The organism is Armatimonadota bacterium, assembly GCA_018268395.1.
Taxonomy (GTDB): Bacteria; Armatimonadota; Fimbriimonadia; order Fimbriimonadales; family Fimbriimonadaceae; genus JAEURO01.
In genome coordinates, this window is the sequence record JAFDWQ010000001.1 from 144788 (window position 1) to 202458 (window position 57671).

Genomic DNA, 57671 nt, shown 5'->3' on the forward strand with positions numbered 1-57671 from the left:
GGTCGTGGCTCAACAGGAGCTGGATCTTGAAGGTCCCGCTGTGGACCATCTTGGCCGTCACGGCCCAGTCGATCGCGGTCGGGGCCGTCTTGGTCGTGGTGTAGTCGAACCGGACCCGGACGATCGGCGATGTCGCCGAAGTCACGACGAACTTGCAGACGCGCCAGGACACGCCGTCGACGGCAGCGGTGTCGCCGAAACCGCCAGTATTGGACTTGCCGATGTTCACGGCGCCGTTCACCGGAGCGAGCGTTTCAGACGTCGAAGCGGGCCCCACGTTGAGATTGTCGTAGCACACTACGTTGCCGTTCGTGCTACCGCCCGCAAAGAAGCGGACGGCTGTCGCTTGCGGTTGCGCCAACACGTTGTTCGCACCGCCCGAGAGGTACCAGTCGGTCGGATTGAACGTCGTCTTTGCGCCGCCCGTCGTCAAGTCTTGGATCGAGACTTCCGTCACCTGGTTGGTCGCAAAGTCCCACGTGGTGCTACAGCGGTACCAGTGGTTCGTCGGCAAGTTCTGCCATGCGGCGCCGGCGCTGAAGAACGTGGTAAAGCCGCCGCTCACGCCCCCTGCAGGGGCTACGCCGTAGTCGAACGTGAACACGGTCGGGTTGTTGAAGTCCGGCCAGTGATAGAGCGTTTGGAAGTAGTTCGCCGTCGTCGAAGGCTGCAACGAGAAGCTTCCGAGATTGTCGGTCGACGGCGGCGTGCCGTTGAACAGAGGACAGAAGTCATACGTCACAGACCACTTGCCGCCCGTGAAGGTGGTGTCGTGTTGTGACCGGGACACGATCTGGCTCGTGTACGTCGTGTCAGCCTTGTTCGCGAGAAACTGGTCGCCGCCGAACGGGTTCAGCGGAACGCTGAGCGCGTTTCCGGCCGCGACGTAGACGAAGCCAGGCGCAGAACCCGTCACAGGGATGTACCACCCCTGCTGGCCCGTGACGTCGACGCCGGACGTACTGCCCGAATATCCTTCACCAGCTTCGAAGCCGGTGGAGAACTGTGCGTTCGCGCCCGCCACCAGGAAAAGGCAGGCGATCGAAAGATAGGTTTTCATGGTCTCTCCTAGCTCCGTTCCCGGAGCTCGGATTCAGTATAAGTCACATGTCAGAAAAACGGGCACGAGCTCTTAAGTGGCCACTTGGAACGATCGGAAAGCACCAGCGGCCAGAATCCTCAGCGTCGTCGCTAGATGGGGCGCAAGGGGTCTCAGGTTCGCTTGCCCGCGGGTTGCGGTGCCTGACGATGTGAGGACAAAAAGTGTTCGGATTTGTGCAAAGTTCGACTGCAACCCCGTACAAATACGAGCACAGGGGCCGGAGGCACTTCACCTCCGGCCCCTGGCCTCAAACTTTGGAGCGGGAAAAGAGATTCGAACTCTCGACCCTCTCGTTGGCAACGAGATGCTCTACCACTGAGCTATTCCCGCCCGCTCTTGTTCCTATTATGGCCGAAACGGCCGCGATCATCAAGACTTGGGACCCCCGTCCGGCCCAGATCGACGGGGCCGACGCATACTTGAACCTGTGACGTCCGACCTCTTGAACCTGACTGTGCCCATCGTCCAGGAGGCCGGCAAGTTGGCCCGGTCCCTTCGGGACACGATGGAAGTCCGGCTCAAACAGGACGGTTCGCTCGTCTCCGACGCCGATACCCTTGTTGAAACCCGGTTGCGTGAGCAACTCGCGCCCCTCGTGCCTGGAGCCACGACCTGGGGCGAAGAAATGGGGTTCGAAGAGCCCGCCGAACCGGGTTGGTGGCTGATCGACCCCATCGACGGAACCTCCAACTACGTCTTTGGCCAACCGCTTTGGGGCGTTTCCGTCGCCTTGTACCGCCAGAACCGGCTCGAACTCGGCGTCGTCGACCTGCCCGACCTGGGATGGACGTTCGCTGCGGCCCTCGGAGCCGGCGCGACGAAGAACGGCGAACCCTTGGCCGCCGTCAAGTCGGGCCCGATCGCACGTCACGAACTGCTGGGCCACGCCGACGACAACCAAGAGGCGTTCTCCTTCCTGCCAGGAAAACGCCGTCACCTCGGGGCCTTCGTCATCGAGGCCATGTTCATGGCGGCCGGTGGACTTCGGGCGATGACGTCGACCAAATGCAAGCTGTACGACGCCGCCGCGAGCATCGTCGTGCTCCGTGAACTGGGTGCTGAAGTCAGGACCGCGCGGGGGTGCCTCTTCGAAGAGAGCGAATGGGCTCGGCCCGTCCTCTGCGAGCCGTTCGCCATCGTAGGCCCTGACGCCTGGCCCTGGGAAACCCTCGAGGACTAGTCGGGAGGGGCGATCGTGTCCGCTCCCTTCGCCGACCTGAGGCGACGCTGGAGTTCCAACACCGCGTCCTTGTCGGACAGGTCCACCTGAAGTCCGTGTCGCTTGCGGTCTTCCCGTTGCGTCCGAAGGCGCACCACGGCCGCCTCGAACGACTCTTGTTCCACCCGTTGGAGATCGCGGTTCGGCAACACCTCGGCCTCAAGCCCCCATAACGCGTCCCTGAGTTCGTCGGACCGGACGTTCGGGAGCCACGAACTGACGGGCCCTGCCGGAACGGCGCCGCCCAGTTCCTCGACGACCGCTTGCGCCAATCTCGTGCCTGCCGCCGTGACGAACAGGTCGGGCTCGCGACACGCGTCCACCGCTTGGTTCCTCAGCTCCTGGCGCAAAACGGCTTTGATGACCGTGGCCTCCGAGCCGACCATCCGCTCTCTGACGGATGAAGAGACCGAAGCCCGTGCCGGGGTCGCCGCATTGCGGTTCCGAACCCTCGCCGCCCGGATCGACCGCTCGATGTTCAGCCGGGCGAGCGTCCGGTCTTTCGTGAACGGATACTTGGGAACGAGCATGTCCACGAGACCCACGACCTCCTGATGGCGCTTTCCTTGCGCCAGGATCCCGGCCGCTTCGTCCCAGAACGCCTCCCCCGTCGCCGGGTGCCTCGCTTCGAGTTGGGCCAGGAGGTACTCCAGGGCCGTCATCGGCTTCTCTACAAGTTTACGGACCGCCGCCGCGCCTTGGTCGCGGAGCAGTGTGTCCGGATCCTTCCCCGCCGAAACGACGGAGACCCGGGCCTTGAGCCCTCCCTCGGTCAGGAGCGCACATGCCCGCTCGGCCGCTTTAAGCCCGGCTGCGTCGCTGTCGTACAGGACCACGACTTCGTCGCACCAACGCCGCAAGAGTCGGACGTGCTCGTCGGCCAGAGCCGTACCAAGGCTCGCCACTGCGCTCGTTACGCCGGACCGGTGACAGGCGATCACATCGAGATAGCCCTCGACAAGGACCGCTTGGCGACTCTTGGCCATCGACTCCTTGGCTTTGTCCAGTCCGTAAAGCACGCGCGACTTGCTGTACAAGGGGGTGTCGCCGCTATTGATGTACTTCGGCTGGCCGTCTCCGATGATCCGCCCCCCGAACGCGACGAGCCTCCCTCGTTCGTCACGTATCGGGAACATGAGGCGTCCCTTGAACCGGTCGTCGAATGCGCCGTGCCCGTCGCTCTTGACCAGAAAGAGCTCCTCGGCCAAGTTCAATCGGTGCCCCTTGCGTTGTAACGCGATCGCCAGTGCGCCCGTCACGTCCGGCCCGTAGCCCAGTCCCCAAGCTTCGACCGTCGCAGGGTCCAGACCCCGCTGACGACAGTAGTCTTGGGCGGAGGAAGACTTCTCGAGCTGGTCTTTGAAGAACGCCTGGGCCTCGGCCATGACCGCTTCCTGGGCTTCGGCAAGGGTGCGGTCCTTCTTCTCGTGCCTCGTCAGTTCGACGCCGGCGAGCTTCGCCAAGATCCTGAGCGCCTCGGGAAAGTCGACGTGTTCGGTCTGCATGACCCACTTGTAGACGTCCCCGCCCTCGCCGCACGAATAGCACTTATAGAGGCCTTTGTCGCGGCTGACATGCAAAGAAGGGTTCCTGTCGTCGTGAAACGGACAGAGACCCTTCCAGTCTTTTCCGGCCTTCTTGAGGCTGACGCGTTGGCCGACGAGTTCGACGATGTCGATGCGTGAGCGGATCAGTTCTCGCTCGTCGGCCACGCTACCTATCTTACTGTGTCACTTGCCTGCCGCGACGACGATGCCCGTCACGACTTGCGGCTTACCGGCTTTGACCCTCTGAAGCTTGAACGCGACCCGGTCCCGGGTGAGGTACCGCATGACGATGGTGTCACCGCTGATCTCATAACCGTCCGGAGCGTTGTACTTCTTGATGATCGACTGGAACGTCGAACCGAAGGCGGCCCCTCGCTTCGTGCGGACCCTGCCGTCATAAAGGCCCACGGCTTCGATTTGGACGACGCGGTTGAACTTGTCGAGGACAAAGGCGTACCTGCTGTTGTTGCGGTTGTAGACCCAACGCGTGTACTGGACCATCGCGCCGCTGCCCTGTGTCGCTCCCGCCGGGCCACCACTGGCGCCGGCCGCGCTCGGGCCTCCGCCGCCCGGGCCTTTGCCCAGGGTCCCGCCGCCGCCACCGCCGCCGCCACGGGCCGCCGGTTCGTCGCCCGGGGCGATGCCCAACTGGTTGAACCGGCCCGAGTCGAACGGATCGCCGATCATCATGGCGCTCTGCGCCGCACCACCGGCTCCACCGCCGCCCGCAGGAGCCGTGGAAGAGGGGCCTCCGCGGCCGCCGCCCGAAGCCGGAGATCCGCCGGCGGCGCCCGAACCCAACGTCAACGGCTGGATCTCGTCCGGGTTACCGTACCGGGTCACGACCTTCGTGCCCGTGTCGTAAAGCGAAATGCCGAGAAGGGTCGTCTCGGCGGTGCCTCGGTGCGCCTGAGGCGTCGATTGGGCCGTCGCCAACGCAAAAACGGTGGCCACGCCTGCCGCGATCGTCATGAACTTGAGCGTCCTGTTCAAAGTTGTTTCCTCAAGAGAAGGTTTCCCGCCGTATGAGACGGTGGAACACGGTCGGTTTGTTACACCGCCCGTCCGTACGTCCTGGGGCGAGGTATACCTGGAACCCTCGGCCGAAGTCTCGGCCTTAGAGGAATTATGGGATCGAACCTCGCCGTGTCCACAGCCGATTTCGAAAAAGAAGTGCTTCAGTCCGAACTCCCGGTCCTCGTGGACTTCTGGGCGACCTGGTGCCGCCCGTGCATCGCGATCGGGCCGTCGGTCGAAGAGATCGCTTCGGAAATGACCGGGAAAGCCAAAGTCTTCAAGGTCAACGTGGACGAAGAGGGCGACGTCGCGATGAAATACGGCGTCACCAGCATTCCCGCCTTACTGGTCTTCAAAGGGGGCCAGATGGTCGACCACCTTGTCGGAGCCTATCCGAAAGACCAGATCAAAGCCCTGATCGAACGGCACGTCTGACCCCAAGGTCAGGCCGCAAGGTCCGCTTCTGAAAGGACGGCCAGGATCATCGGGTCGTAACGTCCCTCGTCGTCGCCCGACGCCTTGTGATCGTGCGACACAAGCGCGCGGATCACGGAAAGGATCCGGGTCAGCACAGGGATCGAAGCGCCCTGCACCCCGTCTTTGCCCCGACCGTCGTAGCGTTCATCGATCCACTTCAAGACCGACGCGACCGCGACAAGACCGCCGCCTGCCCTGGACAGTCCGGCCGCGCCGTCCGGTGTCGCCCAATACGGCCACAACAGCGCTGCCGCCTGCAAAGTGTGCGACTGGGACGCGGGCAAGCCGAGTTGGGACACCGCGTGGCCGATGTAGGGCCGGCAACGGTCGAGGAACGCCTCGCACTGCTCACGGAACGCGATCGGGACGGCTTCGCGGGCGTCGTCGACCACCGTCGGGCCGTCGGTCGACCGCTTCTGCACGAACGTACCGCCATAGAGGACGGTCGCGTTACGGCTCCTGGCCTTCGCTTCGTAGAGCGCCGAATCGGCCGCCTTCAGGATCGAAGCCGAGTCGGCCGCGTTGTCCGGATAGATCGCGCATCCGAAGCTGGCCGTGACCTGGCGGCGCTCCCCCGAAGCCGAGATGAAGTCGATCCGCTGGATCTCCTGGCGGACGCGCTCCGCGACGGCCGTCGCCACTTCCGCGTTCGCTCCCGGCATGATCACGGTGAACTCTTCCCCGCCGTACCGGGCCGCCAGATCATAGGGCCGGACGCAACGGTTCAAGGCGTTGGCCACCATCTTGAGGACCTTGTCACCGGCGTCGTGACCTTCCGTCTCGTTGAAGAGACGGAAATGGTCGACGTCCAACATGATCACTCCGATCGTCGAACGGGAACGCTGGGCTTCCAGGATCCGACGGTGCAAGAACTCCTGCATCGCCCGATGGTTGGCGATCCCGGTCAAGGGGTCGAACGACGCCTGCCTCTCGACGTGCTCGAACATCAAAGCAGAGCTCAATGCCAGCGCCAAGTGTTCGGCCACGGTCTTGAACAGGTCTTCCGACTTCGCAAAGTTGACGTCGCCCTCCCGGGACACGAGTTCGAGAAGACCGATCAATCGGTGTCCGATGGTCAATGGCAAAACCATCAGACCGCCCGGCGGCAAGTGGCAGAATCGGGCTTCGAGGCCCGCCGTCATCGGGTTGTCATGGACGTCCGGGACGAAAAGGGGCTCGCGCCGGGCCGCACAGATCTCGGCCGCGCAACTCATACCGTGCTCGACGTCGATCTTGGCGACCGAAGTCGTTCCGACCCGGTTGGCGCCGACACTGGCCACGAGTTCCATGGCCCCGTCTTCGGACGGCCTGGCCCACAAAAGCACTGCGGCCATCTCGGTCGAGGCCGCGATCGCATGGGCCGCCGCGACGGCCAGCGGCTGGAGCGTTTGATGGGTGGTCAGAACCTTGCCGATCGACTTCAAAGCATCGGCCATTCGTCCACTGACCTGGGCCAGTCGCTTCGCTTCCGCTTCCTCTTTGGCATCGAGGACGAGCACCATGGCGTGTCCCGGACGTTCGGGGACAGGCCCGACGAAATACCGGTAACCCTCAAGGTGCAGCGATCCCGTCGCCCCCGCGAAAGCGTTCCGCAGCAGGTTGGACATCCGCGGGTCGGCCAACGGGTCTCCTTGGAGGTGCGGGCACGTGGCGGCCAGTCCCCACTTCTGGGCCGCCTGACTGTCGGCCGAAATGGTCGCAAGGCCTACACGCTTGACGTCCAAAAAGGACAGCATCGGAGGTTCGACGAACCCGACCGTGCACGTTGACCCGTCAGACAGCTTCAGACGCCCCGGAAATCCGCCGGTCCCTGACCGGACGGATCCCTCCGGACGAAGTCCAAGCCGCTCGAGGGCCTGTTCCAGGTCGTTGGGTCGGTGCGGAGTCAATCCTATGCTATTTTCGGCTCGAAACCGGAACAAAAAGACCTCTGAAAGCAAGCAACTTGGCGACTTTTCACGTCTAACACCCGTGCGTTGGACTTCCTCGTTGGTGTTCGTCTTGGCCCTGTGGGGTTGCGGTGGAGGAGGCGGAGGCGGTTCCCAGGCCGGACGGGTCTTCGGCGATTCCTGCCCGGGCGTGTCCCCAGGATCGGTCGCCTATTCGACGACGTGGGACGCCACGCACCCCAACGCCTCTCAAGTCGTCCAAGTCCTGGACGCTTCAGGTGCCCTGCTGCGGTCGGCGTCGCTCAACAAGCTGAGCGGGTCGGAAATCAACATTTCGAACGTCCCCGCCGGCATCTACGAAATTCGGGCGGCCTTGTACGACGGCCCGAACGCGACGGGCTCCAAGATCGGCGAGACCAGCACCGTCGCCGACCTCTGTGCGGCCGTCGGAGGTTCGACCGTCAACGTACGAACCACGGCCGCGTCTCCCGTCGCCAGAGTCGTCGTCCAACCGACGACGGTCACCGTCCAACAGCAGTCGACCCGCCGTTTCCTGGCCGAGACTCTCGCTTCGAACGGAGTTCCCGCCTTTCATAGCGTCGGGGGAATCGCCTATTCGGTCACCGGCGGGATCGGGACCGTCGCCCCGAACGGGCTGTTCACGGCGACCAACGCGGGCCAAGGGAGCGTCCGGGCCGTCTTGAACGGGTCTTTGGCCGGAGCCGCCAACGTCACCGTCACCGCATTCAATCCGAGCCGGAGCAAATGGACGGTGCTCGTTTACATGAACGCGGCGAACGACCTCTTCCCTGCCAGCGATTTCAATGTGAACCAGATGGAAGCCGTGGCCGACAGGCCCGCGGACCTGAGGTTCGTCGTCCAGTGGAAGCAGTCCAAGGACTTCGACCCGGGTTCAACGTTCGACGGCGTCCGTCGGTACCTCGTCAAGCACGACACGAACACGAACATGGTCGGCAGCGAACTCGTCCAAGACGGCTTGGTCGACGGCCAGGGTCAAGCCTTGGACATGGGCTCGCCTGGAACCCTGCTCGACTTCGTCAAATGGGGCAAGAAGAACTACCCCGCCGACCGGTACGTGCTCGTGATCTGGAACCACGGGAACGGCTGGAAACGAAGACCCGGCGACGGTCAGACACGAGGGGTCAGTTATGACGACCAGTACGGGACAAGGATCGACACGTGGCAGCTCGACCAAGCCTTGTCCGGAGAACGTTTCGACGTCATCGCGTGGGACGCGAGCCTCATGCAGATGCTGGAAGTGGCCTATGAGGCGCGCGGCCATGCCGACTTCATCGTGGGCAGCGAGGAGAGCCCGCCCGCAGAAGGATATCCGTACGACTCCGTGTTCGCCGGCTTCCGGGCGACTCCGGACGCCGCGACGTCCGCCCTGACGAAGGGCTTTGTGGACGGGATGCTGGGATACCCGCCGTACGCGAGCCGAAAGATCACGCAAAGCGTCTTGGACGTCACCAAGCTACCGGCCCTCGCCTCGGCCTTGGACGACCTGGGCCACCGCCTGTTCGACGACAGGGCCGTCCTGGGGACGGTCTTGCCGAAAGTCCGGGACGACGCCCAATCGTACAGTCCGACCGCGACGCGGTACTACCGGGACCTCTACGACGTCTGCCGGCTCTTGATCTCCGACGCCGGAGTGCCGACCGCCGTCAAGGCGGCGGCGTCCAACGTCCAGGCCGCGGTCGACGACGCGACGGTCTGGGAAGGCCACAACGCCCAGTCAGCGAACAGCCACGGTGTGTCGATCGACTTCTCGGAAGGCTCCAACTTCCAGTCGTACCGGTCGGACTACATCCGGCTGAAGCTGGCCGCGGACACGTTCTGGGACGAGTTCCTCGGTTCGTCCCCCTGACGCAGAAAAGGGGCCGGCGGGAGGCCGGCCCTGGGCTGGAGGGGTGCGTATGGGACTGGATGGGCGATCCAGCTTTTCTGTTGGAGGAAGGTTGGGCGCCTTCCAACGGTGGTCTTCCATCCCCAGACCGACAGCGGTCATGTACTGCTACCGGGCTCGGGCCCGGTAGTCTCATTTCCGGACGAATTGCCATGGTGGGAATGCCGTGAGCGACCGACGGGTGCTATAATCGCGCTTCGCCAGGCCCGAGGAGGGCCCGATCAGACCAATGAGCGAAGACGTCAAAGAAGAATCGCAGGCCTTCGACCCGATGGCCGAAAAAGTCGCTGCAGACGACGGTCGTGGTGACGGTAAGGCCAAGAAGGCTCGGAAGCGCAAAGTCAGCTTTCTGACCACGAACAAGATCGACTACGTCGACTACAAGGACGTCGCCGTCCTCCGGCGCTTCCTGACGGACCGCGGCAAGATCCTTTCTAGCCGCCAGACCGGGAACACCGCCAAACAGCAGCGCATGATCGCCAGGGCCATCAAGCGGGCCCGGGAAATGGCCCTCTTGCCGTTCGTCGTGACGGACCTGACGGACGAACCGCGCGCTCCGCGTCCGCCTCGAGGCGAATAACAGCACGAAACCGTGCAGTCAAAGGGCCGGAACCACGGGGTTCGGGCCCTTTTTTGGTCTAAAGTCCTCAAAGTACGCGGCGTATGATTCTCCCCTTTCATGCGTTTCGTATGATTTACATGAATCGTCATGCAGATTTGTGGAGGTGGCCGATTGGACGTCGACAAGTGTTTTTACGGTGCTGTCACCGTCGGTGAACGCGGACAGATCGTGATCCCGGCAGAAGCCCGGGGACAACTGGGCATAAAGCCAGGGGATAAGATCCTGATCCTTCGCCACCCCGTATACGAGGGACTCGTGATGACCAAGCTCGAAGCGTTCAGCGGGTTCGTCGACGAGTTCCAGCAGACATTGGAGAAAGTGAAGCAGATGGCAGGTGAAGAGTGATCGGGCTTTGGACGGTCCCGTTCGCCCTGGTCGGGTCGCAAGACGTGCTGACCAAGGACGAAGCTATACGGATCGCCATGGAGCGGGCGTTCAGCCTTCGCATTTCTGAAGTCCAGGTCCGGAAGAGCCGGCAACAAGAAAGCCAGGCAAGAGGCGCCTTTGGCCCCAACATCACCCTTCAAGGCAACTACACGCGCATCGACGGCTCGTCGTTCTCGACCGGAGGGTCGGGGGGGTCCGGATCGTTCGACTCCAAGACCGCGAGTGTTTCGGTGTCCGAAACGATCGACGTTTCGGGCACGATCCGCAGGGCGCTGAGAGCGGCGGAGTTCAACCGGATGGCTGCCGAAGCCGGGCTCGGCGCAGAGGCCAACGCCCTCAAACTGAAGGTCCGCCGGTCCTATGACGACGTGCTCCTTTCCAAAGCCCTCGTCGAAGTCCAGAACGACGCGGTCCGCGCGTCGAAGGAGCGCCTCGACAAGGCACGGGTACGGTTCGAAAACGGAGCCGTGCCTCGGTTCGACGTGCTCCGTTTCGAGAACGAGCTTCGGAAGTCCGAACAAGCGGTCGTCCAGGCTCAGGGCAACGTCAAGACGTCGAAACAGTCGCTCAACAGCTCCCTTTCCCGACCGATCGAGACCGAGTTCGAACCCGTCCCCGTCGACAGCTTGCCCGCACTGCCCTCCGATCTCACCGGACTCGTCGTTTTGGCCGTCAAGAACCGGGACGAAGTGCGCCAAAGCGGATATATCGTGACGGCGTTGACCGAAGCCGCCTACGCCCAGGAGGCGGGCAACAAGCCGCAACTCGTCCTCCAGGCGACCCACTCCCGGAACTTGGACCCGCCCGCCGGCTCGAGGGACAACGGCACGACCAGCTCCGCCGTGATCTCGTTCCCGATCTTCGACTCCGGCCGCACCCGGCACATCGTCGAACAAGCGCTCAGCGACCGGGACATCGCCAAGATCCAGTTCGAGCAGCTCTTACTTTCGATCGCCCTGGAAGTCCGTTCCGCCCATACCCAAGCGGACACCGCGAAGCAAGCCTATGACGTGGCCGTCGACAGCGAACGGCTCGCGACCGAGGCTTTGCGCCTTGCGGAGATTCGGTACAACGAGGGCGCCGGGATCCTCATCGACGTCATTCAAGCCCAAGCCGATCTGACCGCCGCACGAGGCAACGTCCAGACGGCGAAATACGGTTACCTGAACGCCTACGCCGCTTTGCAGAAAGCGGTCGGAAGGGACGACTTGAACGCAGTGGAAGGCACATGAAACTCTGGACACCCATTCTGTTGGCGGCCGTTTGCGCGGCCGGTTGCGTCGACCGGGCCGCCCAGTCGCAGGCCAAGAAGACACAAGACCTGCTCGCCGACCGGACGCAGGCCGTGGACGTCGCGTCGGCAAGGACCGCCGATTTGACCGAGACCCTTCAGGTCACGGGCAGCTTTACGGCGAGCCAAGAATCCTCCGTCGGCCCGGCCGTGGCCGGACGGCTCGTCACGGTCTACGTGCGCGACGGTGACAGTGTCCAGGCGGGTCAAGCCATCGCCCAGCAGGAGACGCAAGACCTGATGACCAGGCTCCGGCAAGCACGGTCTCAAGCCGATGCCGCCCGCGCCGCGCTTCAACAAGCCCAGAGCGACGCCAGGACCGGGCCGACCAAATCGTCGGCCAGCGTCCGCGCCGCACAAGCGCGCCTTGCCCAGGCCCGCGCCCAATATCAGAAGGCGCGGAACGGGGCCAGGAGCGAAGAGCGGACTCAAGCCGAATGGACCGTCAAGCGGACCAAGTCCGACCTCGATACGGCCAAAGCCAACCTCGACCGCCAACAACGTCTCTTCGCCGAAGGAGCGGTCGCCAAGACCGAAGTCGAAGCGGCCGAAAACCGCTACGCGAACGCGATGGCGGCCTATGAGGGCGCACTCCAGAGTCTGAGCATCACGCAATCGGCGACAAGGCCCGAGGACTTGCAGGCCGCGCTGAACGAGGTCCGGGCCGCTGAAGAGTCCGTCCGGCTGGCCCAAGCGGACAAAGGGAACGACATCGTCTTCTCGCAACGGGTCGAAGGCGCCCGCGCGAACCTGAACTCTGCGCTCGAGCTGGTCAGCCTCGCACAAAAGGCGTTGAGCGACGCCACTATCCGGTCTCCGTTCACCGGAAGGGTCTCCGGCAAGCCTGTGCAGGCCGGCACCTTCGTCGCTCCGGGGGCTTCGATCGCCACGATCGTAGGCCGGTCCGGGCTTTATTTCGTCGCCGACGTCCCGGAGTCCAAGATCGCGCTGATCGCCCCCGGTTCCGAAGTCTCGCTCAAAGTCGACGCCTTGCGAGGGGCCGTCTTGAGGGGTAGCGTCATCGCCGTCGACCCCGTCGCCAGTGGCCAAGGGCGGCTCTTCAGCGTCCGGGTCACCCTGCTCGAATCGCTGGACAAGGTCAAACCTGGGATGTTCGCTAAAGGGACGATCGATCTCGGACGTCGGACGGGCGTGACCGTCGTCCCCCACGAATCGATCATCCGCGACGGAGAGAACACGTACCTGTTCACGGTGGTCGGCGATGCGGCGAAGCGCGTCGACGTGAAAACAGGGCTGGAAAGCGGTCCGGTGACCGAGGTCACGGGCGTCTCGCCGGGCGACAAAGTCGTCATATCGGGGCAGACGACCCTCGTCGACGGAGCAAAGGTCCGGATCGAGTCCGGGAAGAAAGGAGCCTGACGCATGGGGTTGACGCAGGTCGCCATCACGAGGCCCATCTTCATCTTCATGGTGATGGTGGCCGCCCTGATCCTCGGTACGGGCGCGTTCCAAAGCCTTCGTAAGGAGCTGAACCCGGACGTCAGCTTCGGGACGATCACCGTCACGACCGTTTATCCTGGAGCCGGTCCGGAAGAGATCAACGAACTCATTTCGCGACCGATCGAAGAGTCGGTCTCGAGCGTCGCCAACGCCCGTGAGGTCACGAGCACGTCCCAGGAAGGCGTCTCGACCGTCATCGTCCTCCTGAACATCGGCACGAACGAGAACGAAGCGTTGAACGACGTCCGGTCGAAAGTGGACGGCGTCTTAGGCCAGCTTCCCCGCGACGCCGAAAAGCCGATCGTCCAAAAGTTCGACACTTCGAGTTCGCCTGTCGTCACGTTGAGCCTGCGCAGTCAGTCGTTGTCCAACCGGCAGATCCGCGACCTCGCCGAGAACACGCTGAAAGACCGCTTTGCCCGCATCGACGGCGTCGCTCAGGTCGAAGTCAGCGGCGGTGACCAACGGGAGATCCAGATCCGCGTCCGCAAGGACGCGCTTCTCAGCTACAAACTTGGCATCACCGACGTCCAACGGGCGGTCGTCGCGGCAGGGCTGAACATCCCGAGCGGGCGTGTCGTGACCGACCGGGAAGAATACGCCGTCCGCGTCAAGGGGGAGTTCAAAACCGTCTCCGAGATCGGTGACATGTGGCTGACCTTCAGCGACAATAAAGGCGACGGTCTCAATAAAAGTGTCCGCCTTCGCGACATCGCCACGATCCTGGACACGAACGCCGAACGACGGTCGTACAGCCGCCTGAACGGATCCGACGCCGTCACGATCTCCATCGCCAAGGCCAAGGCGGGCAACGCCGTCCAGATTTCCGACGCCATCCGAAAGCCGGAAGGGTCCAGCCTCCTTGACACCCTGCAGAAGAGCTACGGCGTCGACTTCGAAGTCACAGAAGACCAGTCCGAACAGATTTCCGAGTCGTTGTTCGACCTTAACTTCTCCCTCATCTTCGGGATCTTCCTGGTCATGGGCGTCGTGTGGCTGTTCCTGCACAACTTCCGCGGGACGATGATCGTCGCGATCGCGATCCCGACTTGCATCTTCGTCACGTTCCTTGTCTACTCCATCGCCGGGTTCACGATCAACAACATGTCGATGTTGGCGTTGTCGTTGGCCGTCGGCGTCCTTGTCGACGACGCCATCGTCGTCATCGAGAACATTTACCGCCACCTCACGCTCGGAGAAGACCCGGTCGAAGCTGCCGTCAACGGCCGGGCCGAGATCGGGCTCGCCGCGATCGCCATTACACTGGTCGACGTCGTCGTCTGGCTCCCGATCGCCTTTGCGGGCGGCATCGTCGGCCAGTTCTTCAAACCGCTCGGACTCGGTTTCGCCACAGCGGTCCTCGCGTCCCTGTTCGTCTCCTTTACCGTGACGCCGATGCTCGCCTCACGCTGGTACAAGAAGGGCGAGGACTGGGAGCACCCGAAAGGGAGGTTCGCCCACTGGTTCGAGGACCGGTTCCACGCTTTTTCGCTCGGCTACCGAAGGGTGCTCGAATGGAGCCTCCGCCATCGTTGGCACACGTTCGCCATGGGATGGGTCGCCCTCTTCGCCGTCTTCATGTTCATCGGGGGCGGGAACCAGCCCGACATGCCAAAAGCGGTGATGGCGGGTATCCCCTTCTTCGGCGTCGCCATGGTGATCACGGTCATCGTGTTCGTGGTCAACGCGTTCCGGGGCCATACCAAGCCGGCCATGTTCCTTCATGGCTTGCTGTTCGGTGGAGTGTTCGTCGTCGCCGCCATCGGCGGGTTCGCGTATCACTCGTGGAAAGGCGACGCCCTCTTCAAGTTCGTCTTCATCCCTCCGACCGATTCGGCCCAGGTCAACCTGACGATCGACCTCCCGCCCGGAGCGAGTTTGGACGAGACCGAGAAGACGGTCGCGAACCTTGAGAAGACCGTGGCCAAGCACCCGGAAGCCAAATACGTCCTGTCGCGCGTCGGTCGCCGGGGCGGTGGTTTCGGCGCGGCGCAACAAGGCACCAACTACGCCTCGATCGCCGTCACCCTCTACGACAAAGAGTCGATCACCGACCGCTTAGCGTTCTGGGTCAAGCACAAGGAACACTTGAGGACGGTCAGCGATACCGCCGTGGCGGCCGATATCCTCCAGATGATCGGCAAGCAGCCCGGCGCGAACGTCACCGTGAGCTCAGGGGCCAACCAAGGATTCGGCGCCGCGATCCAAATGTCGTTCCGTGGCGACGATCACGCCCTCTTGTTGGCGACCGCCAACAAGATCCGCAAAGGCCTCGCCGAAGGGGCCGTCAAGGGCGTCATCTCTCCGGACATGTCGTCCAAACCCGGTAAGCCCGAACTCGTGGCGCGACCGGACCGGGCCCGCCTCGGCGACGTCGGACTGACGACCGCCGACGTCGGTGCCGCCCTCCGCGTCATGTACGAAGGCGACATCCAGTCCAAGTTCCGCGTCAACGGGCGCGAATACGACATGCGCGTGATGATGGACAGAAAGGACCGCGACGACCCGGACGTCCTCGCGACCGTGCCCGTCTCGTTCAAAGAAGGCCAGCCCGTCTACCTTTCCGAAGTCGCGAACCTGGAAATGGGCCAGGCCGCGGACAAAATCGACCGGCGCGACAGGCAAGAAGAGATCACGGTCATCGCCGACCTACTCCCCGGCTACGCCGCTGGAACGGTCCAATCCGACATCGACAAGTGGATGAACGGCGAGAAGCTGATTCCGGAAGGGGTCCAGTACAAACCGCTTGGCCAGGCCGATGCCCAGTCCCGGGAAATGGTCTACCTTTTCACCGCCTTCGGACTCGGCATCGTGCTGGTCTTCATGGTCCTCGCCTCCCTGTACAACAACCTGCTGTACCCGTTCATCATCCAGCTCGCCCAGCCTCAGGCCATGGTCGGGGCCATCCTCGCGTTGGTCTTGACCGACAAGCCGCTGAACATCGTCGGCTTCGTCGGGATCATCGCCCTCGTCGGCATCGTCGGCAAGAACGCGATCTTGCTCGTCGACTACACGAACACTTTGAGAGAGAGGGGCGAAGACCGTCATAAGGCCCTTTGCGACTCCGGACAGACCCGACTCCGGCCGATCATGATGACCACGCTCGCCCTCATTTTCGGCATGCTCCCGGTCGCCCTCGCCATCGGTCGAGGCTCGGAGTTCCGTGAGACGATCGGCATCACGATCATCGGAGGCGTCATGCTGTCGACGTTCCTGACCCTGCTCGTCATCCCCTGCTCGTACACGATCTTCGACGACATGTCGCAGGCGATGTCCCGCAGGCGGAAGCGACCCGATACGGCCGATCCGGTCCCTTCTGGCCCGGACTAGGCCCGGAACTTGCCGGACACCGCAGCGGCGTGCCATAATGACGGTTCGCCGCTAGCCCGTGTCGGGCTCGGCACGCCTAAGGGCACGGACGGAGGAACGATGTACGCGATAGTCAAGACGGGCGGCAAGCAGTTGAAAGCCGCCAAGGACGAGACCCTGATCGTCGAAAAGATCGAAGGCGAGCCGGGGACGACCGTGACCCTGGAAGAAGTCCTGATGGTGGTCGACGGGGCGAACGTGACGGTCGGTAGCCCGTTCGTCAAGGGCGCCAAGGTCAAAGCCGAGATCGTCCTTCAAGGCAAGGCCAAGAAGATCAACGCATTCAACTATAAGCCTAAGAAGCAGGTGCGCAAGCGCTGGGGCCACAGGCAGAAGCAGACCCACCTCAAGGTCCTTGAGGTCGTCGGAGGCAAGTAAGACATGGCACATAAAAAAGGTCAAGGCTCGACCAAGAACGGTCGCGACAGCAATTCTCAACGCCTCGGCGTCAAGCGGTACGGGGGCGAAGTCGTCAAGCCTGGCAGCATCCTTGTCCGCCAACGAGGTACGAAGTTCTATCCTGGCCCCGGAGTCGGCATGGGCAACGACCACACTCTTTACGCCCTTATCGGCGGCCAAGTCAAGTTCGAGGGCCCGACGGCTCGACGCCGAATCGCGGTCTACGAGCATCAAGCCTGACCGTAACCGCATCCGGCCCTAAGCGGGGCGCGACTCACGAGGGTCGTGCCCCGCGTTCGTTTAGGACTAGACGATTCCGGCCCTGAGAAGGTCTTTCAGCATCAAGAGCCCGACGACCTTCCCTTGGTCGACGACCGGCATCTCTCCGATCGGGCGCGCAAAGTTCTGGAACATCTCAAGACCCTCGATCGCCATGAGCCCGGGCTCGATCGTCCCCGGACGCTCGGTCATGATCTCCGCAGCGGTCCCCTCGACCCGTCCCTCGTTCGCAATGATCCGGCGGCGAAGGTCGCCTTCCGTGATCAGGCCCAAGAGGCGCCCGTCCGCGCCGACGACGCACGTACAGCCTGCTCCTGCCTTTGCGATCGTCCTCATGACGTCGAGAAGACTGTCTGTGGGGCTGGACAGGGCCAGGTCTTCCCCCCTCCGCATGACGTCCTCGACTCGAAGCGTCAGGCGGCGGCCCAGGGCTCCGGAAGGGTGGAACCGTGCGAAGTCTGCGGCGCTGAAGCCGCGTTCTTCCATGACGGCAACGGCCAAGGCGTCTGAAAACGCGAGCATGACCGTCGTCGACGTCGTCGGGGCGAGGTTGTTCGGGCACGCCTCCGTGTCGACTTCGACGTCCAGGAACAGGTCGGCGGACTGGGCCGCGCTCGAACCCCGTCGGCCGCAAACGACCATCGACCTTGCACCTTGCGCACGGACGGCCGGGATCAGCCTTTGGATCTCGTTGCTTTCGCCGCTGTACGTGTAGAACAGGACGATGTCGACGTCCGTGACCATCCCCAAGTCGCCGTGCAGAGCCTCAGCCGCATGCATGAAGAACGACGGGGTCCCCGTCGAAGCAAAGGTCGCGGCCGATTTCGCTGCGATGTGGCCGCTTTTCCCGAGACCGCTGCAGACGACCCGGCCCGTACACGTGAGGATCCAGTCGACGGCCTGCCTGTGAGCCGGCTCTAAATGTCGGGCCAACGCCGTCAAGGCGGCCGCTTCTTGCTCCAAAACCCGCTTCAGCGACTCCATAGGCACGCTCAAACCGTCGCTTCCGTCCGACCGGGATGGGCGCCGTGCAAGATCGTCTTCCCGAAGAGCGACTGCACCCATTCGACCGCGATCCGGGCCGTCTCGTTCTTGTTGTCCCGAAGAGGATTGACTTCGACCACGTCCAATCCGGCCAACCGATAGGGGCTGTCGTCCCGACCTAGCAGGCGGCATAAGGACTCCGCCAAGAAGTGTCCTTCCCGGTAAGACAACCCGCCGCGGACGGCCGTTCCTGTGCCGGGCGCATAGATCGGGTCGAGGACGTCCACGTCGAAGCTGACCCAAAGGGCCTCGGCAGACGAAGCGGTCAACCACCGGTCCAGCGCCTCCACCGTCGCCTTGATCCCGATACTGTCCACGTCCTGCATGGTCCAAGTCGCCGATCCCGGCATCTTGGCCAAGTTGGCGACTTCTCCCGGGTCGACGTCACGAAGACCGATCCAAGCGGCCTTGTCACGGGCCAGACCGCTACCGGGAACGACGTCCAAGAGCTTCGGCCAGAGGTCGTAGACGGATCGCTCCCACGGCTTTGTCTCAGGCGTGGGCTCGCCGATCGATCGGACTGGTAGCAACTTGGCCAACGCCGCGACCGACATTCCGTGCAGGTTCCCGCTTGGCGTCGTATCGGGCGTGTTGACGTCCATATGGGCGTCGATCCACAACAAGGCGAGGCGTTCGCCGAAAACGTCCAAGGCACCCGCCACCGAACCGATGGCAATGCTGTGGTCGCCGCCGATCACCAACGGGACAGACCCCTTGCGGATCGTCGCCGCCACGTGGTCGCGCGTAGCACCGTAGACGCGGAGGGCTTCGTCGTCGCACTCCGCACGAGGGCCCGGAAGGCGACCGTCCAACGTGTGGACCTCCGTATGCACGCTCTCGACGCCGATCTGTGCGAGGCTCGGGCCGAGCCCCTCGAGCTGCATCGCCAGCGACCCGAGCCGACTCCCGTGATGGGGCCCGCAAAAGTCAAACGGTACGGCGATCGTCTCGACCATGAACCCGGAGTCTACTCAGGCCCGGACGCAGGCGCGAAGGGCCCTGTAAACTTGTCCCATGGGTGTGGAAGCCGGAGTCGTCGCGGTTCAAGGCGACTTCGACCGGCACACGAAGGCGCTCCTTTCGGCCGGAGCGACCTCCGTCCGGGAGATCAGGACGCCAGAAGACCTTCAGGGCCTGGATCACGTGGTCATCCCAGGGGGCGAAAGTACGACGGTCGGAATGCTCATGGAGAGGTTCGGCCTCAGGTCCGCGCTCCAAACCTACGCCGCCGAGGGGCACGCCCTTTGGGGCACGTGTATGGGCATGATCCTCATGGCCAAGGAGACCGAAGGACGGGAGCAGCTCCTTCTCGAAGTGCTCGACGTCACCGTGAAGAGGAACGTGTTCGGCGCTCAAGTCCACAGCTTCGAAGACGACGTCCCCGTTACTTTCCTCGACGGGTCTGTCACCGGCGTCTTCATACGGGCACCGATCGTCGTCCGGCAAGGCCCGGGCGTCGAGACCGTCGCAACCTATAAGTCGGACATCGTCGGAGTGCGGCAAGGCCGCCTCCTCGGAACGTCGTTCCACCCCGAACTGACGGACGACGACCGCCTTCATCGCTGGTTCTTGGAAAACTGACCCCGCAAAATTAAGTGCCCCGCTCTCGAGGGCAAGAGAGACGGGGCTTGGTTCGGGGGAGGAGAGAAACCTTTGTCTATATTCTATGACACCCGCCAGTGTCAGAACGTTCCCCAGACCTCCTTATTTTAGAGTGATTTACGTGCAAACGCAAGCAAATTCGAGCGCAGCGTCCGTTTCAGACTGGAAAGCACGTAAAAGTACTAGGTCACATGTCCCAAAAGCGGCGTAGGGAAAGGCAGCGCCGGTACCAAAGACCGTCGGGGCGACGAACGTGATGAGCCGATCGACGGCTCCCGCCCTCGCGAACCGGCCGATCGTTTCTGGACCGCCCTCGATCAGCACACCTCTGACACCGATCGTAAAGAGGGACTCGAGCAACCGCACTTCGAACCCGTCGCCAAAGTCCATCGGCAGTTGCCTCGGGTCGGCTTGCCGCTGTCCAGCGACGCACCAGACCGTCTGACCAGGCTGTTGGAAGGCGCGCTCCTTTCCGGTCAGGACCGCCCGAGGGTCGATGATGACGCGCACGGGCTCATTGACCGCCTCAGGCTCCCGGACGGTAAGGAGAGGGTCGTCGGCCTGGACGGTCCCTCGCCCGACGAGCACCGCCCCCATTTCGGCTCGCAGCAACCGACCTGCCCTGCGGGACGCCTCGCACGTGATCCAGCGGCTTGTCCCGTCCGATCGCGCCATGAAACCGTCCAGAGTGACCGCGGCTTTGACCGTGACATAGGGTCGCCTGCGTTCCATGGCCGTCAGCCAGACGACGTTCGCCGCCCTTGCGTCGTCGGCCAGAAGGCCCGACTCGGTCTGCACCCCTTTGGACCTGAGGACTTCCAGACCGCCGGACATCGCCGGATTGGGGTCGAGGGTCGCTGCAACGACCCGCTTCACTCCAGCGGCCAAGAGAGCCTCGGTACAGGGCGGCGTCCGCCCATGGCCGGAGCAAGGCTCCTGGGTCACGTAGACGGTCGAGCCTCGCGCGGCCGGACCCGCCTCGTTCAAAGCGACGATCTCGGCGTGCGGACCTCCGGCAAAACGATGAAAGCCCTCCCCGACGATGCGGCCGTCTTTGACCAGGACGCAGCCGACGTGAGGGTTCGGAGCCGGATAGCCGCCGCGGGCCAGTTCGACCGCCCGGCCCATGAATGCGGCCGGATCACCGCTCATGGTCACGGAGAGCCCCTTCGACGAGGCCGGTGAGGTTGGCCTTCTCGCTTAGAAGGAACTCTTTCCGGGTTTGCCGGGCGAGCAGGAGCGCCGAAAACGCCGTGCCGACCCAGACTCCTGCCGTGACGCCGAAGTACAGGATCGCCCGCCGCCCCCACTGCACCAAGCGGGGACGGCCCGCGTCGACAGGAGGTTTGGCCCCGACGACGATCGGCCAGCACAGCATCAGGACGATGCCTGTGACGAGAAAGCCGGTCGTCAGGACTTTGAGACGCACGCGTTCTTGAGCTCCTCGATGTTGCCTCGGATCGTGCCTCCGGACACCAAGTAACTGCCCGTCACGAAGGTCGTCGCTCCGGCCTCCCACAGTCGTCCGATCGTCAAAGGCTCGACACCACCGTCGACCTCGATCTCGACGTCGGGATCGGCCAACCGCACTTGAGCGACCTTCTCGATGCACTTTTCGATCAAGGACTGCCCTCCCCAACCTGGGTTCACGGTCATGACCAAGACCACGTCGAGCCCGCCCAACAGAGGGAGGACCGTCTCGAACGGCGTCCCCGGATTCAACGCGATGCCGGCTTGCACACCGCTCTGCCGCAGTCGCTGCACGTGTCGATGGGCGTGCGGCGTCGCTTCGACGTGGAAGACGACCCGCTGACAACCCGCTTCGATAAAGGCGTCGAAGTGCCGGTCCGGGGTCTCCGTCATCAAGTGGGCTTCGAACGGTGTTCCGCCCAAGCCTCTCAGGCTACGGACCAGGCCCGCCCCGAACGTGATCGGCGGCACGAACTGGCCGTCCATCACGTCGAAGTGGATCCAGTCCGCCCCTCCGTCGATCATCTCCTTCACCGGCCTCCGGAAATCGGACGGGTCGCAGGACAAGATACTGGGAGCGATCTTCGGGTTCATTGTCGGGCGTTTCCGTCGTCGGCCGGCTGGTCGTCCGGCAAGGCGTCGGCCTCGTCCGCCTTCTTTTGAACCTGGTCGATCAGATCGCCGTCGAAGAACACCCGGAACGTGACTTCCTTGCCGAAACCATCGGCCTGAATATCGAACGTCTCGCTCGGCTCGTGCTTCTTTTCATGGATCGTTCGTGTCTGTCGGTCGTCCGTCATATCGATCCGGACAAGGACCGCCGCCGCTCCCGGAGGCATCGTCACCTTCAGCTTGTACGTGTACCGGTCGCTGGACGTGGTGCCGTTTTCGACGGACTTGTCCCCGTTACTGACCTTGACGCGGAGTTTCGAACCCCGCTCGATCTTCTTGCGGGCCTCAGGGTTCTGCGAGACGATCAGGCCCTCAGCGAGGTCTTTGTCGCGCACCCGGTCGATCGTTTCGGAAAGGTCGAGGTCCATGTCTTGCGACACTTTCCTAGCCTCCTCGATCGTCATGCCGCGCAGGTCCGGCACCTCCACGAACCGTCCGCCTGCGCTCAGGACGACCTGGACGATGCCGTTTTCTTTGACCTTGTGGCGACCCGGCTCCGGGTCTTGGTCCAAGATGACGCCCGAAGGGTATTTGTCGCTGGCGACGTTCCGTTCGACCGACATGCGGAGTCCGAGCTTGTTCAAGACCATCGCTGCCTCGGCTTGTGTCTTGAAGCGGATGTTGGGCATGTCGATGAGCTTGGGACGGTGCGTGATGAACCCGATGTAGGCGAACACTCCGATCAACGTCCCGATGATCGAGAGGTACACCAGGCCGACGAGCCATCGCGGTGTGCCGTCCGAATCCGCTGGTTTCGCCCTTTGCTTTTTCAAAGTCTGTTTCGGTCTCTCTGCAGGCTCCTGGACGACGGGAGCGACCGGGGCCGCCTCGACGTCTCCGGCCCGAAGGGGCCACGTCAGCGGCCGTCCGAACCGAAGTGCGTCCTGGATCGACCGCAGATCGGACAGGAGGTCGTTCACGCTGGCGTATCGCTCGCTCGGAGACTTAGCCATGCACTTTCGAATGACTTCGTCGAGCGCAGGCGGCACCGAAGGGTTGATCGACCGGACCGACGGATAAGGCGCGGTCGCGTGCTTCGTCGCGATGGCGACGGTCGAGTCTCCGCCAAACGGACACCGTCCCGCCAGCATCTGATAGATCAAGACACCCACGGCATAGATGTCGGACGCACGGCTCGGCATCCCGCCCGCAGTGACTTCCGGAGCCAGGTAAGGCGCCATGCCGCGCAGCATCGCGAGCCCGGCCTTCGAGCTCGCCGGATACGTCGTCCAAAAGCCGGACATCGACAGTTTGACCATCCCCGAGGGGGTCACGAGCACGTTACGGCCGCTGATGTCCCCGTGGACGAAGCCTGCCTGATGCACCACCATGAGGGCCTCGGACACGCTGACCGCCGTCCCGACCGCCAATTGGACCGAAAACGAGGCCAGCCGTCGCACGCGCTCGTCCATCGGGGACGACGGGACGTATTCGCTGACCAGGATCAGCCGTTCCTCGTCCTCGACGACGTCCAGAACACGCTCGAGCGAAGGGTGCACGAGCGGCTGGAGCTGCTCCGCATGGTCCTTCAAGGCCATCGAGAACTTCCGTTCGGCATTGAACGGCTCTTCCAGGATCCGGAGGCGGACTTCCTTCCCGGACTGACGGTCGAGCGCCCGATAGCTGGCGAACAAAGGGGACGTTTCGAGTTCTTGCTGGATTTCATACCGGACGGCGATGAGGTCCCCGATCATGTTCGAGGCTCCTGGTCAGGTACGAAACTCAGGGCCACCGCCGTGACAAGGACCACGAGCGCGACGAGCGGCACAGGCGAGGCGTCCAATTGCGCGACGTAGCGGGCCGTACTGCCCGAGAAATAAGACCACTGGCTCGCGAAATAGCCTCCCGCAGACAGAAGCGCCGCCGCCAGTCCGACGGCCGTTCGCAGAGCCTTCATCGTATCGCCAACGCTTCCAGGACTGCCGACCTTTCCACGCCTCTGATAAGTTTACACTCGCCTGGCCTTTCCACGAGGCTGAACGTCAGGCCCTGCCCCTCGACTTTCTTGTCCCGGCGCATGGCGTCGGCCAACGCTTCGGCCGCAAGGCCCTCGGGAACGACGGTCGGAAGCCCCTGTAACGCGAGGCCCAAGCGGGCCCGATCGGCCGTTCCGGGCTCCGTGACGCCGATCCGCTCTCCGAGCCTCGCTTCCACGACCATCCCTACGGCGACAGCCTCGCCATGGTTGAGTCCGCGATACTCCTGAAGCGCCTCGATCGCGTGTCCGACCGTGTGGCCGAAGTTCAAGACGGCCCTGCGGCCCGTCGTCTCGAATTCGTCGTTTTGGACGACCTCCGCTTTCAGCTCCAAACACCTTCGGACGATCCCGTCCAGGTCCGACCCGAGTCCCAGGGGCTGGGTCTCGAGCTCGGCAAGCAGACCGGCGTCAAGGGTCAGCCCGTACTTCCAGACTTCTGCCGCCCCGCAAAGGAGCTCACGGTGCGGAAGGGTCTTGAGGAACCCCGTCGCGACCCGGACTTCTCTTGGCGGCCAGAAGGCGCCGACGAGGTTCTTCCCTTCCGGAAGGTCGATCGCGACCTTGCCACCGATCGACGAGTCGACCATGGCCATCAAACTGGTGGGCACCATCACGAGGTCTACGCCCCTCATGTATGCAGCGGCGACGAAGCCGGCCAAGTCTCCGACCACGCCACCTCCGAACGCGACGACCGTCGTCCGCCGGTTGGCGCCGGTCTCGGCGAGCCAGGACGTACAACGGCCGAACTCCCCGAGGCACTTGCTCGACTCTCCGGCAAGCACCGAACGGACGGTGCGACCGTCGAGGAGGTCCGGATACAGCCTCGACAGGTTCGAATCCGTGACCGTCCGGACATCTACCGGAAGACCCGCGAATGCCTCCGCAACGTCGACGAAGCGGATGGGATATTCGCCCCGGGAGGTCTCGACCGTCATTCCCCCAGCAGCATCTCCTTGATGCGCGACGCGACGACGTCATGGTCCTCCGCACCTGAGGGCACGACGAAATCGGCTCGAAGGTACAGGTCGCGGCGCTGGGTGAGGAGAGAGTCGAACCGCTCTTCCCAGTCGGCATGTTCGAGCAAGGGCCGCTTGCGCTTGGTCGTCCTTAACCGCTCTTTGAGGACTTCAGGCAGGACGTCGAGGAAGACGACGACGCCCAAACGGTGCATTTCGGCCCAGTTGTCTTCACGGAGGACGATCCCGCCCCCCGTCGCTAAGACGCCTTCTTCCTCGGTCATCTCGGCAAGGACCAAGTGCTCGTGTTCGCGGAAGGCGGTCTCGCCATAGATCTGGAACCATTGACGGATCGGGCGTCCGAGCCGCCGCTCGAGCAAGACGTCCGTATCGAGGAACGGGACGTCGAGCGATCCGGCCAGCTTCATGCCGACCGTACTCTTCCCGCTACCCATCATACCGACCAAGATCACGAGAGCCATAGAAAACGAAGCGACGGAAGGGATCGCTCCCGTCCGTCGCCGGAGGATACTGGTTTTTTCCGCTCGGTCTTACGGTTGCAGACCGAGTTCGTCTTCTTGGACGATGTTCGGGGTCACGAAGACCACGAGCTCGCTCGAACTCTTGGCATCGTTGCGGCCCCGGAACAGTTGGCCGATGATCGGCAGGTCGGACAGCACCGGGATCTTCTTCACGGTGTAGCTGTCGTTCTTCGTCGTGAACCCGGCCAGAGCGATCGTCTCGCCGTTCTTCACGATGGTCGCCACTTGGATCTGCTGGCTCGTGAAGTTCGGGTACTGCGTGCCGTCCGGACCGACCGAGAAGCCCGTGATGTTCGCGATCTGCGGCGTCAGGGTCATCGCGATCGAGTTGTCGTTGTTGATACGCGGCCGGACGACCAAGAACGTCTGGATCGTGAGAGGCGTCGGGTTGTAGAACGTGGTCTGACCACCGGGGCCGTTCGTGACGATCGGCAGGAAGAGGTAGGTCGTGACGTTCTGCGAAACGAGCGCCGTCTGGTTGTTCAACGTCCGAAGCAACGGCGCACTGACCACGCGGCCCCAACCGTTGTTCATCAGGGTCCGCAAGCGGGTGCTGATGTTGCCCGTCGCATAGTTGAAGAACACGGGGTCGCCGGACCGGGCGAACTCGCCAGGCCGGACGCCGGCGTTGACGGTGCCGCGGCTATAGAGCCAGTCGATGCCGAGCGCACGGTCCGAGCTCTGCGTCGTCGAAACGAACTCGACCTTGATGACGACCTGTCGGGGCTGCTTGTCGAACTGCTCGATGATCCGTTCGAGTTCGCGGATGGCTTCTTCTGTGCCTTGCACGAGGAAGGAGTTGTCCGTCGGGTCGTACATGATGCGGTCGATGCCTTGCGGCACGAGGCCGTCACCGCCGCGGAGCCCCGTGACGCCGCCCTGTTGGCCGCCCGGGTTGTTCTGTCCGCCCGCTCCACCGCCGGGTTGGCCGCCTCCGGCGCCGCCGCCCAACTGTGGGGCCGCTTCGTCCGGCAGGACGATGTCCGACGTGGTCGGCTTGGGGCTCGCCGTCTGAAGGACGGACTGGCCCGAACCGTACATCTGGAACACGTTGTTCATCGCCTTCGGCGTCGTCGACGAGTTCTGCATGAACTTGTCGATCTCGGTCAGGCCGTGGTCGCTGTCGTAGACGACGTCCTTCAGCATCGCCCGGACCAGGTCCGGATCGGCCTTCATCAGCTTGATCGTCTTGGTGATGTGCGGCCTCGCGACCGCGACTTCGGGCTGCTGCTTCTCGGTGGTCGGCTCTTCCTTTTTGCCGCTCGAAATGACGAAGACGCCGTTCGAGTCCTTCTCGGCATAGGCGCCTGCCGCGTCGCAGATGTACCGGATCGCCTGCTCCGCCGTTTGCTGGCTGAGCTGCAGGCTGATCTTCTTAAAGTCGCCGGAGCCGGGCTTCACGACGAACTGGAGGCCCGTCTGAAGCGTCAGCGCCTGGATGGCTGCTTGAAGGTCGGCGTCCCGCAGGAAGAGGTCGACCTTCTTCTGAAGGACGTCCTCCTGCGCGAATGCGAGGGTCGTGAACGAGACCGTCGCCGCGAGCGCCGCGACGGTCCTTGCGAGTCTGTTCCAATTCATTACCAGTATCCTCCTGATCGTGTCGTCCTGAGCGGTCAGCGCCCGAAGCCGCCGCCGCCGCCGCCGCCAAAGCCGCCGCCGCCGAAGCCGCCGCCGCTAAAGCCGCCGCCGCCGAAACCGCCGCCGCCGAAGCCGCCGCCGCTAAAGCCGCCGCCGCCGAAGCCGCCGCCGCTGAAACCGCCGCCCGAGAAGCCGCCGCCGCTGAAACCGCCGCCCGAGAAGCCGCCGCCGCCGAAGCCGCCGCCGCCGCCGAGCCCCGTCATGGTGCTGGACTCCGGCTGCGTACCGATGTCGATCGTGCCCGCGAGGATCTGGCTGATCAACTGCGGGTCGGCGTGGCGGACCTTGATCCGGACCGTCGGCTTGGACGTCGACGTGTTCGGCAGGTTGCCGGTGTCCGTGTTGCCCGGGTTCAAGTTGACTTCAGGCTTCGGGATGATCGTGTAGGTCGTGCCCTCGACGCGGTACGTCGCATTGACCTGGTTGAGGATGTTCCTCAACGCGGTCTGGAACGGGACGTCCTTCAAATGGACGGTGACCGTGCCTTGGACTTCCTGCGAGACCGTGTAGTTAGCGTTCACGATCTTGAACAGGGCCTTCAGAGCGTCGCGGACGTCAGCCTGATCGAGGTTGAGTTCGGCGATGTTCTGGTTGTTGACGTCCTGGTTCTGGGCCGTCGAGGAAACGGGCGCGGTCAATGCCGTCGCCAGTACCGCGAAGCCCAGCAAGGTTCCGAAGAGAGTTCTTGATTTCATTCTGGTCCTCATAGTCTTAGAAGCCCGAGATGACCGATGGCTTCGCTGTCGTCGATTTCGAATTCATTTTAGCTTCCACTCATGGAGGCGCCGCCACCGCCCGCCGGGTTGCCGCGGCTCGGACCGGAAGGAGGCCCGTCGTTTCCGCCTCGGTTGCCGCCGCCCGTTCCTCCGCCTGTACCGCCCGATGGCTGGTCTCGAGGAGGTGCGCCTTGTAACGGGACGACGAAGACGGTCGGAAGTTTGCCCGCTGGTCTCCGAAGGACGGCACGGTCGGAGTCGATCGATACCACCGTCCAGTCGCTGTTCGGGATCTTCATGCCAGGCCGGATGTCGAACACCTCGTTGCCGGTATCGAGCAGCGCGACGACACCGTTCCCGATGATCACGCCCGTCAGGCGCCATGCCGGCAACGGTTCGACCACCGGCGCGACGTCGTCTTTGGCCTCGGGCTCAGTGAACATAGTCGCAAAGCCGCCGCCGTCGTTCAAGAGCCGGAACGACGTTTGGGCCCGTTCGAACGTGGCTTCTGACGGAAGGAGCGCAAAGGCGTCCCGCCGTGTCCGGAAGAACTTTGTCTGTGCGAGCTGCAAGGCGTCGTTCCCAGGCGTCGCGACGACGGCCGCGCCGATGCCGGCCGCAGCGGCCGGTTGATGGGCCGGCGGGTTGTACGGCGGTACGGTCGTCAGCTCCTGCGTCTTGTCGCCGACGTCGCATCCCGTCAGGACGACGGCCAGCGCTCCCAGCACGATCCAGCTCTTCGACATGGTGTTCCTGTTCCTAATGATCGGTAGACCGACTGTTTTCATCGCCTTATCTGCCTCCCGGCTTAGGGCCGGTCGGGCTCGGAGCGTTGCCGCCCGGAGCTTGACCGCCGCCCGCACCCGTCGATTCCGGCACGGTCGGCGCGACTTCCGTGCCCCGGATGTAGGCCACGAGGGTCAGATTGTACGTCCCCGTCATGGTCGGGGTCGTCCCTGATAACTGAAGACCGTCCGCGACGGCCAGATAGTTCGGCATGCTCGACCAGGCCCGGACGTGGGACATGATCTGCGCGTAGCTCCCGGTCACCGTGACCGCACCCAAGTTGAAGACCAACACGGGGAACCGGATCGCAGGATAGTTGTAATACTCGACGATCTGGGCCGCGTTGCCAGGAGGCGACGGGATCCGCGGACCGTTCACGACCCTGACCCCGCCGCGCCGCAATTGGGCGTTGACGGCGTTCTGGACGCTGTTCCGGAACTTGACGGAATCGTTGGTCAACTGCCAGCGGTTGACCGCCAGGTTGATTCCGCCCGAGCCCACGTTGTTCGGCGGCGTCTTGACCGCGACGATCTTCTGCCACTCGAGCTCCATCTTCTGGACGTCTTGCTCGGCTTTCTTGACCTTGTCGTTGGCCTGCTTCTGCTTGCCGGCTTGCTCGATGTAGCGGTTGGCCAGTTCGTTCTGGTACTTGGCTTCCTCGACGTTCGGCAGGAAGTTCGTCAGGGTGACCATCGCCGCGATCACGGCAAGGCTCAACCCGATGACGAAGATAGAAATTGGACTTAATTTCATGACCGTTCTGCCTCCTTAGTCGGCGTTGTCCCCTCCGACGCCGCGACGGTTGTTCGGTCCGGCCGGACCGGGCGCCGGCCCGCTCGGTGTCGGCGTCGTGTTCCCAGGGCCGCCGCCGCCGCCAGGAGCGGGCGAGTTGGACGCGCCGCCTTGGGCCCTCAACGTCGCCTCAGGGTCCGGGGTCTGGATGTCCCGGTTGATCGTGACGACCAGGGTGATGACCGACCAGTCCGGCATCGCGCCCTTCCGGGTCGCGTCCGGAACGCCGAACCCTTCGGCCCCGACGAATCCGCGCGGAGCCGATTCGGCCCTCGCGATCATCTCTTCGAGCCTGGCCATCGGGTCGCTCGGTAAATTCGATTCGCCCGGCCTCACGGGGAGGCCGCGTTGGTCGCCGTCGTTCAGCGCCGGGACGACCGGCCGGACGTCGGCGAAACCGGCCCGGGTCACGTTCGTCGCTCCCGGGATCCTCAACATCGCGAGCATGATGTCCGCGTATTGCTGGTACGTCTGGATGACGCCCGTCAACGAGACCGTGCACAGCCCCGGCCCCAGCGACGTCGCGGTGACGTCCGTCACACGGAAGAACGTCGGGACATAGGACAGGACGTCGCGGTACAGGTCGGGATAGACCGTATTGTGCTTGAGCATGGCGTTCGCCAGCTTCAAGTTCCGGTCGATGACCACGGAACCGGCCATGATGTCGTCGGCCTTCTTGGCCGTGGCGACCGCCGTGTCGTAATTGGTCTTGTACTTGGCGGCCCGGTCCTTCGCGGCCGTCAGTTCCTGGTTCGACCAGAACATCGCATAGGCGCCGACGGCGATGGCGCCGACCACCATCAGGCCGGACGCGACCCAGGCGACTTTGGACTGTCCTTCCTTTGAGACGTGCGTTGGCAGCAGGTTGAGCTTCATCTTTCGTCCTTAAAAGCAGATGTGCAGGCCGTTGCCCAGCGCCACTGCGAACTCCTGACGGTCCTCGTCACGGAAACTGTCGGTCTTTTTCGCCGAAACCGTCAGGCCCCGGAGCGGGTCCATGAGTTCGGCAGGAAGTCCGATCGCGGATTCGAGAAAGGCGACTAGCCCCTTCATTTTCGCCCCGCCGCCGCAGACCAGCAGCATGTCCACCTCACCGCCTTTGCTGCGGAAATAGTCCACGGAGCGCCGCACCTCGGCCACGAACTCGTCCATGACCGCGGCCATCGCTTGATAACCCCGGTCGGGAGCGACGTCCTGGGCCACCGGGACCGGGGCGGCAGGAACGGCCTCTTCGGCCGCGGGCTCTGCCGGCGGGGCGCCCAACGACTCGTCGGGCTCGGCGAACGGGTTGTAAGGGGTGAACGTCTGGGTCGCGGCCGTATCGAACGGGTTGTACGACCCGGACTGGGCTCCGGGCCCGGTCGGGACGACCACTTCGGACTTAATGTGTTCGGCCTCGTCGAAGGACACACCAAGACCGTCGGCGATCGCCTTGGTCATCATTTCTCCGCCGATCGGGACTTGGCGAGGCATCAAGAGCTTGCCGTCCCGGTAGACGTTGATGGCCGTCGTCTTGTGGCCGATGTCGACCACGCAGACGGACTTGCCCGCAAGCTCGGAACTGTAGGCCGTAGCGACCGTCCGGGCCATGCCGAGCGGCTCGACGTCGATCGCGGCCGGTTTACGGCCAGACTTCTTCACGAGCGAGATCAGCGAGTCCACCGCGGACTGCGGCGCGATCGCCATCACGACGTCCATGTTCTGTGGGTTGTTCGGGGCCGGCGGGAACGCTTTGTAGTCGCTCACGACCGTGCTCTCGGCGAACGGGATGTTCCGGGTGATCTCCCAGTCCATGTGCTGTTTGAGCTCCGCGTCGCTCATCGCAGGGACCTCGAGCGTCCGGACAAGGACCGCGCCTTGGCCCGCGACCGAGATCACGACGTCGCCGACGCTGGCCCCTGCCGAACCGCAGAGTTGCTTCAGGACGTTCGAGACGCTGTCGTAGTCGTGGATGCCGATATGGTCGACGGCACCGTCCGGAGTTTGGGCCAGTCCAAGAGCGGTCACGGTCGGGCGTCCGCCCTGCAACTTGACCTCGGCGATCTTGATGGTCTGACTTCCTATGTCCACACCGAGGACACTGCTCAATTTCTTGGCCATGAACGATCTTTCCCTAGCTCAGCAGGCGGCATCATCATAGCACCCGGAGCGACTGGCTGTCAACGAGGCCGGCCTGCACGGCGGACCGCGTTCGTACCGAAGCAGACGCGCTCAAGAGGCTGAAAAGTTTCGTCCCGAGGGCCCGGAAGTCGAAAATTCGTCCTTCCGGGCCCTGGACGCCCTTACTGGTTCGGCCGTTTCGGCGAGAACCGGGGCGCGACCGTCTGGAAATAGACGTCCGGTTGCCCCGTCCGAGAACTCGACCAGAAGAACCAAAGGAGGCCGGGTTTGCGCCCTGCCACAGGGTCGATGTTGTTGAACGGCGAGTTCAACGGGTCCAGTGCGATCGAGAGGCCCGACTCGTTGCCCACCTGTTCGATCGGAACTGCTTGTTCGAGCAGTTCAGGGATCTGCCGGACGGTCCACGCCTCGGTGAGCCGGCCGATAAAGCGGCCGCTTTCGTCCACCGCATCGTACGTCACCGTCACCCGTCGGTCCTCGTTCCCGGTCAGGAAGAAGACGCGGCCTGTCGCCGGGTCGAACTGGGCATAGTGCTCGACGGCCACGCCGCCGCCCCAGTTGTCGACGCGGAAGTAGGTCGCGGCCCCGTTCTGGTCCGTCTGGATCGCATTGGCCAGGACGATTCCCGGCCGGAGCGTCTGATAGAACGGCCGGGCCGCGGCCGTACCGTCGCCCGAAGTCCGAGTGTAGGCGACGACCGTGCGGTCCCACCTGAGCGGCGAGTCCGGCTGAGCGGCGTTGACTTCGCCGACCCAGTTCTGCAGGTCGCCCAAGAGGTTGCGCTGCGGGTTGCCCGGCACGACCCGGACGCCGATGAAGCGGTCGTCATAGGTCGTGGCGACCGAGCGGTAATTGGCGCCCGTCCCCGTGCTGACGCGGACGATCGACGGCCGGTACTTGATGTACAGCCTGGTCCCGCGGGGCAGGATCACGCCCGTCATGCGGACCGCGCCGGTCGACGATTCGAGAAGGACGCTGCCGCCGAAGCGGGAGTTGAACTTCAAGATGCCGGACGCCTGGTCGAAGTCGCGGGTCGCCGTCTTCTGGTCCCAGATCGAGCCGGTCGCGCCGGACGGGTCCGTCGTGATGTCGATCTGGTCGAGCGACGCCTGGTCGGTCACCCATTGCAGGCCCGGAGCCCAGAACACGCCCGTCGCCGGGTCGAGCGTCAGATCGTCGATCAGAGGATCGGTGGCCGTGCCGTAAGGCAAGACCGAGTTACGGCCCGTCGGCACGCCCGTGAACAGGCTCGCCGTCAACCGGGCCATGTAGACCTCGCTGAACTTTCGGCCGCGGACCTTGCCCGTGAAAGTCAAGTTGATCCGGCCTTGGTTCCCGTCGCGATAGCGGCGGGCGAACGCGCTCGGAGCGCCAAGGTTCTCGAAGGCGTTCCCTAGCCGCAGGCTGCCCTGCGTCCACAGGTTCGACGTGGAGTTGTAGTTGTTCCAGACGATCTGGCCGAGGCCGTTCGAATAGGTCGAGTAGAACACCGAGGCGTACGACGTGCTGCCAAGGGTCGTGTTGACCAAGCTCAGCCTGCTCTTCTTGACCGTCGGGTCGAAGGGCGACGTCAGGATCGCACCCGGATTGTAGTTGATCGTCCCGTCGGCCGCGAACGTCATCGGCACGAGCATGATCTCGCTCAGCGGGACGGAGGTGCCCGAAGCGTCCCGCTTCGTGGCCTCGCCCAGCATCGCCATGTACTTGCCGTTGTTCCAAGACCGGCCCGTCGTCGCGGGGTACTCGAGGAAATTGAAGAACCCGCTTGTCGGGAACGTCGGCGCGCCGAAGGCGACCGAGTCGAGGTCGAGCGTCTCGCCGTTGGCCGTGTCCACCGAGAACACGTTGGCGGGCGGGTCGATCAAGAGCGTCTGCTTGTACCAGCGCGAATTGTTCTCGGCCGTCCAGGCGTTCAGGTCGTTGATCGGGCTTTCACCGAGGGAGTTCCCCAGCGTCGACCGCAAGGATCCGACGTAGATCCGCCATTTGTCCTGGCGTAGCAGGTCGGTCTCGGTGCGCTGCATCGCGTTCCAGCCCGGCGTGTTGGCGTTCTCGAGCCTGTTCGAGGCCCAGGCGACGAACACGTTGCCGTTCCCGTCGCGCATCGCGCTCGGCACGGAGTTCGACCACAGGAAGTTCCCCGTCGCGGTCGGCAGGCTTTCGACCATCGGAGCCGACTTCGTCGTGGGCAGGTTGGTCATCCGGCCCTCACGGACCGTGAACTTCAGATTCGCTCCAGGGTCGGTGTACGCTTCGTCGGTGCCCAAAGACGGGTTGTCCGCGTTCATGTCGTTACCCGTGTTGCTGTTCTCGAACGCGAACACCTTTCGGATGTACTGCCCCGAGGGAGCGCCGATCGGTGCGCTGACGCCGATCTTCGGATCGCCGGGAACGATCTGACCCGGGTTGAACAGGTAGCCGCCCGCCGTCCGCAAGTTCGCGTTCGGCCTGCTCCTGGGGTTGACGTTGTAACGCGTCCCGATCAAGTCGTTCGGCCTCGGCTTCTGAAGGATGTTCCTTCCGAGCGGGTCGAACCCTGGGCCGCTACCGACCAGCAACGACGCCGAATACCTTCGGTCGATCGACGAGTGCAGGTGGAGAGAAGCGTCCAGCCAGGCTAGTTCGTGCTGGCCGGGCATGAACAACTCGACCGGGCGGTTGCCGTTCGCGTCGAAGAAGAACTTCGCGAGCCTCAGGTCGAGCATGTTCTCGTTCCCGTCGTTCGAGACGGCGAACGGTTGGAACAGGTTGTTGTAGGCCGGGTTCCACGGGCTGAACTGCGTGTTCGGGTCCCAAGGCAGGAACGGGCCGAAACCTGCGCCTCCGTTGTAGCCGCCGCCCGAAGGAAGCGACCCCATGTCCAGGGTGGGGGTCTGGAAGTTGATCCGCTGGTCGCGGGCGACGTCCAGTCCGATCCCGAACGTGCGGAACGAGCCGACCGTCGGATCGAGCGTCGAGTTTCCGCCCTGCGGGTCGATGAACATGATCTGACTGCCGTAGTAGTCGCTCTTGCTCGAAGGCTGGTAGCGCGGCACGAGCAGGCTCATCTCGAACACGGTCGGGGTGACCCGGCGGGTCATCTGGGCTTCATAGCCCGTCAGCGTCCGGTAGTTGGTGGCGTTCGCCGGTGCGATGAACGGCGCGTTCAGCGAAATGCCGGACGGGTACAGCGGGTTCTGGGCCTGTCCGAACAGATTGGCCGTCATCGCCAAGCCTTCCCGTCCCACGTTGGGATAGTCAAGGCTCGTGTTCGGCACGTTGACCGGATAGTCTTCGAACCCAGGGTAGTTGACGCCGTTCTGAAGCAACGGTTGGAACACGCCGCCCGTCGTCGGATCGGTCAGGTCTTTGACCCAAGCGATGTCGCGCGGGCCGACCCGGACTCCGTCCAGGCCGCGACCCAGCAGGATCGCCATCAAGCTTCGGTCGACGACGTACAGCTGCTGGACGCCGAGCGATCCGTGACTGACGGGTTGCCCCTTGCTCCGGAGGTCAGGCCCGACCGGGCCTGCTGGCTCGCCCGCCGCCGGGTTCTGGTCCGTTCCCACGTTGCCGTTCGAGTTGTACAGGGGCCATCGCGGGTCGCCCGTGTTGACCACGATCGTCGGATCGGGGTTCACGAGGGTCGGCAGGCACACGCTCGAGTTCACGATGCCGCTGTCGTCCAGGTACGCCAGTGCCAACGGGTTCGCGATAAAGTAGTCGGCATTGACCGGCGGGTTGAACGTGGCCGGCTTGAAGAGCCGGACGGCCGTGCCCTGATTCCGCGTTCCGGCCGAAGTCGCCCGGGCGGAGAGAAGGTTCGGGCCTGGGCCGATGCCGCCGATACCGGTCGTCATCAGAGGAATGCCCCGGAGCACGAAGCCGCGGTTCTGGGCGTCGCCCGTGTACTGCCGGATCGGAGACTGGAAGCGCTGGGCCGTACGGCCCGGGCTGCTCATTTCGAACTCGATGTAGTAGTTCGCGGTCGAACCCGTCCCTTCCGGAAGGTCGTAGATCAAGACGTACAGCGTCTCGCCGAAGTCGAAATGGCGCCGTTGGGCGGCCGAGTTCTGGGCGACCTGAAGGACCTCCGCCGCCGTCACCCCGACGTTCGGGTCGTCGATCTTCTGCCGCAACTGGTCGTACTGCTCGGGCGAGATCAGGATGAACTTGTTCGGGTCGATCGCGTTATCCAGCAGATCGAGGTCGGGATCGTTCTGTCCAGGATCGCGGAAGCCGGGCGGGACGCCAGGAACCATCGGAATGTCCTTCGTATCGAGGATCGAGTTGAAGGCGTAGAGGTAGCCGCTACTGTCGCCCGCATAGGCCCACGAATGGACGTTCAGACCGTTATTGAAGCCACCCGTGATGGCGGGCGACACTTGCGCCTGGCCGTCCATCGCGTAGCCCCACACCTTGGTGAAGCCGGCCTTGTTCAAGAGGCCGTTCGCGCTCAACGCGGTCAAGCGGCCGTCGACGGTCGTCACGATGACGGCCGGGATGTCCTGCCGGATCGAGCCGATGTTGTCGTACTGCGCTGTGAACAGGAACCGGAGCGGCCCGGCAGAGCCTGCGGGCAGTTCGTTCGTCGACCACGCGACCGTTCCCGACGCGGGATCGAGGGACGCGAAAAGCCCGGCGTCGTCGGCGACGAAGAGCCGGTCGTTCCCGGTGTCGGCCGTTCCGCCCCACGTTCCCGCAGGCGGGTTCAACATGGAGGCCGGGACCGAAATCGGCGACGACGCGCCGAACCGCGAGAAACCGCCGATGCCGGCGCCGTCTTGCGTCCAAGCCAACGTCCCGTCCCCTTCGTTCAGGGCGTACATCGTGCCCGTGGTCGCGGTCTGGTCAGGCGCGGCTCCGAAGAACACGCGTCCACCCGTGACCACCGGGGTCATCTGGACCGGACCGAGGACCGGGTCGGTCGCCAGTGGGTACTGCCAGACGATCGAGGACTTCTTCGTGGCGAGGTTGCCCGCGGCGTCGAGCGCGATCACGCGCCCTTCTTGCGTCGGGACGATCACGATCGGGACGTTGCCGGCCGCCGTACCGAAGGACAGGGATCCCACGATCGGCTGGACGCCGGCCTGCATCGGCACGTTCGGAGCCGAAGGGTCGTAGTCGTCGGGCCAGGTCCAGCGCCTGCGCGCCGTTCCGTCACCACGACCGGACATTTCGATGCAGTACACCTTGCCGTTCTGGGATGCGACGAAAAGCAGGTCGGTGCCGCCGACGTTGGCCACGAGGGCCGAGGTCAGGTCGAACCCGGCCGCCGTTTCGGCGATCCGGTCCTTACCGTCTTCGGCAGGATCGTTGTTCGGATCGGTCGACCCTTCCGTCGGGTACGTCCAGTACACCTGGGGCGGCGCGCCGGTCGTCGGGTCGCCATGGGCGTCCGTACAGTACAGCCGGCCGTTCTCCATGGCCACGACAAGGACGTCGCGGTTGACCGGGCCACCGCCCGTCTGGACGGTCGTCGTCACTTGCAGCGGGGTCGAATCGATACCCAGATCGGCTTGACGGACGAAGCGCACGGCGTCGGCGTGGACGTCTTTACCCGCGTCGAGCGGCTCGGTGGTCTGGTTGGTGATGACGACCTGGAGCGGCTGAGCGTCGGAGTGGGCGTACCCTCCCGTCCTTTGGAACGGAACGCGGTACCAACCTCTGGGCTGGCTCTCGTCAAGGTCGAGCAGGTCGACTTGCGTCCCGCCGATCAAGACCCTCATCTGGACCTTTCTTGGGCCGTTGTTGCCCGGCATCCAGACGTCGATGAAATAGTTGGCCGCAGGCATGTTCTGCCCGAAGGTCGCTTCTTCGGTCGGGGCGCCCGAGATCGCAGGCGTCGACGCGAAGGTGGGGCCGTAGTCGTCGGCGCCTCCCGCCGATGGAAGGAAGTTGGCCGTCGCGGCGAAACCGCCGTTCAGGTTGTCGACGACGACGTGCTGGTCGGTACGGTCCTTACCCGCCGCCATGATCCAGTCGCGCTTGTCGCGACCGTAGCGGCTGAGTTCGGCGTCCGTCCCGTCGAAGGGACGGCGGGCCGGCCAACTGAAGACCTTGTTGTAGCGGGTCTGCCATGAACCTGCGACCGAGAATCCTAGCGCGTCATAGCTCGTCACGACGCCGAGGTTGTAGTTCCGGTCAAGGTCGCCGACGACCGCCGGTTCGCTCCGGGCCGCCGAGACCCTCCACGGAATCGACTCGGTGCCGCCTCCTGGAGGCGGAGCGTTCAGACGGCCGACGATCGGAGCCGCCGTGTAGACGCCCCGGCTCCCGCCGCCCTCGACGCCCAGGCCGACCGCGTCGGCGTAGACGAGCTGCTGGTTCAAGAGCGCCGGGTTCGCGTTCAAGGCCGGATCCAGGAACTGGCCGTTCTCGCCGACGGGCGCGGTGTTGAAGACCGTGACGGTCAATGTCGTCCCCGTCGGGGTGAACGTCAGCGTCGTCTGATCGCCGTTGTTGCCCAAGCGGACGAAATCCCCCGCATGCGTGTCGTAGTTGATGACGTCGGTGTGGTCGCCGCCCTGGGCTCCCGTCACTCGGACGACCATGTACTTCTGCGGATAGCGCAGGTCGAGGATCGTCCCGCCCCCCACGTCGGACGGGCCGACCGGAATGTTCAGCGACAACGAATACGCCCGAGCGGTGCTCAGGTTGTTGAACTGGAACGAATAGCTCCGGGTCGATCCTGCCGCCGGATCGTCGGCGCTCGTGCCTTTGACGAGCCCGCTATAGCGGTAGATCTGCGGAACGCCCAGAGCCTTGTAGTAGTTGAAGGCGACGATTTGGCCCGGTGTCGGATCTCCCCACGACGCGTTCGGCGTGTCGAACGACGTGCCGAAGACTCCCGTCTGGTCGTTGTCCAAGTAGACTTTGGACTCGACGACGGGATCCCACCACCGGAGGAAGCCCCGGCCGAAGTCGTTGTACTGCTGGGGCGGGAAAGCCCCGGCATTGACGTCGACAGGGAGGCCCGTGCGGTTCGGGTTGGCCGAGTGCATGGGGAAGTCCTGCGCCACGGCTACGAGGGCCATGACACCGACGGCCACCACGGCCGTGCCGAGCTTTTGAAGCTTTTTAAGAATCGTCCTCTGAGTGAGCATGGGTGTGTTGATCCTTATTGCCTCGCCGCAAAGACAGGGGCGACGACGCCCCGTGCGCCTTGCACGGGCGGAAGTTCGAACTTGACGCTCAAGCGGTTGAAACCGAGGTTCCTCCTATTGAGCGCGTAGCCGGGGTCTTCGGTCTGGGTCGCCCCGTCCGCGAACGTGCCGTCGACGAGGACGACCTCGCCTTGGAACGTGGCGCCGGACAGAAGGGTCCCCGAATAGCCGTTGACGAGCAGGACTTCGCCGGAATCGAGCCGTTTCGCGTAGGTCGGCCGGAAGCCGCGCGGATTGTCGCCCAATTGAGCCTGGGTGAACGGTCCGGCTCCTCGAGGGTGCCGCATGCCGGTGTACGCCTCGATCGGCATCATCCACCGGACGACCCACGTGCCCGAATTGTCCTGGACGAGTTCGTAGACGCCCGTAGAGTCCGTGACCATGGCCGAGAGCCGCAATGCACCGGCGACGTCGACGTAACGGAGCGTGACGCTGCTGAGCCCGACGAGCTTTTGCGTCCTCTCAGGTTGGTCGACGGTCGGCCAAGAGTACGAGAAACTCCCTGAGCCCGGCGGGTTCTCGGCGAGGTACGTTCCGGCCAAGATGGCGGGCCTCTTGAACTCACGGATCACGGCCGAATTGGGGCCGTCATAAAGGACGATCCCGCCGTATCCGCTCGAACGGTCCGGATCCAGGCCGTTAGAGTCCAGGCCCAGCGACATTTTGCCCGGCTCGACGTTGCCGAAGCCGAACGCGATGACGTTGTGACGCACGCCGCCCACGTCCTGGACGACCCTGGCGATGCTGTTGTAGCTGTAATCGCGGCCCGTGAACTCCTCCGGAGTGTGCCAGTTGAGCACGCCCAGTGCGTTCACGAACTTGCCGGAACCGACCGGGTCCTCGTACTGGACCACGCCCATGTAACGGCCCGTCGCAGGATCGAGCTGGTACCTGTCGACCAGTTCGACGATCCGGTTGTTACCGGAATCGGCGATCATCGTATGGACCCACCGCTCGAGCGGCTGAGGGTTCGAGAACGGGTTGTTGCCCGCCACCGAGCCGTCGACCAGCGTCTCCCACGACAAGACGTCCTTCGGCCTGCGGAGCTTGCGCCCTTCGCCTGCGCTCAGGCCGGCCACTCCGTTCTGGTTCGGCAGCCCGGCCGGCACATAGGTGGGGTCGACCCGGAACGACTCGATCGTCCGGATCTCCCTCGAAGCTCCGTCCGTCCTGACGACGCGGTTGTTGCCCGTATCGACGACCCAGTAGCCGTTGCCGCCCGCCGGATACATCCGGTTGGGCTCACTGAGCTGTCGGACCGAGCCTTGACCCGAGGTCGGGGTGTTACGCCCGCCGAGCACCGTCTGGTCGGTGATCCAGATCGGATTGCCCGCCGGATCGAACCGGGAGATCCGGCCCGCGTCGACGACGAGGATGTCCGATCGGCTGAAGGCATAAAGCGTGTTCGGGCCCGTCACGGCGAGCGTGTCGTCCCCACCGCTGATGTTGCTCACGCCGTCCTCTTCGATGGCGGCCTGCAGGATACGGATCCTGAGGTCGTCCATGTCATTGATGCCCTTGAACTGCGGCCACTTCAAGGCGGGCGCGACGCGCACGTTGTTGAAGTTGTTGCCCAGGAAGTGGACGAACTGCTGCGTCCAGGGGCGGTCCGGGTTCGGCTGCAGGAACTCGTCGTTGGCGCTGATGTTGGCGTCCATGGCGAACACCATGCCTCTGGGTGCGAACCCGTTGTTCAGGATCAAGCTCGGCAACACGCTGGCCCCACCCTGGAACAAGGTCTGGCCGCCGACGAAGGGGCCCGCGCCCGGATCGAAGCCGTTAAAGCACGTGTACCACACGAGAGGGTTCCATTTCCCTCCGGCGTACCCCGCGATGATGCGGCCGTTGTCGGACAGGGCCTCAGGCTCGATCAGCGTGTCCGTCTGACCTCCCCGCCTGACGATCACCGGCAGACTGAAGTTGATCGAATCGCGGATCCGGCCCCGCGTCACGTTCATCAGGCTGTTCAGCACGACGCGCGAACGCGTCGAACCACCGATCGGCTCCACCGTGAACTGGCCCTGCTGCAGGACGCTGTACGCTTCAGGCGCGTTCTTGGTGACGCTGATCGCAGGATCGGACTGGACGATCGTGAAGTTCGAATCCGTACTTTGGACCTCGAAGGTCGGAGGGCCGGTCTCGGCCTTGAACGCCATCGTGACGCCGGTCTTGACGCCCGTGAAGATCGGCTTGATCGCCGACGCCGTCAAGTAGACCGTGTCGCCTCGGAGCACCGGGCCGCTCGTGAACTGCCAAGTGTTCATTTCCTGGTTCAAGAACCCGATGAGCTGAACGATCGTGTCGTTGTCCGTCAAGACCGGACGCATCGTGATCGTGTCCGCCGCTCCCGAGGTGTTGTTCAAGGCGAACGACAGACGGTCGTAAAGTTCGAACCGTCCGACCATCGAGAAATTGCCCGGCCCTCGGTTCTCTTTGAACGTGAAGTACGATCCGCCACCGCCGTTCGCGGTGCCCCGGAACGACGTCGCGAGATAGATGTTGCCGTTCGGCCCCAGGACGGGCGATCCGATGACCTGCCGCAGGTTCCTGTTGTCGTCAGGAAACTCAAGGTTGCCTCGGACGTAGTTCTCGTACGACGGCGAAAAGGCGCCGGCGCCGGCTTGGCTCCAATCGATGGTGTAGTCGATGCGCCAACCGATGTCGTCGCCCGTACCGGCCGTCTGCTTGCCGTCCAGGTCGAACCCGGCCGCCACGACCCCGTTCAACTGCAGGACGCCGCGCGTCGTTTCACTGACCGAAGCGTTCCCTAAGATCGTGCGCACCGTGTTCGTCGGCAACGGGTTGCCGCTCGAGTCCAACAGCGTGAACTTCAGGCCGAGGCTGTTCAACGGAGTCGCTCCACCGTGGACAAGGAGGATCGGAAGGCCGTTGTAGGACGCCCGCGTCGAGACCTGCAAGACTTGAGTGGACGCGTCGTAATCGCGGTTGATCGGCGACTCGGACCTGGCTCCCAGCCAAAGGCTCGTCATACCGCAGGGCCTCGGTGAAAACGCCGTGTTCGGCATCGTCGGAACGTAGACGACGCGGTCGAGTCCGCCCGACCCGTCCTGGATCGGAATGTAGCCCACGGTACACGCGGCCGATGGTTCCGGCATGCGGGACGACTGGAAGATCGCCCACTCCTTGGAGGTGTTGGCCTTGACGGCCCGGTCGACGTCGATGATCCAGACCCGTCCCGTCGTACCGAGAGTGCCGCTAGCGGCGTCCGTCACGAACGCCAGACTTTCATGGATGACGACCGGATAGGGGCCGTTGGTCGTCGCGACCGTCGCGTTCGGCGGGGCGATGCTCGTGAGCGGCGGCCAGTTCCCCAGAACGCCTTGGGCCGCACCGTCACAGTCAAGGTCGAAGATATGGACGGCCCCCGTGTCGTCGGTCACCCACACTTGGTCGGTCGGCCGGAAACCGGGCCTGTTCGGATTGGAAAGCACCGTGTTGGCGGCTTCCACCACCGTCGGAGCGCTGACTTTGCCGCCCAGCGGAGGGCTGACCCAGACGAGGTCGCCGAGGACGCCGATCGGGTTCTCTAGGCCGTCGTCCGCGCTCCCGTCTCCGTCGATGTCCCGGTCCGGGCGGGCGTCATAAACGTAGACCCGGTTGCCCTTCGAGACCACGACCCGGCCCTTGTACAGCGCCGGCTGTTGTCCGACGTCGAAACTGCCGGAACCCGCCGGGTTGTCGGAAAACCGCCGCAACAACGGTGCGGTCAGGTCGACGCTCATCGAACCCGTATGCCGCGAACCGCCGTCTTTACCCGTCCAAAGACCGCCTAACGAAACGATGTTGACGGCCAGCTTCGCTGCGGCGATGAACGCCGCGTCGCTCGGGACGCTGAAACCGTTGAACCCCCGGTTCAGGTTGAACTGGGCCGTGTTCGTGTCATAGCCCCTGTTCAGGTTCGCGGACATTCCTCGGCTCGTCAGGACCATGAAGCCCTGCCCGACTTTGCCGACGCTGATCGTGTTGCCCGCAGACGTACCTGCGACAGGTTGGAAGCTCGTCGAATCCGGCTCGATCCACTTCTCGAACACTTCGATGTTGCCCATCGTCCCGTTGGGGACAGGGGTCGTCACGAGCTTGCTCCCTGCCGGCAGTTCGAGTTCCGCCATGGTCACTTCACCGAGCGACAACGGGTTCGGGAACTGGAGGACCGGGTGGAACAGGTTCGCGTCGACCGCCGTGTTGGAGTTCACCCAACCGAACGAAAGCGGAGCCGGGTTGACGACATCGTTGACAAGGTTCGAATTGGTGTCCGCGACCAGATCGACCCAAAGGACGCCGCCCTGGTCGAGATACCGGCGCAGCTTCTCGCGCTCGGGCGCGTTGAGCTGAAGCGTCTGGTTCACGGTCAAAGACAGGACATTGAACTGGGCGAGGGCGCGGTCGTCGACCGAGTCCAGATTGACCTCCCAATACGGCGCCGAGTTCTTATTGAGACGCGTGTTCACTGGCGGCGTCGAGACGTCCAGGGCAGCCCAGCGCGTCCGGACGTTCGACGTGAGGACGGTAGGGCCGAGCGGGTTCGAGAACGACCACTTGGCCGGCTTCGTCGTCTGGTCTTGGTCCAGGTTCCCCCAAACGTGGGGCGCGGCGTTCTGTGCGACACCGTTGTACAGTTGTCCCGGAAGGACCAAAACGCCGGCCTTGATCTGGACGCTGGCCTGGGCGTAGCTCAAGGGCTGCGCCGCAGCAAGGGTCGCGAAGGCGACGGACGAAAGCAAAGCGGACAGTCTGGTCAGTCTCACGGGTTCACCTCGCCGAAATAAGCCAAGGTCGGGCTGACGGGCAGTCTCGGCATGGGGGGTAGCACCCATCCATATTCGTCCCGACGCACGGAGACGAAGGAGTTGCCCGACGGGTCCCAGACTCCCCCGGTGGCGAACACGGGGTCATGGACGACGGTCAAGTTCGGTAATGCGGGGACGATGTTCGGATCGAACCCCGACGTGTGCGACAGCGGGACGCGAAGGCCGGTCGATCCGATCTGCCTCGGGATCCAGCCCCACTTCATCATCCACTCGGCCTGAGCGTTGATCGGGGCCGGCATGTTCTCCGAGACGGAACCGACGAAGGAGATCTTGACGTCCAGCGGCTCGCCGAAGAACGGCACCGAAGGTGTGTTGCCGAAAAGGCTGAACCGCCTCTGGTTCGCTTCGTCGTTCGTCATGTTCGGGTACAGGCCGCCCGCGCTCCGGTCCATCCAGTTCGAACGGGTGTCCTGGGTGTTGGTGTTGAACCAGTTGCCCGGAATCACGAAGAAACTTCCCTGTTCGGCGTAGAGCGCCGCTTCGATGCGGACGTCGTGCGGTGCGACGGCGGTCCGGTTGGCCAGATAGTTCTTCATCGGGGCCCCTCCGACGCCGTTCATGCGGACTCGGAAGACGCTGGAGTCGTCGGCCCCGAGCCGGTAGTCGCCCAGATTGGCGTTCGGCGGGACGATCTGGCGGTTGACCAGATTGAACGCCGAAGTGACGACCGGGAATTCGACCGTCTCGAACTTCGGGTAGGAGTTCAACGTGGGGTTTCCGAGACCGTAGACCGGGATGTTCCCGACGCCCGTGAAGTAGCCGGCCGCCGCGTTGAAGACTTCCGTCACTGCGCCGAACGTGACCGTCCTCGGGAAGAGGTAGGCGCCCCAACCGCCCGCAAGGGCATAGCTGTTCGGTGCCACGTCGAGCGAGACGAACGTCGGACCGTTGTCGTCGGCGCTGCTGGTCACCAAGAGGTTCGCAGAGAGCGGCGTGTTGCTACCGACCGACGCATAGTTCGTGGCGAACGGCCGCCAGGTCGTCGGGTTGTTCGGGTTGCCGCCGACCGACGCCGGGGTGTTCGGGTCCAAGAGGAACTGGGCTTCGAGCGTGATCGTCGGGTCTTCCAGTTTGAGTTCGAACGGGTTCGGCGTGTCCGCGACCAGGCTCTCGTTCTTCTCGTCCACGTTCTGTCCGGGGACGGGCGCAAAGAACATCGTCGGGTTCAAGACCGCGAAGTCCTTGGCCATCAGGGCGACGGCCGATCGCGACGGCCTCGTCAGCACGGCCCCGGTCTCGGTGACGACGCCTTTCGTCACGCTGCCCTCGACGTAGATCGAGCCCATCGAGACGACCGTGAGCTGTTGGTCGGTCGGGATGACGCCGCGGACCCGCAGATCGCCTTCGAAGAAGAGGACGCCGTTGAAAAGCTGTCCGTTGTTCCGGAACTCGTCGTCGCTCAGGCTTCCACCCGGCTGCGTCACCAGTTGCGGGTTCTGGACGCTGTCCAGAACCATGGGCTGGAACTTGCCGCTACCGAGCGGGTACTCGACCGTCCGCACCCGGAACCGGGCTACGGAGTCGCCCGAGCTGCGGCCGTCCGGATTGCGCCAGTACGGCGACCGGCTGCGCGTGTCGCGCCGGACCTCGAAGCCGTCGGGGAGCAGTTTCAGGTACGAGGCGAGCGGGATGTAGTACGGCCCTTTCCAGCCTTGGGACGAGGCGTTGTTCGGGTTCAACCAGTCCGTCGGCAACGACTTGACCGCGCCTGAAATGATCCGTTCGTCCTCGCTCGAAGAGTTGCCGCGCTCGTTACTGTCGACATAGACGCCCGATCCGAGCCCGAACCGTCCGATGTTGCCACCGTTGACGATGCGGCCGCTGTCCCTCGTCATGTTGAGGAAGCGGTTCTGCTTGTTCTGCGGGTCGACGGTCAAGATCGATCCCGGATCCTTCCGAGGGATGCCCCGGGTGAACCCGTCGAGATCGGAGTTCCCACTCGCGTCGCGAAGGACGCTTCCGACCGTCGAGAACGCCGGCTGTTCGCTCTCCAGGCTTGGGCCTGCCAGTTGGATCGGAGTCTGGACGGTCGAGGTGTTCGGCCCGAAGTTCGAGCGCCACTGGTCGACGGCCCGGTCGTAATACGTCCGCGAAACGGACAGGAGCGACATCGTGTTCGCGGGCAGGATCTTGCCGGCGACGTTCCAAGACTCTCCGAAACTCGTGTTGACCGCAAGGTCGTGCTCGCCGAACAGCTTCAGGTCGGCGTTGCAGTACAGCGAACCAAGGCCCGGAGCCGTCGTCCAAGCGTTCCCGCGGCCCGCGTTGGGCTCTGTGAACACGCGCCCCCAGAGTTGGCGGACGTTGACGGGGCGGACGTCGGTCGGATCGTTGTTGCCATAGGGCGCGCTGCCGTCGCCATAAAGGACGCCGACGCTGGCCTGGTCGAACGGCGTCGGGCGTCCGTTCTGCGGCGTTCCCGCGTCGGGCCATCCCAGCTCCGCGGGCCGGCCCAAGCGGTCCATGTTGTGGATGTAGCGGGCGCTCTCGAGCATGCCGAGCGACGCGAACGCCATCATCTTGCGCGTGTTGGTGAGCGTGTTGTCGACCGTCTTCATGTGGGCGATCGACGCCGTCTTGTCGGCCAAGCTCGCGTAGTTCGTGACCTTCACGTTCTCCGGAAGTTGAAGGCTGGGGTCGGTGCGCGAACCCGACCGGAGCTGCCCCGGCCGGCCCACGACCTCGATCACGAGGTAGCTGCGGGCCTTGCCCGGATCGCGGAGCTGGCCGTTCGGGTTGGCGAAAGCGTCATAGTCGAACGGCGCGTACCGCACGCGGACGAGGCTCCGGCCCCGGTCGAAGAACGCTCGGGCGTACGGGCCGTAACCGTCCGGGCCTCCCAGGTCGGGGACGTTCGCAAGGCGGGGGTCGTCGCTGAACGGCCGCGTTGGATCGGCCGCCCGCAGGTACAGCGAATCCGGATCCCGACTGAAACCCTGAGCGTCGGCTTGGGGTGGCGTAGGGGCGGGCCTCCAGTCGGCTCCGAGCTGCGAGTAGCGCAACTGGTAGTGCGCATACTCGGCGCCCCCCTTTGCGAGTTCGGTCGCCAGGTTGCGCTGCCGTCCACGGGACGTGTCGGCGATGTTCCGGCTGATGATCCCGGCAAAAGCGAACCCTAGGATCATCAGGATGCCCAGGATGATGATCGCCATCACCAGGGTCTGGCCCGACTGTCGTCTCATACTCGCGGCTCTCGTCTGTGAAGTCATGGTCAAAAGGCTCTCAGCGCACAAAGTTTCGGACGGCCGCCGATCCCTTGACCGTGATCGAGGGCGGGTTCGGCAGGTTCTGGGTCTGCGGATAGTTGCGGATCGTCAGCGAGACTTCCATCACCTGAGTCGAGTCGTAGTCGACGGCGATGACGTCGTTCGGCTCTGTGTATTGGAAGCGGTACGTCACGAAGATGTTCCCTGTCGGATGGAACCCTGACGAGTCGGAGTAGCCGCTCGGGATCGGTTCGCCGAACCTAGAGTTCAACTCGACGTACCCGGCACGGAACTGCGGCTGGATCAGCGCCTGGACGGGCGTCTGCGGCACCGGCGTCAACGGGTCGTACGGGTTGCCGATGATCGACTGGCCCGCGAAGACCAGCGAGTAGTCGGGCTCGGGTTGGTCGACGTAGTTGATCAGGTACTGGTTCGGGCCTACGGGCCGCTGGCTCACGCGGGAGTAGCGGACGTACCGGCCGAAGTTCGGGCCGGGCCTCTGGTCCGGGCCGATCACGGTCTCGCTGCCCGGCGTCACGAACGCGCGTCCGATCCCGCTGGCTGGATCGAGGACCGACGGCGTGCCGTCCGGTTGCGGACAGACCCGGAGGTCGATGAACCGTTTGACGTACTGGGCGCGGTCCAGGCCGGGCAACAGCGTCGGGAAGTCGTTCCACAGTTTGTTGAAGCGCCGGTTGACGGGTTGGAAGATCGGGTCCGTCCATACGCCCGTCCCCACGTCGGGGTCGTTGTTCGGCGTGTAGTCCTGCGCGGCGCCACCGTTGTAGGGGCTGACACGGACGCCCGTCCGAAGGTCGAACGGCTGTCCCGCGGCCGACTGCTGGCCCCAACTCGGCACGCGGTACTCGTAGGGCAACGTCTGGTCGGTGCCGACCTCGCGGGAATCGAAGCTGGACAGAAGCTTGCCGTTCCGGGTGTCCGGTACCGCCGGAACGAAATTGAGCCGGGCGCCGACGTTGCCGTTCAGCGTCGCGGCGTTGACCGAGTCGGTGAACGCGAACGGGTAGACGTATCCGCCCGCGTTGACGTCCGGCCGAGGAAGGCGCCGGATGTCCAGGCAGCGCGTGACGTTGAAGATTTCGAGGCCGTCGTTCATGTCGTCGGCCATGGTCGCCGGATCGTAGTAGAAGAGGCTGAAAACGTCGGCGCCACCGTTGTTCCACGTCCGGCCGACGATGTAGGCCGGGGTCGGGTCGTTGGGGTCCGAGCCCCACCGCGCCCTTTGGTCGCCGGCGCGGGCGCCGTTCGCGGCAAAGGTGGCGGGCCAAATGCTCGGCCACGTCCTTGTCAGGAGCGAGGACCACGCGCCGTACTGCGTCGTGAACGTCTCAGGGCCGACCTTCAGGGCATTGTTGGTCTCTTCGCCGGTCCGGACGGCGGTGGTGCCCGCCGCAGGTTCGCTGGTGACCCTCGTCGGTTGGAACCGCACGAGCGGGACGAGTTGCGGGACGTTGTTCACGTAGTACACGGCCCGAGTACGGCGGTCGTAGACGGCTTGGACCATGTCGTAGCGGCTGACTTCCGTGACGACCCTGGCTTTCTTCAGCCAGTTCAGGATCCGCAGGCCCTTGGCCTGGCCCTGAGCCGTCAGGCTTCCGTTCGCATAGTTGGCGTCGACTCCCGGAAGCAGCGTGAAGAAGGCGGGATCGTCGATGTCGTCGGCCTGGCCGTCGTTGTTCGCGTCCTGGAACAGGTCCGTGTTGACGACGTATTGCCCGTTCCTCCAGACCTTGACCTGGACTTCGGCCCGGTAGAGCACGTAGAGGTTGTCACGGGACGCGTTAAGGGACATGAGCAGGCCGTCATAAGGGTTGTTGTAGACCCCCGGCGCGACGGGTTGGCCGCCCGCACCGGTCGAAACCGGGCTGTGCAGGCCGACGAAGTACCGCGTCATCGACATCCCGGAAGCGGCGGGAAAGTTCGGCTGCCCTTTGGGCGCCTGCAGCGTCGGGTCTTCCTTTCCCGTGTCCGGATTGATGAAGGCCCCGGACGGGCCGCGCGTCGGGTCGCCTTCGGAAGGCTTATAGGCGTCCAGCTTCGTGAACGGCAGGTCGGTGGCGACCGCCGTCCCGTCCTTGCCCGGCACGACGACGGTGCACGCGCCACGGCTGGCACTGTTATCGCGCACGGCGGCGGCGTTCTGCAGTTCGCGCTCGAGCCGGGCGATGAGCGACCGCGCCTTGTCCTGCGCGTCGGCGAACCCTTGAGCCGCCCGTGTCAGGTTGAAACCCTGGACCACAGGGATGAAGATGATCGCCATCAAGATCGCCGTGATCGCCAAGACGGTGATCAGCTCGATCAGCGTAAAGCCTTTTCGCCTTGCCATGTCAGTCGTTCCCTCCGATCTGGAGGCTTTCGTTATCCGTCTTGCGCCAACTGCGCATCCAAAACTCGAGGTCGTTGAAGTTCGCGGCCTGATCGTCGGTCAGCTTCATGGACGTGGGGTTCCACATCACGCGCACCCAGAGCGAGGCCCCTCGGACCCGGCGCACGGCATAGCCCCGCGACCAGTCGAAGACCGCCCCGCCCGAGACCTTGTCCCGGATGTCCGCATAGGCCAGGTTCACGCCGTTCACGTTCTCGATACCGGAGAACTGGAACTCTTGGTCGTAGACAGGATACGGCTGGCCGCCCGTCGTCACCCACATTTCGCCGACGACGATCTTCTGGCCGAGGTCGTAGGGGGCGGAGTAGATCCGGTACGGACTGCCGATCGGGTTGCCGTTCGTATCGGGCGAACCGCCGATCAAAACTTGTCCGGGAGACAGGCCTGCGGCCACGCCGTAGGCGGAGACCCGGTACTGCCGGGCGGCCTTGAACGGCTGGACGGACCACTCGTTGTGGCCCATGTAGAGCACGCGGACGTTCCGGTGAGAGACGTCGGGCAGGAGCTGCCGGGGCGTCCACGGGTTGAACACGTCGCCCGTCGGATAGCAGGCCCAGACGGACATCCCGTTGGACGCGTCGCCGTCCACGTCGCGGAACAGGATCTGGCCGTTGATCTTGTCGACCGTCCATCCGCTGTCCGGGTTCTGAGGATAGCTCGCGACCGATGCGTCGTTCGGCTGGTTGCCGAGCAGGATCGCGCCCGTGTCCATGTCCTGGACGATGACGTCGGACGTGCCGCCGCCGCTGTAGGTGATCAGGTTCGGAACCGTCAGGCCCGTCCCGTTATACGTCGTCTGGTCCGGGTTGGCAGTGCCGAACGATTTGATGCCGTTCAGCGTCAGCTTGATCTGCCGTGGTTGGACCGTGGACCCGACCGCCGTGCTCGGAGGCACGCGGAACTCGTCGCGGATGAGCCGCCAGTCGTAGACCGTGTAATCGACCCTCGCGAGAAGGGCCTGGCTCGTGCCGTTCGGGCCGACGAACCGGGAATTGAAACCGTTGGGATTGAGAAGGACGGTGCCGAGGCAGAACCCGAGCGTGCCGAAGGTGCCCGTGCCCGCGACCCGGTACTCGTAAGGGTCGTTGCTGAACGACTGCGATCCGGGGATCTCCTGGTACACCCGCTGGAGCCGGACCGAATCCGGGTCGGCGTACAGGAAGTTCGACGGATTGAACTGGGACCCGCCGGAATAGATGTCCGGTTGGGCGACGAGTTGGTCCACGGCGAGGATCCAGTACCGGCCCGAAGTGCGGGCGTAGGACGGCACGTTGTTCGGGTCCAAGTCGGCTTGGACGATGACGTCGTACTGCTCCGTCCGGCCGCCGTTGTCATAGGCGAAGCTCAGGGCGATCCGGTACTTGCGGCGCACGTTGTTCGGCGCGATCCAGATCTCGTCTTTCGACGGGAGGCCGTTGTCCGGCTCGTAGGGCACGTAGTAATACTCGTTCTCGGCCCAGCGGAAGATGTTGGGGATGCTGGCGTCGTAGTTGCCGAAGCGCCGCCGATAGTCGTTGCCGTAGACCTGGAGGACGCCGTCCTCGCCGATCCCCTGCTGGGTCGGATAATAGTAGGCCGGAGCGAACGTCAGCTGCAGGACGCCGCCGAAGTCCCGTCCTGCAGGCAGTCCAGGGACGCGCCGGGGAGCAGGGACGACCGTGCTCTCGCCGATGACGCGCGAAAAGAGGTTGGCGCCGCTGACCTTCGGCCAGCTTCCGATGTTGACGCCGTCGACGATCACGTTGCCCGACTGGTCGACCTTGCCTCCCGTCGTGCCGGGAGACGGCATCAGGTCGGACGTCAACCGGCTCGAATCGATCTGGACGCGGACCCCGCCAGCCGTGTTGACGTACCGGACCGGCACGATCATCTCGGCCAACTGGTTGGAGCGCCCCTGGATGCGCTGCATCTCAGCAGTCCCGAGCTGGTTGGCGCTCGTGTTGAAAGCGGCGGTCCTGAGGATGCCGAGGCCCGGCGGGAAGACCTGCACGATGGCGAGGATCCCGACCAGGAAGACCACGATGACGACCAATAGCTCGATCATCGTCGTACCCGCGCGTCGAAGGTTTCTCATGGCTTAGATCTGGCTCGGTCGACGGTCGGAGGTCAGGGCATCACGCGCCAGCTGTACTCTTTGACCAAGTTCGAAGCGAACGGGCGCGCCGCGCCGCCCAGGAAGAGGACGATGTCGCGGTTCGCTTTGACGAGCGACCCGTTGTTGAAATCGCGGAAGTAACCGTTCCAAGTGATCGGCGTCGTCTCGGGCGGATCGGCGTAGCCGAGCTGGCGCGGGTCGTCGTTGGCCGAACCGTTCCCGTAGCCGCTGCCCGTGCCGATCGCGAAGTTGGTCCAGAACAAGGCGTAACGCAGTTCGTACCGTTTGACCCCGTTCGCGTCCTGGTCCTGGGCGACGTCGTAACCGCTGAAGGTGTAAAGCTGGACCTGCTGGTTCTGGTTCGCGCACGGCACGCCGCCGTAGCAAACGGTCCCGTCGGTCGGGCCGTAAGCCTGACGGGCGCCCGCCACGTCGTCCGTCGCGTCGATCTTGCCGTCACCGTTCGTGTCCACGATCGGACGGACGCCCGCGACCTCTTTGTCCGGCCAGACGGCCGTGGTCACGTCCGAGAGGCCCGCCCGGTTGAACGCCGGCCGGAACGTATTGATCGAACCGACCCGTTTCGGATAAAGGAAGCCTTTGAGCGCGTTGGCCGGGACGATGTCCGTCCCTCCCTGTGTATAGGTCGTCACATAGCCCAGCAGCTGCGGGGGGTAGCCGCCCTGGTCGAGCTTGTAGAGCTGGAGGGCCTGGCGCAGGTTGTTCATGTTCGAGATGTCCCCGGAGCGGTACGCGCCTTCCTTCGTCTTGACGTAGACGGGGAAGATGATCGCGGCCAGGATCGCGATGATCGCGATGACGGTCAGGATCTCGATGAGGGTGAAAGCTTTCGTCTGACGCATGTTGCCCTTCTCGTCTCTTCGACGTTTGACGGACCCCGCGCCGGCCTTGTTCCCTTATGCGCCCCCAAAAAACGTCTGGGTATACGAATTTACGAGCGCCGTCAACTGCGGTTCGAACAGCACCGCACCCAAAGCGCCCGCAGCAAGATAAGGCCCGAACGGGATCATGGTCAATTCTACTTGAGGCTCGTCCTCGATTGCTTCGACCGCATAGGGGTCTTCGGCGAACCAGCGTTCGTAAAGCTTCGGGACCACGAGGCCGATCACGTCGATACAGAGCACGTACCCCAGTCCGCACGTGATCAAGGACCCGAAGCTCTCCGGCTGTTCGTCTTCGTACGCGTCGTCGCTTTCCGGCTCGCCCTTGCGGGAGAGCGCCCGGACCAACACCAGCAGACCACCGATCACGGCGCCCAATATGACGGCCAGCCCGAAACTGACCAGCGCCATCATCGGGAACAAGACGGCCCCGATCCCTCGCGCCATTTTGATGTCACCGTGGCCCATCGCGTCCTTGCGGAAGAGCAGCCGGCCTAAAAAGGCGATGCCCCAAAGGGCCCCGACTCCGGCCAGAGCCCCCGCCAGGGCGCTCGGAACCCCCGCCGTCCATGCTTCCGGCCGACCCTGGGCGATCATGACCGCGTTCATCCCGAGTCCGGTGATCAACATGAACGCGTTGACCTGGTCAGGGATGATGTAATGGGCGAGGTCCGTGAAGATCGCGGCCACGAGCGCGCTCGCGAACAACATGAACGCGACGGCCTTGACAGGGTCCCCAGCCATCACCGTGACCTGGCCGGCGCCGCCGACGGCGTCGGGACGGCTCAAGTACATCCACCAGATCCAGCCCCACAACGTGCCGTTCACAAGTTCGACCCAAAAGTAGCGGCTACTGACCGGGGCTTTGCAGTGGCGGCACTTGCGGCCCAAGAACAGCCAGCTCAGGAGCGGGACGAGGTCCGGGCCGGTCAGGCGGTGCTTGCACACGGGACAAAAGCTGTGGGTCGGTTTGGCGACCCCTAGACCCCTAGGGAGCCGATAGATCACGACGTTCAAAAAGCTGCCGACCGCCGCCCCGATCCAAAACCCGATGATCCACGTCCACTCTGGGAACACGCCACGCCCCTCCTTGGGCCTCGCGGAGGTTACCGCAAGCCGCCCTGACCGGATTATCGGGAGCCTGCCCTCGGACGAGGAGTCCGGAACGGTACAGACCCGGCGCGGCCCGTGATATCCTGCCCGCGACAAGGAAGGACCATGAGTTTCACCTTACTCGCCGCCTGCACCCTCCGGCCCGCCGACCCCGTCGCGTTCGGACGGGCGGCGCTGGAGCGCGACCTTGGGGCCAAGGCGTCCCTGGTCGACGTCCGGATCGTGCCCGGATCGTCGAAGGAGTCGTTCGAGATCAAGGTCAAAGGCGGAAAGGTCACGGTCACGGGCAGCGACCCCAACGGGGCGATGTACGGTGCCCTCGAGTTCGCCGAACGCGTCCGTATTCAAGGTGAAAAGGCGTGGCGGCACGACGTGTCCGCACGGCCGTTCTTACCTGACAGGGGCCTCAATCTCTTCCTCACGTTGCCGTGGAACGTCGCGAAGAACGACACGGACACGGACGTCGCCGCCCTGACGGATCCGGAACGTTGGTGGTTCCAGAACGACTCGTACTGGACCTCGCTCCTCGACCTTATGGCCGAGAGCCGCCTGAACTGGTTGGACATCCACGGATGCTGGGACATCAGCGTCACCGACGCGCCGAACCTGTACGCCTATTTCGTGACGAGCCCGTCCTTCCCGAAGGTCGGCGTGCCTCAGACGGTCAAGGACGCCAACCTCGCCCGGCTGAACAAGGTCATCGACATGGCCCATGCGCGCGGCATCCGGGTCAGCTTGATGTCCTATCAAGCGAACCTCAAGATCCCCCAGAACCGAGAGGTCCCGTACCAAGAGACCGAAGCGACCGTATACGCCTACACCCGCGAAGCCGTCGAGCAGATGGTCCGAAAGGCGCCCGGCCTGGACGCGATCGGGTTCAGGATCGGGGAGAGCGGCAAGAGCGAGTCGTTCTTCAAGTGCTACCAGGAAGCCGTCGACCGGAGCGGAAAACCGATCCCTTTGATCACCAGGAGTTGGATCACCCGCAGGCAGAACGTCCTCCCCTTGGCCCGGGCTTCCAAGGACTTCACGGTCGAAATCAAATACAACGGCGAACAATGGGGGGCGCCGTACCAGATCGCGGGCGGGCGGATGGCGAATTGGTACAGCTATTCGTTCGAGGACTATCTCAGCGACGCGGGCGATGCGAAGAAGAACGCGAAGACGTGGCCGGGATGGCCGACCGAAGGCGGGGGCCGGTGGCCTGGAAACCCCTACAAGATCGTATGGCAGGTACGGGCGAACGGCACGCACAGGATCTTCCCGTTCCATAACCCGGACTGGGTGCGACGGTCGATCCGCGTGATGAGGACGGGCACCGCCTCGGGCTACACGATCGAGGGGCCTGACGCGTACTATCCGAAAGACCCGCTGTACTACCTCGCCGATCCCGACGACAAGTACTGCGACTGGACGCACCAGCGGGACGAGCTCTATTGGATGGAGTGGGGCCGCCTCGGATATGACCCGGAGACTCCGGACTCCGTCTTCGAAGCAAAGCTCAAGGACTGGTTCGGCGACGCGTCCGGAACCGTTTCCAAGGCCTGGACCGCCGCGAGCCTGATCGTCCCCACCGCGTTCCTGTCAGGCGCGTTCGGTTCGGACCACCGTGACCATGCGCCGGAGCTCGAAACAGGGGGGAGCACGTACGACGCCGTCACGTTGCGCCCTCTCGACGAGTCGGCCGTACGGGCTCCTGCTGACGACGCCATGCAGACGGCTCTTGGCCTCAAGGACGGCCGGAGACCCGTCCAAGACTTGGCGGCGCTCTTGGAGCGCTTTGCCCTCGACGCTCGGGCGATCCGGGACGTGACGCCCGACCGGATTCCTGTCAAAGGCAAGGCCCGGTTCAAAGAGATCCAGGCCGCCGTCGAAATGCTCTCTCATCTAGGCTTCTATCACGCCATCAAGGCGGAGACGGCGACCGAGTTGGCCGATTCGATGCGCCAAACCGGGCGACCGGGGCTCAGCCAGAGCTCGGCGTCGGCCCCGGACAGCCTTGTGGACGCATGGAAGCGGCTCTCCGACTCTCCGGAAGCCCGGTTCTACCGGCCCTTCACAGAGCGGTTGCGGATGCACACGAACACCTTCCATTGGGCGTCCTTGCTCAAGTCGGTCCAGGACGATGCCGCATCGTTGAGAGCCTTAGGGACGACGGGCGTCCAGAGGGCCCCGTCTCGGGTGCCGGCGCCCGTTTCGGGACAGCGGCTCAAAGTCGGACTCAGTACGCGTCACGTCATCTGCTCGATCGACGGGCCGTTCCGGCGCGCTTGGCTGCTGCACAAACCTTTGCCCAGTTCGACGTTCTTCCACCGGGTCGCGATGGTCTCCAAAGAGGGACGATGGACGGCGACCATCCGGCGCGAACGCTGGGGGCACTGCCTCGCGGTCGAAACCGAAGACGCGCGCGGTGTGGTCTCGCGCCAGCCCGGTGCTTTCGCCGGGAACGGCGCGCCGTACCAAGTCGTCCCGTCACTGCCTGGCCAGACACCGCAGATCTACAGCAGCGAAGAAGCGCTAGACCACCTCGATCCGAAGGTCTTGGACCCGGACAAGTACGGGCCGCTGCTGCTCGCCCCGCGGGCGTGGCGGTTCTTCAACGGCTTTGACTCGTCTCAGAAGCGCAAACTGCTGGAAGCCGTGTCGCGAGGTTTGGACTTGGTCGTCCTGCAGCAGGACTTCGTGTCCGGACGCTACAAACTCGACTTCCTGCCCCGTCCGCCCCGGTTCGAAAACTGCCCGACTCCGGACGTCTTCGACCCCTCGGGAGCCTTGGGGATGTCGAAAACGGAGGTGCCGGGCGTCTTGTGGCAGCGTATCGCTCCGACCGACGGTTGGACGGTCCATGGAAACGGCGGGGTCGCCGAGACCAAGATCGGACGCGGAAGGGTCGTGGTCGTCATGGCCCGCTTGATGCAGACTTGCGCGTTTACACCCTCGGCCCAAGCCATCAAGGCGCTCTTGAGAACGATCGGCGGTCCCAAGCCGGTCGTGCTCGTCGACGCGGGGACCGAAGGAGCCCCTTTCACAACCTCGTTTTGGCCTGACACGATGAACGTTCTCGACGTCCCGTTCTTGACTTTGGGCGAAGTCGTGGCTCTCGAACAAGGAACCTCTTCGTCCCGGGTCGTCCCCGGCCCCGTCACCGACGGCGACGTCCTCGGCGGAAAAGGCCAGTCGATCGCAAACGCCTATCTCAGAGGGCGCGTCGTCCAGATGGCGAGCCGGCCCGCACCGGCGTCCAGAGAGGAGGCCGACAAGCTCCGCGCGTCCCGAAAGACCGAATTGCTCCGGACCTTGGGCCTCGATCCCATGCCACCGAGGACTCCTCTCAACGCGAGGACGACGGGCGTCGTCCAGAGAGACGGGTACACGGTCGAAAAGGTGGTCTTCGAGAGTAGCCCGCGCTTCTACGTGACCGCCCATGTCTACAAGGCGCAAGGCGACCCGCTCGTACGCCGGCCCGTGATCGTCAACGTGAACGGCCATTGGGCGCACAAGAAGAACGAAGACCGGATCCAACTCCGTTGTGCCTTCCAGGCCCTGAAAGGCTACATCGCCATCGCGATCGACAGCCCTGGGAACAGCTTTGAAGGCGATAGCCTGATCGAACGGCGTGCCGAAGGCAGCCACTTCGAGTTTAAGCTCGTGCAGGGCGGGGCCAACACCACCGGGACCTATGTGTGGGACGCGTTCCGGGCGCTGGACTATATGGCCACCCGATCAGACACGGACGTGTCCAGAGTCGGGATCACCGGTGCGTCAGGCGGGGGTCTCGCCACGCTCTATGCGTTCGCCGCGGACGACCGCTATACGGCGGCCGTACCCGTCGTGTACATGTCGAGCATGGAGACCGCCCCCGAGAACGGGTGCCCGTGCAACCACGTGCCGGGAACCTGCCAGGTGGGCGACCGCTCGGACGTCCTCGCCGTCCAAGCCCCGAAGCCTGTCCTGATCATCGGGGCCGAGAACGACGGTGAGTTCCCGCCGGACGCCATGCGTCGAACGCGGGACAAAGCGGCTCAGACTTGGGCGCTTTATGGCCGGAAGGACGACGTCCAGGTCCGCATCTTCCCCGGCCCCCACGACTATAACCGGCCGATGCGGGAGGCCATGATCGGTTTCTTCGACCGTTACCTCCGCGGAACGGGCGACGGGGGCCCGGTCGAGCAACCCGGACTTTCGGCGATCGACCCGCAAGACCGCTCGCTCTTGGTCCTCGACCCTCCTCCCTCCGACGAACGGACGATGGAGGATCTGGCGAGAGAACGATTGTCGGCATCGACACGTCCGGCTGTGGTCGAGAACCTGATCGCCGTGAACGGTGGCCGACCACAGCCATCGTCGCGTCAGTGGACCGAAAGCGGAACCGGCAACCGCCGGACCGTCGTGTTCGAACCGCTGCCAGGGTTAAGAACGCCGGCTGTGCTTCTCGACCGGTCGCGGTCGAAGTCCGTCCGAATCCTTGTCGACGACCGGGGGAAAGCGGCAGCCCTGGCCTCACGGACGCCCGATGAGGCAGCTTCCGTGCTGGCCCTCGACATCCTCGGGACCGGCGAGCTGTCCGGTGCCGAGATCCGCTACGCCGTATACGCCGGGACGTCCTTGGCTTTCACAGGCGCGTTCCAGATCCTGGCGGCCGCACAGGAAACGAAGCGGTCGGGACAGGCC

38 protein-coding genes and 1 tRNA gene (1 of these 39 cut by a window edge) are annotated in these 57671 nt (G+C 64.2%); 12 read left to right on the forward strand and 27 right to left on the reverse strand.

All coding sequences use genetic code 11. From position 1 onward, the window contains the following. Nucleotides 1-1060: hypothetical protein (locus JST30_00680; GenBank protein MBS1712829.1), on the reverse strand; the 1060-nt coding region annotated here is incomplete at its 3' end. 297 nt (nt 1061-1357) lie between these two features. Further along, nucleotides 1358-1432: transfer RNA gene (locus JST30_00685), tRNA-Gly, on the reverse strand. Nucleotides 1433-1529: 97 nt separating this feature from the next. Here JST30_00685 and JST30_00690 point away from each other — a divergent pair. Then, nucleotides 1530-2282, forward strand: coding sequence for an inositol monophosphatase family protein (locus tag JST30_00690; GenBank protein ID MBS1712830.1), 753 nt, complete (start codon nt 1530-1532; stop codon nt 2280-2282). Here JST30_00690 and dnaG read toward each other — a convergent pair. Further along, on the reverse strand, nt 2279-4033 hold the full coding sequence (dnaG, locus tag JST30_00695; protein ID MBS1712831.1) for a DNA primase: 1755 nt from the start codon (nt 4031-4033) through the stop codon (nt 2279-2281). The genes JST30_00690 and dnaG overlap by 4 nt on opposite strands. A gap of 18 nt (nt 4034-4051) precedes the next feature. After that, nucleotides 4052-4861: a hypothetical protein gene (locus JST30_00700; protein MBS1712832.1), complete on the reverse strand. Its 810-nt coding sequence runs from the start codon at nt 4859-4861 to the stop codon at nt 4052-4054. Between the two features lie 135 nt (nt 4862-4996). Here JST30_00700 and trxA point away from each other — a divergent pair, with 135 nt between their 5' ends. Next, nucleotides 4997-5320 carry a thioredoxin gene (gene trxA, locus JST30_00705; GenBank protein ID MBS1712833.1) on the forward strand — a complete coding sequence of 108 codons (324 nt, stop codon included), beginning with the start codon at nt 4997-4999 and terminating at the stop codon, nt 5318-5320. Nucleotides 5321-5328: 8 nt separating this feature from the next. Here the strand turns inward: trxA and JST30_00710 are convergent, their stop codons facing one another. Continuing rightward, nucleotides 5329-7251 carry a sensor domain-containing diguanylate cyclase gene (locus tag JST30_00710; protein MBS1712834.1) on the reverse strand — a complete coding sequence of 641 codons (1923 nt, stop codon included), beginning with the start codon at nt 7249-7251 and terminating at the stop codon, nt 5329-5331. A 100-nt stretch (nt 7252-7351) separates the two neighbouring features. Between JST30_00710 and JST30_00715 the strand changes: the two genes are divergently transcribed. The 8 genes from JST30_00715 to rpmA all read left to right on the forward strand — a co-directional run bounded on the left by JST30_00715 (nt 7352) and on the right by rpmA (nt 16947). Then, entirely contained in the window at nt 7352-9139 is a 1788-nt protein-coding gene (locus JST30_00715) for a hypothetical protein (protein MBS1712835.1), read from the forward strand. Nucleotides 9140-9449: 310 nt separating this feature from the next. Continuing rightward, nucleotides 9450-9758, forward strand: coding sequence for a 30S ribosomal protein S18 (locus JST30_00720; protein MBS1712836.1), 309 nt, complete (start codon nt 9450-9452; stop codon nt 9756-9758). Nucleotides 9759-9887: 129 nt separating this feature from the next. Continuing rightward, entirely contained in the window at nt 9888-10145 is a 258-nt protein-coding gene (locus JST30_00725; protein MBS1712837.1) for an AbrB/MazE/SpoVT family DNA-binding domain-containing protein, read from the forward strand. Continuing rightward, the gene (locus JST30_00730; GenBank protein ID MBS1712838.1) at nt 10142-11419 is read left to right on the forward strand and encodes a TolC family protein; all 1278 of its coding nucleotides are present in this window, start codon (nt 10142-10144) and stop codon (nt 11417-11419) included. Before JST30_00725 ends, JST30_00730 begins: the two co-directional genes overlap by 4 nt. Beyond that, complete coding sequence (locus JST30_00735; GenBank protein ID MBS1712839.1) at nt 11416-12858, forward strand: efflux RND transporter periplasmic adaptor subunit; 1443 nt, start codon at nt 11416-11418, stop codon at nt 12856-12858. The genes JST30_00730 and JST30_00735 overlap by 4 nt, the downstream gene beginning before the upstream one ends. Before the next feature lie 3 nt (nt 12859-12861). Then, on the forward strand, nt 12862-16269 hold the full coding sequence (locus JST30_00740; protein MBS1712840.1) for an efflux RND transporter permease subunit: 3408 nt from the start codon (nt 12862-12864) through the stop codon (nt 16267-16269). Nucleotides 16270-16368: 99 nt separating this feature from the next. Further along, the gene (gene rplU, locus JST30_00745; GenBank protein ID MBS1712841.1) at nt 16369-16686 is read left to right on the forward strand and encodes a 50S ribosomal protein L21; all 318 of its coding nucleotides are present in this window, start codon (nt 16369-16371) and stop codon (nt 16684-16686) included. Nucleotides 16687-16689: 3 nt separating this feature from the next. Further along, nucleotides 16690-16947, forward strand: a complete 258-nt coding sequence (gene rpmA, locus JST30_00750; GenBank protein MBS1712842.1) for a 50S ribosomal protein L27 — start codon at nt 16690-16692, stop codon at nt 16945-16947. Between the two features lie 66 nt (nt 16948-17013). Here rpmA and JST30_00755 read toward each other — a convergent pair whose 3' ends face one another. Next, nucleotides 17014-17982 carry a KpsF/GutQ family sugar-phosphate isomerase gene (locus JST30_00755; GenBank protein MBS1712843.1) on the reverse strand — a complete coding sequence of 323 codons (969 nt, stop codon included), beginning with the start codon at nt 17980-17982 and terminating at the stop codon, nt 17014-17016. Continuing rightward, entirely contained in the window at nt 17979-18986 is a 1008-nt protein-coding gene (locus JST30_00760; GenBank protein ID MBS1712844.1) for an arginase, read from the reverse strand. The genes JST30_00755 and JST30_00760 overlap by 4 nt, the downstream gene beginning before the upstream one ends. 58 nt (nt 18987-19044) lie before the next feature. On the opposite strand from JST30_00760, the gene pdxT reads away from it, so the two are divergent. Beyond that, nucleotides 19045-19611 carry a pyridoxal 5'-phosphate synthase glutaminase subunit PdxT gene (gene pdxT / locus JST30_00765; protein ID MBS1712845.1) on the forward strand — a complete coding sequence of 189 codons (567 nt, stop codon included), beginning with the start codon at nt 19045-19047 and terminating at the stop codon, nt 19609-19611. Between the two features lie 138 nt (nt 19612-19749). Here pdxT and ribD read toward each other — a convergent pair whose 3' ends face one another. The 20 genes from ribD to JST30_00865 all read right to left on the reverse strand — a co-directional run bounded on the left by ribD (nt 19750) and on the right by JST30_00865 (nt 52964). Continuing rightward, nucleotides 19750-20784 carry a bifunctional diaminohydroxyphosphoribosylaminopyrimidine deaminase/5-amino-6-(5-phosphoribosylamino)uracil reductase RibD gene (ribD, locus tag JST30_00770; protein ID MBS1712846.1) on the reverse strand — a complete coding sequence of 345 codons (1035 nt, stop codon included), beginning with the start codon at nt 20782-20784 and terminating at the stop codon, nt 19750-19752. Continuing rightward, nucleotides 20774-21061 (reverse strand): hypothetical protein, encoded by a 288-nt coding sequence (locus tag JST30_00775; protein MBS1712847.1) that lies wholly within the window; start codon nt 21059-21061, stop codon nt 20774-20776. The genes ribD and JST30_00775 overlap by 11 nt, the downstream gene beginning before the upstream one ends. Next, on the reverse strand, nt 21043-21696 hold the full coding sequence (gene rpe / locus JST30_00780; protein MBS1712848.1) for a ribulose-phosphate 3-epimerase: 654 nt from the start codon (nt 21694-21696) through the stop codon (nt 21043-21045). Before rpe ends, JST30_00775 begins: the two co-directional genes overlap by 19 nt. Beyond that, nucleotides 21693-23468, reverse strand: coding sequence for a PASTA domain-containing protein (locus tag JST30_00785; GenBank protein ID MBS1712849.1), 1776 nt, complete (start codon nt 23466-23468; stop codon nt 21693-21695). Before JST30_00785 ends, rpe begins: the two co-directional genes overlap by 4 nt. Then, nucleotides 23465-23671 (reverse strand): hypothetical protein, encoded by a 207-nt coding sequence (locus tag JST30_00790; GenBank protein ID MBS1712850.1) that lies wholly within the window; start codon nt 23669-23671, stop codon nt 23465-23467. Before JST30_00790 ends, JST30_00785 begins: the two co-directional genes overlap by 4 nt. After that, nucleotides 23668-24687, reverse strand: coding sequence for a 3-dehydroquinate synthase (aroB, locus tag JST30_00795; protein ID MBS1712851.1), 1020 nt, complete (start codon nt 24685-24687; stop codon nt 23668-23670). The genes JST30_00790 and aroB overlap by 4 nt, the downstream gene beginning before the upstream one ends. Continuing rightward, nucleotides 24684-25136 (reverse strand): shikimate kinase, encoded by a 453-nt coding sequence (locus tag JST30_00800; GenBank protein ID MBS1712852.1) that lies wholly within the window; start codon nt 25134-25136, stop codon nt 24684-24686. The genes aroB and JST30_00800 overlap by 4 nt, the downstream gene beginning before the upstream one ends. Before the next feature lie 123 nt (nt 25137-25259). Next, nucleotides 25260-26828: a hypothetical protein gene (locus tag JST30_00805; GenBank protein MBS1712853.1), complete on the reverse strand. Its 1569-nt coding sequence runs from the start codon at nt 26826-26828 to the stop codon at nt 25260-25262. A 35-nt stretch (nt 26829-26863) separates the two neighbouring features. Beyond that, nucleotides 26864-27583 carry a secretin and TonB N-terminal domain-containing protein gene (locus JST30_00810; GenBank protein MBS1712854.1) on the reverse strand — a complete coding sequence of 240 codons (720 nt, stop codon included), beginning with the start codon at nt 27581-27583 and terminating at the stop codon, nt 26864-26866. Nucleotides 27584-27651: 68 nt separating this feature from the next. After that, the gene (locus tag JST30_00815) at nt 27652-28392 is read right to left on the reverse strand and encodes a hypothetical protein (GenBank protein MBS1712855.1); all 741 of its coding nucleotides are present in this window, start codon (nt 28390-28392) and stop codon (nt 27652-27654) included. A 4-nt stretch (nt 28393-28396) separates the two neighbouring features. After that, complete coding sequence (locus JST30_00820; protein MBS1712856.1) at nt 28397-29143, reverse strand: hypothetical protein; 747 nt, start codon at nt 29141-29143, stop codon at nt 28397-28399. 15 nt (nt 29144-29158) lie between these two features. Next, entirely contained in the window at nt 29159-30058 is a 900-nt protein-coding gene (locus JST30_00825) for a hypothetical protein (GenBank protein MBS1712857.1), read from the reverse strand. A gap of 9 nt (nt 30059-30067) precedes the next feature. Continuing rightward, on the reverse strand, nt 30068-31282 hold the full coding sequence (gene pilM / locus JST30_00830; GenBank protein ID MBS1712858.1) for a type IV pilus assembly protein PilM: 1215 nt from the start codon (nt 31280-31282) through the stop codon (nt 30068-30070). A 182-nt stretch (nt 31283-31464) separates the two neighbouring features. Beyond that, on the reverse strand, nt 31465-38388 hold the full coding sequence (locus tag JST30_00835) for a PQQ-binding-like beta-propeller repeat protein (protein ID MBS1712859.1): 6924 nt from the start codon (nt 38386-38388) through the stop codon (nt 31465-31467). A 14-nt stretch (nt 38389-38402) separates the two neighbouring features. Next, complete coding sequence (locus tag JST30_00840; protein ID MBS1712860.1) at nt 38403-43214, reverse strand: DUF4159 domain-containing protein; 4812 nt, start codon at nt 43212-43214, stop codon at nt 38403-38405. Further along, nucleotides 43211-46459: a hypothetical protein gene (locus tag JST30_00845; protein ID MBS1712861.1), complete on the reverse strand. Its 3249-nt coding sequence runs from the start codon at nt 46457-46459 to the stop codon at nt 43211-43213. The genes JST30_00840 and JST30_00845 overlap by 4 nt, the downstream gene beginning before the upstream one ends. A gap of 40 nt (nt 46460-46499) precedes the next feature. After that, entirely contained in the window at nt 46500-48830 is a 2331-nt protein-coding gene (locus tag JST30_00850; protein ID MBS1712862.1) for a prepilin-type N-terminal cleavage/methylation domain-containing protein, read from the reverse strand. A 1-nt stretch (nt 48831) separates the two neighbouring features. Continuing rightward, nucleotides 48832-50964 (reverse strand): hypothetical protein, encoded by a 2133-nt coding sequence (locus JST30_00855; protein ID MBS1712863.1) that lies wholly within the window; start codon nt 50962-50964, stop codon nt 48832-48834. Between the two features lie 32 nt (nt 50965-50996). Next, a complete protein-coding gene (locus JST30_00860; GenBank protein MBS1712864.1) occupies nt 50997-51848 on the reverse strand; it encodes a prepilin-type N-terminal cleavage/methylation domain-containing protein in 852 nt (283 codons plus the stop codon). 54 nt (nt 51849-51902) lie between these two features. After that, nucleotides 51903-52964, reverse strand: a complete 1062-nt coding sequence (locus JST30_00865; GenBank protein MBS1712865.1) for a prepilin peptidase — start codon at nt 52962-52964, stop codon at nt 51903-51905. A gap of 141 nt (nt 52965-53105) precedes the next feature. On the opposite strand from JST30_00865, the gene JST30_00870 reads away from it, so the two are divergent. Continuing rightward, nucleotides 53106-57671, forward strand: partial view of a prolyl oligopeptidase family serine peptidase gene (locus JST30_00870; protein ID MBS1712866.1) — the 5' portion only. The gene runs 231 nt beyond the window's last position; the window shows 4566 of its 4797 coding nt (coding positions 1-4566); its start codon is at nt 53106-53108; its stop codon lies off the right edge, out of view.

What these genes read in the sequence shown, in the direction of transcription:
- rplU (MBS1712841.1), top strand. Translation starts at nt 16,369, where the DNA reads ATGTACGCGATAGTCAAGACGGGCGGCAAGCAGTTGAAAGCCGCCAAG.
- JST30_00805 (MBS1712853.1), bottom strand. Translation starts at nt 26,828, where the DNA reads ATGAATTGGAACAGACTCGCAAGGACCGTCGCGGCGCTCGCGGCGACG.
- JST30_00825 (MBS1712857.1), bottom strand. Translation starts at nt 30,058, where the DNA reads ATGAAGCTCAACCTGCTGCCAACGCACGTCTCAAAGGAAGGACAGTCC.
- ribD (MBS1712846.1), bottom strand. Translation starts at nt 20,784, where the DNA reads ATGAGCGGTGATCCGGCCGCATTCATGGGCCGGGCGGTCGAACTGGCC.
- JST30_00815 (MBS1712855.1), bottom strand. Translation starts at nt 28,392, where the DNA reads ATGAAAACAGTCGGTCTACCGATCATTAGGAACAGGAACACCATGTCG.
- JST30_00820 (MBS1712856.1), bottom strand. Translation starts at nt 29,143, where the DNA reads ATGAAATTAAGTCCAATTTCTATCTTCGTCATCGGGTTGAGCCTTGCC.
- JST30_00760 (MBS1712844.1), bottom strand. Translation starts at nt 18,986, where the DNA reads ATGGTCGAGACGATCGCCGTACCGTTTGACTTTTGCGGGCCCCATCAC.
- pdxT (MBS1712845.1), top strand. Translation starts at nt 19,045, where the DNA reads ATGGGTGTGGAAGCCGGAGTCGTCGCGGTTCAAGGCGACTTCGACCGG.
- JST30_00860 (MBS1712864.1), bottom strand. Translation starts at nt 51,848, where the DNA reads ATGCGTCAGACGAAAGCTTTCACCCTCATCGAGATCCTGACCGTCATC.
- pilM (MBS1712858.1), bottom strand. Translation starts at nt 31,282, where the DNA reads ATGGCCAAGAAATTGAGCAGTGTCCTCGGTGTGGACATAGGAAGTCAG.
- JST30_00855 (MBS1712863.1), bottom strand. Translation starts at nt 50,964, where the DNA reads ATGAGAAACCTTCGACGCGCGGGTACGACGATGATCGAGCTATTGGTC.
- rpmA (MBS1712842.1), top strand. Translation starts at nt 16,690, where the DNA reads ATGGCACATAAAAAAGGTCAAGGCTCGACCAAGAACGGTCGCGACAGC.
- JST30_00785 (MBS1712849.1), bottom strand. Translation starts at nt 23,468, where the DNA reads ATGATCGGGGACCTCATCGCCGTCCGGTATGAAATCCAGCAAGAACTC.
- JST30_00740 (MBS1712840.1), top strand. Translation starts at nt 12,862, where the DNA reads ATGGGGTTGACGCAGGTCGCCATCACGAGGCCCATCTTCATCTTCATG.
- JST30_00850 (MBS1712862.1), bottom strand. Translation starts at nt 48,830, where the DNA reads ATGGCAAGGCGAAAAGGCTTTACGCTGATCGAGCTGATCACCGTCTTG.
- JST30_00790 (MBS1712850.1), bottom strand. Translation starts at nt 23,671, where the DNA reads ATGAAGGCTCTGCGAACGGCCGTCGGACTGGCGGCGGCGCTTCTGTCT.
- JST30_00735 (MBS1712839.1), top strand. Translation starts at nt 11,416, where the DNA reads ATGAAACTCTGGACACCCATTCTGTTGGCGGCCGTTTGCGCGGCCGGT.
- trxA (MBS1712833.1), top strand. Translation starts at nt 4,997, where the DNA reads ATGGGATCGAACCTCGCCGTGTCCACAGCCGATTTCGAAAAAGAAGTG.
- aroB (MBS1712851.1), bottom strand. Translation starts at nt 24,687, where the DNA reads ATGACGGTCGAGACCTCCCGGGGCGAATATCCCATCCGCTTCGTCGAC.
- JST30_00725 (MBS1712837.1), top strand. Translation starts at nt 9,888, where the DNA reads ATGCAGATTTGTGGAGGTGGCCGATTGGACGTCGACAAGTGTTTTTAC.
- JST30_00835 (MBS1712859.1), bottom strand. Translation starts at nt 38,388, where the DNA reads ATGCTCACTCAGAGGACGATTCTTAAAAAGCTTCAAAAGCTCGGCACG.
- JST30_00845 (MBS1712861.1), bottom strand. Translation starts at nt 46,459, where the DNA reads ATGAGACGACAGTCGGGCCAGACCCTGGTGATGGCGATCATCATCCTG.
- JST30_00720 (MBS1712836.1), top strand. Translation starts at nt 9,450, where the DNA reads ATGGCCGAAAAAGTCGCTGCAGACGACGGTCGTGGTGACGGTAAGGCC.
- JST30_00810 (MBS1712854.1), bottom strand. Translation starts at nt 27,583, where the DNA reads ATGAAATCAAGAACTCTCTTCGGAACCTTGCTGGGCTTCGCGGTACTG.
- rpe (MBS1712848.1), bottom strand. Translation starts at nt 21,696, where the DNA reads ATGAACCCGAAGATCGCTCCCAGTATCTTGTCCTGCGACCCGTCCGAT.
- JST30_00800 (MBS1712852.1), bottom strand. Translation starts at nt 25,136, where the DNA reads ATGAAGCTGGCCGGATCGCTCGACGTCCCGTTCCTCGATACGGACGTC.